54 protein-coding genes (1 of these 54 only partly in view) are annotated in these 55833 nt (G+C 62.3%); 16 read left to right on the top strand and 38 right to left on the bottom strand.

The genetic code is table 11. The features are described from left to right. The 10 genes from pdeM to HU767_RS21865 all read right to left on the bottom strand — a co-directional run. Positions 1-338: the 5' portion of a ligase-associated DNA damage response endonuclease PdeM gene (pdeM, locus tag HU767_RS21910; protein WP_186730448.1), read on the bottom strand. It extends 319 nt beyond the left edge of the window; 338 of the gene's 657 nt are visible here — the first part of the coding sequence; its start codon is at positions 336-338; its stop codon lies beyond the left edge, outside the window. Next, a complete protein-coding gene (locus HU767_RS21905; RefSeq protein ID WP_186730447.1) occupies positions 338-2824 on the bottom strand; it encodes a ligase-associated DNA damage response DEXH box helicase in 2487 nt (828 codons plus the stop codon). The genes pdeM and HU767_RS21905 overlap by 1 nt, the downstream gene beginning before the upstream one ends. Positions 2825-3064: 240 nt before the next feature. After that, positions 3065-3829 (bottom strand): ATP-binding cassette domain-containing protein, encoded by a 765-nt coding sequence (locus HU767_RS21900; protein ID WP_186708405.1) that lies wholly within the window; start codon positions 3827-3829, stop codon positions 3065-3067. Positions 3830-3842: 13 nt separating this feature from the next. Then, positions 3843-4961 carry a succinylglutamate desuccinylase/aspartoacylase family protein gene (locus HU767_RS21895; protein ID WP_186708407.1) on the bottom strand — a complete coding sequence of 373 codons (1119 nt, stop codon included), beginning with the start codon at positions 4959-4961 and terminating at the stop codon, positions 3843-3845. Between the two features lie 27 nt (positions 4962-4988). Continuing rightward, complete coding sequence (locus HU767_RS21890; RefSeq protein WP_053118991.1) at positions 4989-5699, bottom strand: ABC transporter permease; 711 nt, start codon at positions 5697-5699, stop codon at positions 4989-4991. Continuing rightward, positions 5696-6424 (bottom strand): ABC transporter permease, encoded by a 729-nt coding sequence (locus HU767_RS21885; RefSeq protein ID WP_053118993.1) that lies wholly within the window; start codon positions 6422-6424, stop codon positions 5696-5698. The genes HU767_RS21890 and HU767_RS21885 overlap by 4 nt, the downstream gene beginning before the upstream one ends. 57 nt (positions 6425-6481) lie before the next feature. Continuing rightward, a complete protein-coding gene (locus HU767_RS21880; RefSeq protein ID WP_186730446.1) occupies positions 6482-7264 on the bottom strand; it encodes a transporter substrate-binding domain-containing protein in 783 nt (260 codons plus the stop codon). A 360-nt stretch (positions 7265-7624) separates the two neighbouring features. Next, positions 7625-9313: an ATP-dependent DNA ligase gene (locus HU767_RS21875; protein ID WP_186730445.1), complete on the bottom strand. Its 1689-nt coding sequence runs from the start codon at positions 9311-9313 to the stop codon at positions 7625-7627. Next, positions 9310-10341 (bottom strand): ligase-associated DNA damage response exonuclease, encoded by a 1032-nt coding sequence (locus tag HU767_RS21870; protein ID WP_186708413.1) that lies wholly within the window; start codon positions 10339-10341, stop codon positions 9310-9312. The genes HU767_RS21875 and HU767_RS21870 overlap by 4 nt, the downstream gene beginning before the upstream one ends. A 236-nt stretch (positions 10342-10577) precedes the next feature. After that, positions 10578-13028, bottom strand: coding sequence for a penicillin acylase family protein (locus tag HU767_RS21865; protein WP_186730444.1), 2451 nt, complete (start codon positions 13026-13028; stop codon positions 10578-10580). A gap of 363 nt (positions 13029-13391) precedes the next feature. Between HU767_RS21865 and HU767_RS21860 the strand changes: the two genes are divergently transcribed. Then, entirely contained in the window at positions 13392-13949 is a 558-nt protein-coding gene (locus HU767_RS21860) for a cysteine hydrolase family protein (RefSeq protein WP_186730449.1), read from the top strand. A 293-nt stretch (positions 13950-14242) separates the two neighbouring features. On the opposite strand, the gene HU767_RS21855 is transcribed toward HU767_RS21860, so the two are convergent. From HU767_RS21855 to HU767_RS21840, 4 genes are all read right to left on the bottom strand, one after another. Next, a complete protein-coding gene (locus HU767_RS21855) occupies positions 14243-14446 on the bottom strand; it encodes an SEC-C metal-binding domain-containing protein (protein WP_003198420.1) in 204 nt (67 codons plus the stop codon). A gap of 5 nt (positions 14447-14451) precedes the next feature. Beyond that, on the bottom strand, positions 14452-14937 hold the full coding sequence (locus tag HU767_RS21850; protein ID WP_186730443.1) for an LEA type 2 family protein: 486 nt from the start codon (positions 14935-14937) through the stop codon (positions 14452-14454). A 71-nt stretch (positions 14938-15008) separates the two neighbouring features. After that, a complete protein-coding gene (locus HU767_RS21845; protein ID WP_186708421.1) occupies positions 15009-15497 on the bottom strand; it encodes a YchJ family protein in 489 nt (162 codons plus the stop codon). 2 nt (positions 15498-15499) lie between these two features. Beyond that, on the bottom strand, positions 15500-15997 hold the full coding sequence (locus HU767_RS21840; protein WP_186708423.1) for a DUF6231 family protein: 498 nt from the start codon (positions 15995-15997) through the stop codon (positions 15500-15502). Between the two features lie 191 nt (positions 15998-16188). Between HU767_RS21840 and HU767_RS21835 the strand changes: the two genes are divergently transcribed. From HU767_RS21835 to HU767_RS21820, 4 genes are all read left to right on the top strand, one after another. Next, the gene (locus HU767_RS21835) at positions 16189-16884 is read left to right on the top strand and encodes an OmpA family protein (RefSeq protein ID WP_186730442.1); all 696 of its coding nucleotides are present in this window, start codon (positions 16189-16191) and stop codon (positions 16882-16884) included. An 89-nt stretch (positions 16885-16973) separates the two neighbouring features. Next, on the top strand, positions 16974-17699 hold the full coding sequence (locus tag HU767_RS21830) for an OmpA family protein (RefSeq protein WP_186730441.1): 726 nt from the start codon (positions 16974-16976) through the stop codon (positions 17697-17699). Positions 17700-17845: 146 nt separating this feature from the next. Continuing rightward, a complete protein-coding gene (locus tag HU767_RS21825; RefSeq protein ID WP_186708429.1) occupies positions 17846-18118 on the top strand; it encodes a DUF1145 domain-containing protein in 273 nt (90 codons plus the stop codon). After that, a complete protein-coding gene (locus tag HU767_RS21820) occupies positions 18111-18869 on the top strand; it encodes a collagen-like protein (RefSeq protein WP_186708431.1) in 759 nt (252 codons plus the stop codon). Before HU767_RS21825 ends, HU767_RS21820 begins: the two co-directional genes overlap by 8 nt. Positions 18870-19002: 133 nt before the next feature. On the opposite strand, the gene HU767_RS21815 is transcribed toward HU767_RS21820, so the two are convergent. Then, positions 19003-19467 carry a DUF2269 family protein gene (locus HU767_RS21815; protein WP_186708432.1) on the bottom strand — a complete coding sequence of 155 codons (465 nt, stop codon included), beginning with the start codon at positions 19465-19467 and terminating at the stop codon, positions 19003-19005. A 99-nt stretch (positions 19468-19566) separates the two neighbouring features. Here HU767_RS21815 and dinG point away from each other — a divergent pair, with 99 nt between their 5' ends. From dinG to pdxH, 4 genes are all read left to right on the top strand, one after another. After that, the gene (gene dinG / locus HU767_RS21810; protein WP_186730440.1) at positions 19567-21711 is read left to right on the top strand and encodes an ATP-dependent DNA helicase DinG; all 2145 of its coding nucleotides are present in this window, start codon (positions 19567-19569) and stop codon (positions 21709-21711) included. 291 nt (positions 21712-22002) lie between these two features. Beyond that, positions 22003-23148 (top strand): serine hydrolase, encoded by a 1146-nt coding sequence (locus HU767_RS21805; RefSeq protein ID WP_186730439.1) that lies wholly within the window; start codon positions 22003-22005, stop codon positions 23146-23148. 117 nt (positions 23149-23265) lie between these two features. Further along, positions 23266-24396, top strand: a complete 1131-nt coding sequence (locus HU767_RS21800) for an OmpA family protein (protein WP_186730438.1) — start codon at positions 23266-23268, stop codon at positions 24394-24396. A gap of 24 nt (positions 24397-24420) precedes the next feature. Beyond that, positions 24421-25068 (top strand): pyridoxamine 5'-phosphate oxidase, encoded by a 648-nt coding sequence (gene pdxH, locus HU767_RS21795; protein ID WP_003198446.1) that lies wholly within the window; start codon positions 24421-24423, stop codon positions 25066-25068. Here pdxH and HU767_RS21790 read toward each other — a convergent pair. Next, the gene (locus HU767_RS21790; RefSeq protein ID WP_186730437.1) at positions 25016-25297 is read right to left on the bottom strand and encodes a hypothetical protein; all 282 of its coding nucleotides are present in this window, start codon (positions 25295-25297) and stop codon (positions 25016-25018) included. The two genes, pdxH and HU767_RS21790, sit on opposite strands and share 53 nt — an antisense overlap. Before the next feature lie 171 nt (positions 25298-25468). Between HU767_RS21790 and HU767_RS21785 the strand changes: the two genes are divergently transcribed. Next, on the top strand, positions 25469-25933 hold the full coding sequence (locus HU767_RS21785) for a glycine zipper 2TM domain-containing protein (RefSeq protein ID WP_003184697.1): 465 nt from the start codon (positions 25469-25471) through the stop codon (positions 25931-25933). A 795-nt stretch (positions 25934-26728) separates the two neighbouring features. Here the strand turns inward: HU767_RS21785 and nhaA are convergent. Continuing rightward, a complete protein-coding gene (nhaA, locus tag HU767_RS21780; protein ID WP_186730436.1) occupies positions 26729-27916 on the bottom strand; it encodes a Na+/H+ antiporter NhaA in 1188 nt (395 codons plus the stop codon). Between the two features lie 267 nt (positions 27917-28183). On the opposite strand from nhaA, the gene HU767_RS21775 reads away from it, so the two are divergent. Beyond that, on the top strand, positions 28184-29278 hold the full coding sequence (locus tag HU767_RS21775) for a PLP-dependent cysteine synthase family protein (protein ID WP_186730435.1): 1095 nt from the start codon (positions 28184-28186) through the stop codon (positions 29276-29278). Positions 29279-29446: 168 nt separating this feature from the next. On the opposite strand, the gene HU767_RS21770 is transcribed toward HU767_RS21775, so the two are convergent. From HU767_RS21770 to HU767_RS21760, 3 genes are all read right to left on the bottom strand, one after another. After that, positions 29447-31060 carry an NAD(P)/FAD-dependent oxidoreductase gene (locus HU767_RS21770; protein ID WP_186730434.1) on the bottom strand — a complete coding sequence of 538 codons (1614 nt, stop codon included), beginning with the start codon at positions 31058-31060 and terminating at the stop codon, positions 29447-29449. Between the two features lie 73 nt (positions 31061-31133). After that, a complete protein-coding gene (locus tag HU767_RS21765; protein WP_186708450.1) occupies positions 31134-31808 on the bottom strand; it encodes a hypothetical protein in 675 nt (224 codons plus the stop codon). Between the two features lie 222 nt (positions 31809-32030). Next, the gene (locus HU767_RS21760; protein WP_186708452.1) at positions 32031-32630 is read right to left on the bottom strand and encodes a short chain dehydrogenase; all 600 of its coding nucleotides are present in this window, start codon (positions 32628-32630) and stop codon (positions 32031-32033) included. A 104-nt stretch (positions 32631-32734) separates the two neighbouring features. On the opposite strand from HU767_RS21760, the gene HU767_RS21755 reads away from it, so the two are divergent. Then, complete coding sequence (locus tag HU767_RS21755; protein WP_186708454.1) at positions 32735-33649, top strand: LysR family transcriptional regulator; 915 nt, start codon at positions 32735-32737, stop codon at positions 33647-33649. Between the two features lie 122 nt (positions 33650-33771). Here HU767_RS21755 and HU767_RS21750 read toward each other — a convergent pair whose 3' ends face one another. The 9 genes from HU767_RS21750 to HU767_RS21710 form a co-directional block, all read right to left on the bottom strand. Then, positions 33772-34251, bottom strand: coding sequence for a DoxX family protein (locus HU767_RS21750; protein WP_186708455.1), 480 nt, complete (start codon positions 34249-34251; stop codon positions 33772-33774). Further along, on the bottom strand, positions 34248-35006 hold the full coding sequence (locus HU767_RS21745; protein ID WP_186730433.1) for a DNA-binding domain-containing protein: 759 nt from the start codon (positions 35004-35006) through the stop codon (positions 34248-34250). The genes HU767_RS21750 and HU767_RS21745 overlap by 4 nt, the downstream gene beginning before the upstream one ends. Then, entirely contained in the window at positions 35003-35872 is an 870-nt protein-coding gene (locus tag HU767_RS21740; RefSeq protein WP_186730432.1) for a DUF692 domain-containing protein, read from the bottom strand. Before HU767_RS21740 ends, HU767_RS21745 begins: the two co-directional genes overlap by 4 nt. Before the next feature lie 25 nt (positions 35873-35897). Then, positions 35898-36203, bottom strand: a complete 306-nt coding sequence (locus HU767_RS21735) for a DUF2282 domain-containing protein (protein ID WP_058544229.1) — start codon at positions 36201-36203, stop codon at positions 35898-35900. A 274-nt stretch (positions 36204-36477) separates the two neighbouring features. After that, complete coding sequence (locus HU767_RS21730; RefSeq protein WP_053119042.1) at positions 36478-37179, bottom strand: ABC transporter ATP-binding protein; 702 nt, start codon at positions 37177-37179, stop codon at positions 36478-36480. After that, complete coding sequence (livG, locus tag HU767_RS21725; RefSeq protein WP_053119044.1) at positions 37180-37947, bottom strand: high-affinity branched-chain amino acid ABC transporter ATP-binding protein LivG; 768 nt, start codon at positions 37945-37947, stop codon at positions 37180-37182. After that, positions 37944-39200 (bottom strand): high-affinity branched-chain amino acid ABC transporter permease LivM, encoded by a 1257-nt coding sequence (locus HU767_RS21720; protein ID WP_186708461.1) that lies wholly within the window; start codon positions 39198-39200, stop codon positions 37944-37946. The genes livG and HU767_RS21720 overlap by 4 nt, the downstream gene beginning before the upstream one ends. After that, a complete protein-coding gene (gene livH, locus HU767_RS21715) occupies positions 39197-40120 on the bottom strand; it encodes a high-affinity branched-chain amino acid ABC transporter permease LivH (RefSeq protein ID WP_014336891.1) in 924 nt (307 codons plus the stop codon). The genes HU767_RS21720 and livH overlap by 4 nt, the downstream gene beginning before the upstream one ends. A gap of 230 nt (positions 40121-40350) precedes the next feature. Beyond that, positions 40351-41478, bottom strand: a complete 1128-nt coding sequence (locus HU767_RS21710; protein WP_186708463.1) for a branched-chain amino acid ABC transporter substrate-binding protein — start codon at positions 41476-41478, stop codon at positions 40351-40353. Positions 41479-41659: 181 nt separating this feature from the next. Between HU767_RS21710 and HU767_RS21705 the strand changes: the two genes are divergently transcribed. Together HU767_RS21705 and HU767_RS21700 are read left to right on the top strand one after the other, a co-directional pair. Continuing rightward, entirely contained in the window at positions 41660-41821 is a 162-nt protein-coding gene (locus HU767_RS21705) for a hypothetical protein (RefSeq protein WP_186708488.1), read from the top strand. Then, on the top strand, positions 41818-42123 hold the full coding sequence (locus HU767_RS21700) for a DUF2288 domain-containing protein (protein WP_053119051.1): 306 nt from the start codon (positions 41818-41820) through the stop codon (positions 42121-42123). Before HU767_RS21705 ends, HU767_RS21700 begins: the two co-directional genes overlap by 4 nt. A gap of 298 nt (positions 42124-42421) precedes the next feature. Here HU767_RS21700 and HU767_RS21695 read toward each other — a convergent pair whose 3' ends face one another. After that, the gene (locus tag HU767_RS21695) at positions 42422-44599 is read right to left on the bottom strand and encodes a hypothetical protein (protein ID WP_186708465.1); all 2178 of its coding nucleotides are present in this window, start codon (positions 44597-44599) and stop codon (positions 42422-42424) included. Between the two features lie 359 nt (positions 44600-44958). Between HU767_RS21695 and HU767_RS21690 the strand changes: the two genes are divergently transcribed. Then, positions 44959-46308 (top strand): MFS transporter, encoded by a 1350-nt coding sequence (locus tag HU767_RS21690; RefSeq protein ID WP_053119054.1) that lies wholly within the window; start codon positions 44959-44961, stop codon positions 46306-46308. 138 nt (positions 46309-46446) lie between these two features. Here the strand turns inward: HU767_RS21690 and HU767_RS21685 are convergent, their stop codons facing one another. Both HU767_RS21685 and pobA read right to left on the bottom strand, forming a co-directional pair. Continuing rightward, positions 46447-47964, bottom strand: coding sequence for a DHA2 family efflux MFS transporter permease subunit (locus HU767_RS21685; protein WP_186730431.1), 1518 nt, complete (start codon positions 47962-47964; stop codon positions 46447-46449). A 69-nt stretch (positions 47965-48033) separates the two neighbouring features. After that, a complete protein-coding gene (gene pobA, locus HU767_RS21680; RefSeq protein ID WP_186730430.1) occupies positions 48034-49224 on the bottom strand; it encodes a 4-hydroxybenzoate 3-monooxygenase in 1191 nt (396 codons plus the stop codon). A 175-nt stretch (positions 49225-49399) separates the two neighbouring features. Between pobA and HU767_RS21675 the strand changes: the two genes are divergently transcribed. Beyond that, positions 49400-50293: a helix-turn-helix domain-containing protein gene (locus HU767_RS21675; protein WP_186708473.1), complete on the top strand. Its 894-nt coding sequence runs from the start codon at positions 49400-49402 to the stop codon at positions 50291-50293. 7 nt (positions 50294-50300) lie between these two features. On the opposite strand, the gene HU767_RS21670 is transcribed toward HU767_RS21675, so the two are convergent. The 6 genes from HU767_RS21670 to arcD form a co-directional block, all read right to left on the bottom strand. Then, positions 50301-50477, bottom strand: coding sequence for a hypothetical protein (locus tag HU767_RS21670; protein ID WP_162843733.1), 177 nt, complete (start codon positions 50475-50477; stop codon positions 50301-50303). 288 nt (positions 50478-50765) lie between these two features. Continuing rightward, entirely contained in the window at positions 50766-51125 is a 360-nt protein-coding gene (locus tag HU767_RS21665; protein ID WP_186708475.1) for a DUF5064 family protein, read from the bottom strand. 64 nt (positions 51126-51189) lie between these two features. Continuing rightward, positions 51190-52119, bottom strand: coding sequence for a carbamate kinase (gene arcC, locus HU767_RS21660; RefSeq protein WP_186708476.1), 930 nt, complete (start codon positions 52117-52119; stop codon positions 51190-51192). Positions 52120-52286: 167 nt separating this feature from the next. Beyond that, on the bottom strand, positions 52287-53297 hold the full coding sequence (locus HU767_RS21655; RefSeq protein WP_186730429.1) for an ornithine carbamoyltransferase: 1011 nt from the start codon (positions 53295-53297) through the stop codon (positions 52287-52289). Between the two features lie 70 nt (positions 53298-53367). Beyond that, positions 53368-54624 carry an arginine deiminase gene (gene arcA, locus HU767_RS21650; RefSeq protein WP_186708480.1) on the bottom strand — a complete coding sequence of 419 codons (1257 nt, stop codon included), beginning with the start codon at positions 54622-54624 and terminating at the stop codon, positions 53368-53370. 31 nt (positions 54625-54655) lie between these two features. Beyond that, the coding region (gene arcD, locus HU767_RS21645) for an arginine-ornithine antiporter (RefSeq protein ID WP_186730428.1) at positions 54656-55833 on the bottom strand (1178 nt) is incomplete at its 5' end.

Genomic DNA, 55833 nt, shown 5'->3' with positions numbered 1-55833 from the left:
TTGCCGCGAATCAGCGTCATGGCCAGGTGCGAATTTCGCGCACGCCAATCGGAAAGGGCCTTCAGGGTGCCGGGCGCGTGAGAACCCGGGCCGTGGAGAAAATCCCCGAGAAAAATCAGCTGTCGACACGCCAGGCTGGCCAGTAACCCATCCAGCACCGCGATGTTGCTGGCGGTGGTGCCGTGGGGCACCGGTTGCCCGAGGCTGCGATAGGCGGCGGCCTTGCCAAAATGAACGTCGGCCACCATCAAGGTTTCCTGGGCGGGCCAGTACAGGGCTTTTTCCGGGAGCAGCCAGAGTTCTTCCCCAGCGAGGTTGACGGGATAAGGCGCTGGCATCAGGCGTCACCGCGATCGGCGGTCTTTTCCAACTCGTTGACCATCCGCCGGATGCGGTCGGCGAGTTTTTCCGAACTCATGCTTTCCCGGAACCGCTCCACCAGCAGCGGGAAGCCGAGCGGGGTGGGGCGCTTGATCCTGTGCAGGTCCAGCTTCAAGGTATTGAGGCGTTGCAAAGTCTGCTCCAAACGATTGATATCCAATTCCTCACGCAAGACTTCCTCCCCGGCCTGGGCCAGCAAGAGATTGTCGGCGTCGTATTGCTTGAACACTTGGAAGAACAAGCCACTGGAGGCCTGGACTTGCCGGGTGCTTTTTGGCGCACCGGGGTAGCCGGCGAAGACCAGCCCGGCGATCCGGGCGATTTCGCGAAAGCGCCTGAGGGCCAGTTCCCCAGCGTTCAAGCTGGCGAGCACGTCGGCCAGCAGGTGATCGACGCTCAGCAGGCCCGGGGTCAGGACGTGCGACCAATCCACCGCCGTGGCGCTGAGCAGTTCCAGGCCGTAGTCGTTGACCGCAATGGAAAACGTCACCGGCTGTTGCCGACTGACGCGCCAGGCCAGCAGGCTGGCCAGGCCCAGATGAACCTGGCGCCCGGCAAACGGGTAGAGAAACAAGTGCCAGCCTTCCCGGGACTTGAGGGATTCGGCCAGCAGGGTGTGTTGCGTGGGCAAACCGGACCAGCGTTCCTGCGTCGTCAGCAAGGGCTGCACGGCCTGCATCTCCGGCCCCTCGAAGCGGCCGGCGGCGGCTTCGCTCAAACGGGCCACGACAGCGGCCGCCAATTCGCTGGAGAGTGGCATGCGCCCGCCGTTCCAGCGCGGCACGGCGGCCTTTTTGGCCTGGCTGCGCCGCACGTAGGCGGTCATGTCTTCGATCCGGACCAATTCCAGCAGCCGCCCGGCGAACAGGAAACCGTCACCGGGGCGCAGGCGAGCGATGAAACCTTCCTCGACGCTGCCCAGGGTCTTGCCGCCGCCGCCCTTGCTCCAGAATTTCAATTGCAGGCTGGCATCGCTGACGATGGTGCCAATGCTCATGCGGTGGCGCCGGGCCAGGCGCGCATCGGGGACTCGCCAGATCCCGTGTTCGTCCGGCTCGACGCGTCGGTAATCGGGGTAGGCGGTCAGTGACAAACCGCCATGGCGTACAAAGGCCAGGGCCCAGGCCCATTCAGCCGGGTTGAGGTCGCGATAGGCCCAGGCTCCCCGCACCTCCGTGAACAGCTCGTCGGGAACGAAGCCGCCGCCCAGGGCCATGCTCACCAAATGCTGCACCAGGACATCCAGCGGTTTGTGGGGTGACAGGCGAGGTTCGATGCGCCGTTGGGCCACCGCGTCCTGGGCGGCAGCGGCTTCGATCAATTCCAGGCTGTGGGTCGGCACCAGCGTCACCCGTGAAGTCCGCCCCGGTGCGTGGCCGGAGCGCCCGGCCCGCTGCATCAGCCGCGCCACACCCTTGGCCGAGCCGATCTGCAGCACCCGTTCCACCGGCAGGAAATCCACCCCCAGGTCCAGGCTCGACGTGCAGACCACCGCTTTGAGCTGGCCGTCCTTCAACGCACGCTCCACCCAATCCCGGGTGTCGCGGGACAGCGAGCTATGGTGCAGGGCGATCAGCCCGGCCCAGTCGGGCCTTGCTTCGAGGATGGCCTGATACCAGATTTCCGATTGCGCCCGGGTATTGGTGAAGACCAGGCAACTGCGACTGGCGTCGATTTCGGCGACGACCTTGGGCAGCATCTTCAGGCCGATGTGCCCAGCCCATGGGAAACGTTCGAGGGCCGGAGGCAGCAGCGTGTCGACCTGCAGCGCCTTGCCGTTGGCGCCCTGAACGCTGGCGCCGTTGCCTTGCGGGATCAACACCTGCTCGGCGTGGGCCTGGTTGCCCAGGGTTGCGGACACGCCCCAAACGATGAGTTCGGGGTGCCAGTGCCGCAAGCGGGCCAGGGCCAGTTGCAGTTGCACGCCCCGTTTGTTGCCGAGCAACTCGTGCCATTCATCCACGACCACCATGCGCAGGGTCGAGACGGCAGCGTGCGCGTCGGCTCGGGCGAGCATCAGGGTCAGGCTTTCGGGCGTGGTGATCAGCGCGGTGGGCAGGCGCCGGCCCTGGCGGGCGCGTTCACTGGGGCTCGTGTCGCCGGTGCGCAGGCCGACACTCCACGGCAGTTGCAGGTCTGCCAGGGGCGCTTCGAGGGCTTTGCCGGTGTCGGCCGCCAAAGCGCGCATCGGTGTGATCCACAGGACTGTCAGCGGTTCGGCTGGCGGCTTGCGTTTGCGCGGTTTGTCCGGCGGCGGTGTCGAGCGGGCGAAGCGGTTGAGGGCGGCAAACCACACGGCGTAGGTCTTGCCGGCACCGGTGCTGGCATGCAACAGCCCGGACTCCCCACGCTTGACCGCGGCCCATACTTGCTTTTGAAAGGCGAATGGCTTCCAGCCGCGGGCATCGAACCACTGTTTCGCGAAATTGTTGGATGTCGCCATGCCTGCCGCGTGCGCCCTGAAGGTCCTCTTCCAGTGACCACGGCGAGATGCGAAAGGTTTTATCCAGGACATCGGGGCAAGCGTGCTTCTGTGGCGAGGGAGCTTGCTCCCGCTGGAGGCGCAGCCTGCCTCCTGCAGTACGTCTTCCAGATGCAGGGGGCCGCTTCGCAGCCCAGCGGGAGCAAGCTCCCTCGCCACAAAAGCAGCGCCTGGCGCCTCCTTTTAAGGGGAGGCCGAGGTCTATTTCAGATTGCCACTGAGAAACTGCTTGAGCCGTTCGCTGGTGGGATTGCCCAGCACGTCTTCCGGCGCGCCTTCCTCTTCCACCAGGCCCTGGTGCAGGAACAGCACCTGGTTCGAGACCTTGCGGGCGAAGCTCATTTCGTGGGTCACCATGATCATGGTCCGGCCTTCTTCAGCCAGGCCCTGGATCACTTTCAGCACTTCGCCCACCAACTCCGGGTCCAGTGCCGAGGTGGGTTCGTCGAACAGCATCACCTCCGGCTCCATTGCCAGCGCACGGGCAATGGCCACCCGCTGTTGCTGGCCGCCGGAGAGGAACGCCGGGTACTGCTCGGCGACCCGCGCCGGCAGGCCGACCTTGTCGAGGTAACGTCGGGCACGGTCGTCGGCTTCCTGCTTGCTCACCCCCAGCACCCGGCGCGGCGCCATGGTGATGTTTTCCAGCACGGTCATGTGGCTCCACAGGTTGAAGTGCTGGAACACCATGGCCAGGCGCGTGCGGATACGTTGCAGTTCGTCGGCGTCGGCCACGTGCATGCCGTGGCGGTCCTTGATCATCTGGATTGACTGACCGTCCAGGGTCATGGCGCCATCGTTGGGTTGTTCCAGGAAGTTGATGCAGCGCAGGAAGGTACTCTTGCCCGAGCCGCTGGCACCGATGAGACTGATGACGTCGCCGGTCTTGGCCTTGAGCGAAACGCCCTTGAGCACTTCATGTTCGCCATAGCTTTTATGCAGGCCTTCGATGGTCAGTTTGTACATGGAGCATGCATCCTCAAGGCGAAAGTAGGTAGCCGCTGCGGTAGGCCTCGGTGCCGGCGACATGGGCGATCACCATGCCGGCCGTGGCCATGCGGCGCAGCGAACGGGCGTACAGCAGCCCGGCGTTACGGCAATGAACGGGGGTGACGGTATCGTTGACCGGGTCGATGATTTCCGCGATCAGTTGCCCCGCCTCCAGGTATTCGCCGGGCAAGGCGCTGTAGACCAGCAACCCGCCCACAGGCGTCGCCACCGGCTCGACCGCGGCCAGCGGCGTGGCCGGGTAGGGCAGTTCGGGCATGGGCATCGGTTCGCCGTCGATGGCGCCGAAGCGGATCAAGTACTCGATCAAGGCCTGGCAGTCGAGGCTCGCCAAGCCGTGATTGACGTCGCCCTGGCCGCGCAACTCCACGGTGACCGAAAAACTGCCCAAGGGAATCTCGAAGCGGTCGCCGAAGCGTTCCTTGAGCTGCCACCAGAGCAGGGTGAAGCACTCATCGAACGACTGGCCACCCGAATCGGTTGCCAGCAGGCTGGCTTCGGCACCGATGTAGCGGGCCAGCGGCTCGACCTGGGGCCAGGCTTCGGGCGTGGTGTAGAGGTGGGCCACGGCTTCGAAGTCGCAATGCAGGTCCAGCACCATGTCGGCGTCGCAAGCCAGTCGCTGCAGGGCCAGGCGCAGGGACTGCAATTGCGTGCCAGGGGTTTGCCGGGCGAGGGCATCGCGCAGGCTGGTGCGGATCAGCATCAGGTTGTGCTGCGGATCGTCGGTGAGCAGGTCCTGGATCTCGTTGCCGATCTCCTCGCTCAGGTCGACGAAGCGGCGGTTGAAGTTCTGCCCGCTCTCGGTTTCGTAGCGGCCCAGGGGCACGTCCATCAGCACTTGTTCAAGGCCGATGGGGTTGGCGACGGGCACCAGCACGATCTCGTGCCGCAGGTGGCCCGACGCCTCGAGCTCGGCCAGGCGTTGCTTGAGATGCCAGGCGACCAGCATGCCCGGCAGTTCATCGGCGTGCAGGGACGCCTGGATGTAGATTTTGCCGACGGCATTTTCCGGGCCGAAGTGGAAGCTGTGGATCTTGCGCGCTGTCCCCGGTACCGGGGCCAGCAGGTCATGGATCTGATGGCGCATGTGCGTGTGTGTCCTGGAACAAAAGCCTTAGTGGGTCGGCCCGAGGAAGGCCAGCCATCGGCGTTCGGCGAGGCGGAAGAGGCCTACCAGCGCAAAGGTGACAGTCAGGTAGATCAACGCGGCGATCCCGAACGACTGGAACGTCAGGAACGTCGCCGAGTTGGCATCCCGGGCGACTTTCAGCACGTCTGGAACGGTAGCGGTGAATGCCACGGTCGTCGAGTGCAGCATCAAGATGACTTCGTTGCTGTAGTACGGCAGCGAGCGGCGCAGGGCCGACGGCATGATCACGTAGGCATACAGTTTCCAACCGGTCAGGCCGTAGGCCTTGGCCGCTTCCACTTCGCCATGGTTCATGCTGCGAATCGCCCCGGCGAAAATTTCCGTGGTGTAGGCGCAGGTGTTCAAGGCGAAGGCCAGGATCGTGCAGTTCATCGCATCGCGAAAGAAGCTGTCGAGCATGGGCTGGGCGCGCACCGCCTCGATGCTGTAGATGCCGGTGTAGCAGATCAGCAGTTGGATATAGAGCGGCGTGCCCCGGAACAGGTAGGTGTAGAACTGCACGGGCCAGCGGACGTAGAACTTGGGGGAAACCCGGGCGATGGACAGCGGGATCGACACCACGAAGCCGATCAGCAGCGAGGCGCTGAGCAGCCACAGGGTCATCGCCAGGCCGGTGATGTTGACGCCGTCGCTGTAGAGAAACGGCCGCCAGTATTCTTGCAGGAGTTCGATCATCGCACCGCCTCCCGGGCGCCGGCGGCGTAGCGGCGTTCAAGCCAGCGCAGGATGAAGTTGGACGCGCTGGTGATCAGCAGGTAGATCAATGCCGCCAGCACCAGGAAGTAAAACAGCTGGTAGGTGCTCTTGCCCGCGTCCTGGGCCGCCTTGACCAGGTCGGCCAGGCCGATGATCGACACCAGCGCGGTGGCCTTGAGCATCACCATCCAGTTGTTGCCGATACCCGGCAAGGCAAAGCGCATCATTTGTGGAAAGACAACGTAGCGAAAGCGCTGGCCACGCTTGAGGCCATAGGCCGTGGCGGCTTCGACCTGGCCGCGGGGGACCGCGAGGATCGCGCCGCGAAAGGTTTCGGTGAAGTACGCGCCGTAGATGAAGCCGAGGGTAATCACCCCGGCGCCGAATGGGTTGATCTCGATGTATTCCCATTCCATGAAGTCGGTAAACGAGGTCAGCCAGGTTTGCAGGCTGTAGAAAATCAGCAGCATCAGCACCAGGTCCGGCACGCCGCGGATCAGCGTGGTGTAGAGCTGGGCGGGGATTCGCAGCAGTTTGACGCGGGACAGCTTGGCGCTGGCGCCCAGCAGGCCGAGCAGGACGCTCAGCAACAAGGACAGGGCCGACAGCTTGATGGTCATCCAGGTGCCTTGCATCAGCAGCGGGCCAAAGCCCTGCAGGCTGAAGGCCGAAAGCCCCAGACTTTGTAGGAATTGTTCGAACATGGACGTTGCCTTTGGCTGAAAAAAGACGCCCACCCTAGATCGGGTGGGCGCCGCGCATTATTTGCCGCTGTACAGATTCAGGTCGCCAAAGTGTTTTTTCTGGATCTCGGCGTATTTGCCGTCGTCGTGTAACGCTTTGATACCTTTATCCAAAAGGGCCTTCAGCTCTTTGTTACCTTTCTTGATACCGATGGCGGTCTTGGATGGCAGCAGTTCGCTGTCCACTGGCTTGCTGACTTCGTAGCCTTCACCTTTTGGCGACTTCAGGAAACCCAGCTCAGCCTGGAGCATGTCCTGGATCGCGGCGTCGAGGCGGCCTGAGGTCAGGTCGGCGTAGACCTGGTCCTGGTTCTGATAGGCCTGGGTCTTGACGCCAGCCTTGTCCAGCACGGCCTTGGCGTAGGCTTCCTGGATGGTGCCTTGCTCGTAGCCGACGGTCTTGCCTTTGAGCGAGGCAACGTCTTCGCTCAGGCCCGAGCCCTTCTTAAAGACATAGGCCGTTGGGCCGGAGAACAGCTCGCTGGAGAAGTCGATGGCTTTTTCACGGGCCGGGGTCACGGTCATGGAGGAGATCACGCCGTCGAATTTATTGGCCTTCAGGCCCGGGATCATGCCGTCGAAATCGCTTTCAACCCATTTGCATTTGACCTTCAGTTCTTCGCAGATCGCATTGCCCAGGTCGATGTCGAAACCCACCAGGCTGCCGTCGGCGGCCTTGGACTCGAACGGAGCGTAGGAAGGGTCGACACCAAAACGCAGTTCCTTGTATTCCTTGGCCGTGGCAACGCCAGCGGCCATGCACAACGCCAGTGCAGAAAGGGTCAGCAGTGCTTTTTTCATTATTGAGTCCCTAAAACCAATTTGAGCGCTTGTGGCGCGTAAGATTGTTACCGGTGAAGGTCTGAACGGTATGACGGCATAAAGGTAGCAATTTCCGCACCATAGTGCCGAACAGGTGTTTTAAAAGCACGGGTGGCGGAAGACGGAACGCGATGGTGCGCGAGGCTGAGCGTACATCAAAAAGCGCACCGGGATGGAGCGTGCGTCGTCTCGATTGCGGTCTTTGTGGCGAGGGAGCTTGCTCCCGCTGGAGGCGCAGCCTCCCACGCGGTGTGACATACAGAACCAGAGGGCCGCTTCGCGCTGGAGCGCCAGCCCGGCCCAGCGGGAGCAAGCTCCCTCGCCACAGAGGGAGCGGTGTTATTTCAGCAGGTCCTGGAGCGTTGCCAATGTGTCGGCTTCGTCGACGCTCTTGTCCTGGCGCCAGCGCAGCATCCGCGGAAAGCGCACGGCGATCCCGCTCTTGTGGCGCTTGGACAGGGCGATGCCTTCGAAGCCCAGTTCGAACACCAGGGTGGGCGTGACGCTGCTCACCGGGCCGAACTTCTCCACGGTGGTCTTGCGCACGATGCTGTCGACCTGGCGCATCTCGGCATCGGTCAGGCCTGAATAGGCCTTGGCGAACGGCACGAGGGTGCGTTCGCGACTGCCCGGCGGGTTGTCCCACACGGCGAAGGTGTAGTCGCTGTACAGGCTGGCGCGCCGACCGTGGCCGCGCTGGGCGTAGATCAGCACCGCGTCGACGCTGAACGGGTCGATCTTCCATTTCCACCACACGCCCATGTCCTTGGTCCGGCCAACGCCGTACAGCGCGTTGCGGGCCTTGAGCATCATGCCTTCGACACCGAGGCTGCGAGAGGCTTCGCGCTGCCGGGCGAGGTCGAGCCAGTCCTGACCGGTGACGATGGGTGAGGGCAACAACACCGGGCTGTGGATACGGGCGATCAGCGCCTCCAGTTGTTCGCGCCGCTCGGCTTGGGGGCGGCTGCGCCAGTCCTCGCCTTGCCATTCCAGCAGGTCGTAGGCCATCACCACCACGGGGGCGTCGTCGAGAATTTTCTTGCCCAGGGTCTTGCGCCCGATGCGCTGCTGCAACAGGGCGAAGGGCTGCACTGCCGGTTGCAGCGGTGCGTCGGGGTCGAAGGCGTCCTCGGTGACTGACTGCGGGGCTTTCCAGACCACGATTTCACCATCGATCACCGTGCCGTCAGGCAGCGCCTGGGCCAATGAATGCAATTCCGGAAAACGTTCAGTGACCAAGTCCTCGCCTCGGGACCAGACCCACAAATGGTCGTCGCGCTTGATCACCTGGGCGCGGATCCCATCCCATTTCCACTCCACCTGCCAGTCACTGGCGGGCCCCAGCAACGCGTCGAATTGCGCCACGGGCGCGGACAACCCATGGGCCAGGAAAAACGGATAAGGCTGGCCGCCGCGCTGGGCATGTTCATCGTCGGATTCGGCGGCGATCAGCTTGAGGTAGCTGGCCGCCGTGGGGCGATGGGACAGATCGGTGTAGCCCACCAGTCGCTGGGCCACCCGTTTGCTGTCCAGCCCGGCCATGCTCGCCAGGGCCCGGGTCACCAAGAGCTTGGACACGCCGACGCGGAAACTGCCGGTGATGAGTTTGATGCAGAGCATCAGGCTCGGTCGGTCGAGCTGCGCCCATAGCGCCGGAAGCCGTTCAGCCAGGACTTCAGGCGATTCACCGCGCAACGGCAGCAGTTTCTCCTCGACCCACAGCGCCAGGCCTTCATCGGAGCTGTGGGGCGATTCAGGCAAGACTAACGAAATGGTTTCGGCCAGGTCGCCCACGGCCTGATAACTTTCCTCGAACAGCCAGAGCGACAACCCGCAGACCTGGACCGCCAAATCCCGGAGGATTTTTACCGGCACCAACTGTCGCGGACGCCCACCGGAGAGGAAATACACGGCCCAGGCGGCATCTTCCGGCGGTGCCTTGCTGAAGTAATCTTGCATGGCGGCAAGCTTGGCGTTGCTGGACGTGGTGGCGTCCAGTTCGGCGTACAGCTCGGCGAAGGCTTTCATGACGCCGCCTCGCCGCTGTCGACAGCGGTGGCGAGGTCTTCTTCATCGTCGCCGTACTCCGTGGTGAACCCCTGGGCGTCGAGGCCTTGCTCGCAGAGGTGGCGCACCAACACGGCGACCGACCCGTGGGTGACCATCACCCGCTCGGCGCCGGTCTGTTCAATGGCCCAGAGCAGGCCAGGCCAGTCGGCGTGATCGGACAGCACGAAACCCCGGTCCACGCCGCGTCGCCGACGCGTACCGCGCAGGCGCATCCAGCCACTGGCGAAGGCATCGCTGTAGTCGCCGAAGCGGCGCATCCAGCTGCTGCCGCCGGCAGAGGGCGGGGCGATGACCAGCGCCTGGCCCATGATTGGATCGTTCTTTTTGAAATCGCCGGCGTAGAGCGTCGGTGGCAGGTGAACGCCTGCCTCGCGATAGACCCGGTTCAGCGGTTCCACCGCGCCGTGGGCGAGGATCGGTCCGAGGCTTTCATCGATGCCGTGAAGAATCCGCTGGGCCTTGCCGAAGGAATAGCAGAACAACACGCTGGCCCGGCCGGCGGCAATGTTTGCGCGCCACCACTGGTTGATCTCCTCGAAAATCTGCGCCTGGGGTTGCCAACGATAGATCGGCAGGCCGAAGGTCGATTCGGTGATGAAGGTATGGCACTTCACCGGTTCGAACGGCGCGCAGGTGCCGTCAGGCTCGACTTTGTAGTCCCCCGACGCCACCCAGACCTCGCCTTGGTACTCCAGCCGCACCTGGGCCGAGCCCAGGACGTGGCCGGCGGGGTGAAAACTCAAGGTTACGCCGTGGTGTTGCAGGCGTTCGCCGTAGGGCAGGGTTTGCAGGTTGATGTCCTGGCCCAGGCGGGAACGCAGGATGCCTTCGCCGGGTGCCGCCGCCAGGTAGTGTTGGTTGCCGCTGCGGGCATGGTCGCCGTGGGCGTGGGTGATGACCGAGCGTTCCACCGCGCGCCACGGGTCGATGTAGAAATCCCCGGGCGGGCAGTACAAGCCTTCGGGGCGGGCAATGACAAGATCCATGCAGTCACCGGAGCGATGGGCTTGTCAGGTAGAGGCGAGGGCGGGGGGAGAAGTTCTATCGGGTTTTCGGGGTGGATCCACTGAACCCGTGGCGAGGGAGCTTGCTCCCGCTCGGCTGCGCAGCAGTCGTAAACCGGTTGATGCGGTCTGCTTGTAGACATGCAGGGGCCTGCTTCGCAGCCCAGCGGGAGCAAGCTCCCTCGCCACAAATCCTGTCTCCAGGCCCGGGGTTGCAGTTACTTGCCAGGCACCAGGGTCAACCGCGTCTTGCCGTAGGCTCGATCGAAGTTCTGCGATTGCAGCGGCAAATTCTGGTACTGCCCCTTGATCCATGGATCGATGCCATTGGCATAGTGCGGGCTGACCGGGTTGCCGGACTGGCCGGTGCCGTCCTGGATCATCAACGGTTCAGGCTGGCCGAAGTCGACGATAAAGCGCATGGAAGGCGCCAGGGTGGTGGCGAAATCCTGCCCCCAGGCAAACGCCGCCGTGTTGAGCGTGGTGCTGTCTCCGCCGGCCGGCAGCGGGCCACGTACGATCTGGCCGTTGCTGTTTTTCCACGTATAACGATGCAACTGGCCCCACTGCCAAGCCTTGTGGTCACCGCCCAACTGGCTGTCACCGGCACTGATGGTGGCGGCCAGGCTGCGGGCGAGGATGACGGCCTTGTCTTCTTTCTGCGGTGTGCGCACATCGTCCCAGAATGGGCTGTCTTCGCGCCCCAGCAGATGATCGGCCTGGGCCGAGTAGGACAATTGGCCGTTGGCGACCAGCGCCTGCCACGCCGCGCTGCTGTCCGGGCCCAGCTCGTCGAGGAAAATCTGCTTCATGCTTTCCTGCAGGAACAGCCCATAGATCGCCGCGTCGGCGGAGGTCGGGCTGAGCCGGCCATCGAATGCCATCAAGCGGGTATAGGCCTCGCGGGCCTTGGCCCGGTCAGCCACCGGCAGGGCGTCGATCGCTTGTTTGAGCGGCTGGGTCATGCCCGGGGCTTCGAAGACGCGCTTGAGCTTGGCCGCGAACGTCGTGCTCTGGTCGTATTGCATGGCGGTCAGGCTGCGGGTGTCGTGCTTGCCCGCGCTGGCCAATTCGGCCATGCGTTCGCCACGCTCCGGTGCGCCCCAGGAGTTGGACAATTGCATGCCATAACCATGGGGAATGACCCGTTGGTTGGCCGTGCCGAGCCAGCCCTGGGCCGGGTCTTGATCGTAGGGGTGCAACATCGGGTCGGCGTAACCGTCCCAATCGTAGCGACCGTCCCAGCCTGGCGATGGCAACAGGCCTTCGCCTTCGCGGCGGTTCGGGTAGCGACCGGTGACTTGCCAGCCGATATGGCTGGCGTCGGCAAAGACCAGGTTCACCGCCATGGCGCGGATTTCCCGGCTGGCATCTGAGGCTTTCTCGACGTTCTGTGCCCGGGACAGGTCGAACAAGGCATCCAGGGTCTTGTCGTCGCCGAAGCTGGGGGTCTGCAAGGCCAGGCCAAAGCCGTTGGCCATGGCCGGCCCTTGGGCACTGTTGAGCAACGGGCCGTGGCGGGTTTCGAACACGGCTTCACGAATCGGTCGCTGGCCTTTGATGAAGTAGGTTTCGTTGCGCACGATCACTGGCTGCCATTTGCCGTTGACCTCGTAGGACAGGCTGTTGCCCTGGCGTCGGATTTTTTCCAGGAACAGGTCCTGGTTGTCTCCCAGCACGCTGGTCATGCTCCAGGCCACCTTGCCGTTGAAACCAGCCAGGATCATTGGGATGCCCGCCACGGAAACCCCGGCCGCCTGGTACTTGGGCGCGCGGATCTGTACGGGACTCCACAGCCCCGGCATGCCCAGCGGCCCATGGCTGTCGCTGGCCAACAAGCTCTTGCCGCTGCGGCTGCGTTGCGGCGCGATGGCCCAGTTGCTTGCAGACGCAGCGCCCAACAGATTCAGCCCGGCCAACTGGCCGGTGGCCTTGCTGATTTCGTTCAGGCCTGGGATCTGGCCGTTGAGGCGCAGGCCTTGGAGCTTATCAGCCTCGGCCACGGGCAGTTGCTCGTCCGGATAGGATGGGCTCAGCCAGGCGAGCTTGTCGTTGTTGACGGTCTGGGCCAGCACCAGGCTGGCGACTTCTTCCGGCAGGTTGGCTGACTGGCTGAAATTCAGCAGGCAGAACATCAACGCTGAATCTTCCGGCTTCCAGTATTCGGGCTTGTAGCCAGTGGCGGCCAGGTCCGCCGGCAGTTTGTCGCGGTAGCGGAACAGGTAGGCGTTGACGCCGCGGGCATAGACTTCAAAGAAGCGCTTGAGCCGTGGCGAAGACGCCTTGTACAGCTCGTCGGCGTTTTTCTTCAGGTTGACGGCGCGCATGTAGCGGTCGACGTCCAGCCGTTCGGCGCCGGACATCTCTGCCAACCGCCCCTGGGCCAGCAGGCGCAGGGTGACCATCTGGGCAATGCGGTCGCTGGCGTGGACGTAGCCGAGGGTGAACAGGGCGTCATGGAAGCTGTTGCTTTCGATCAGCGGCATGCCTGTGGCATTGCGGCGGACCGAGACGTTCTGCGCCAGCCCCTTGAGCGGCTGCACGCCGGAAGTCGGCGGGACAGTTTCCTGGGCATTCCAGGTCTGGCATCCGCTCAAACCGAGCACACTGGCCACTGCGGCGGCAACGCCGAGCCGGGGGATAAGGGAAATAGAGGCTGGCGAGGCCATGGCAAAGCTCCTGCGGGAGGGGGTGGCACCGATAAAGGCGCTACGTTAGTGAGCAGGCGGGGGCCGCGCAAGCGGGGGCGAGGGTTATTTGTTGATTTAGCGATGAAAGCCCTGCTGTTCACTCAAGGACGACTGTGAACCTGTGGCGAGGGAGCTTGCTCCCGCTGGGCTGCGCAGCGGCCCCAAAACCATTCGACACGGTGTGCCAGGAAAATACGGCTGGCAGGTTTTTACGATTGCTGCGCAACCGAGCGGGAGCAAGCTCCCTCGCCACAAGTCAGCGCGTTTGCTCGAAGGCTTGCCTGTTGGAAAAGGGGATGCTCAAGTGTGGAACATTCAATGAACGAGCAAGAGAAAACCGGCATGGAGCTACAGCACGACGCGGCGCTGATCCTCATCGATCAACAAAAAGGCATCCTTCACCCCAGGCTCGGCCCTCGCAACAACCCCGAGGCCGAGCTGCGCATGCTGGAGCTGCTGGCCTTCTGGCGACACACGGCGCGGCCGGTGATTCACGTTCATCACTTGTCCCGTTCGCCGGACTCGGTGTTCTGGCCGGGGCAGTCGGGGGTGGAGGTCCAGCCGCGGTTCGCGCCGATGACCGGCGAACGGCTGGTGCAAAAACAGGTGCCGGATGCGTTCAGTGGCACGGGCCTGGAGCAAGACCTGCGCGAAGCCGGCATCGGGCAATTGGTGATCGTCGGTGTGGCGACGCACAACTCGGTGGAGTCCACGGCGCGCACGGCCGGCAACCTGGGGTTCGACACTTGGGTGGCCGAGGACGCCTGCTATACCTTCGACAAGACCGATTACTTCGGCAATCCTCGTTCGGCGGCCGAGGTGCATGCGATGTCCCTGGGCAACTTGCACGGTGAGTATGCGACGGTGGTGGGTGTGGAGCGGATTCTGCAGGCGGGCTGATACATATGCAGTGAATGTGCTGGCCTCATCGCGAGCAGGCTCGCTCCCACATTGATTTTGCGGCAATCATTGGATATCGCTTCACCCGCAATTCCCCTGTGGGAGCGGGCTTGCTCGCGAAGAGGGCGTGTCAGGTTAATCACTGCCAACTGACCCACCGCATTCGCGAGCAAGCCCGCTCCCACATTGATTCTGCGGCGATCATTGGATATCGCCTCACCGTAAATCCAGTGTGGGAGCGAGCCTGCTCGCGATAGCGATTTAACAGGCGAAGATTATCTCCGCCCAGCCCCTCAAGCCCCGTGGCATTTCTTGAATTTCTTGCCATTGCCACACGGGCAAGGGTCGTTGCGACCGACATCCTTCAGGGCGTTGCGTACTGGCTCCTGGTGGGCGTGGCCGCAGTTCGGGCCGTGGACGTGGCCGTGGTCATGATCGTGGTGATGGTCGTGATCGTGGTTGCAATCAGGGCCGTGAACGTGGGGTTGCTGGGTCATCGGGGTTACTCCGCAATTAAATCGGCGGCGATTATCACGCCATTGCGCTCAAGGTGCACGTAGTGGGCGATGAATAATCCGGTTTCCAGCTCACCTTCCAGACGATAGGGGATCTGTTCCCGGGGTTTCTCCAGCAGCTTCACCACTTCCCGCACCTGGGACCACAGGTTGGTGCGCACCGGCACCTTGAAGTAGGCGCTGTGCCTGGGGCGCACGGTGAACCAGTGTTCATGCTCACCTTCGGTCAGCAACAGCTCGCCCAAGTGGACACGGTAGGTCAGGCCACGAACGGTCAGGTCGCTGTCGCCGGGGTTGTCGACGCGAAAGTGCAGCATGAACCGCTGTTCCACCAGCCGGGCCCGGATCACCTCGACCTTGACCAGGTGCACCTGGGGCTCAGGGGCTTCATCACCTTGCCAGGAGGCACAGCCGCCGAACCCGAAGAACAGCAGCAGGCAGGTGACGCGCAGCAAGAAGGATGGAAGGGTCATGTCCGTGCCTCTGGTTTATCCCCAGTCTAGCCCTATGGGCCGATGGACGAGCGTCGGACGTTTCCGAAAAATCAGCGGTTGAAGTAACCGGCGCAGCATTTCTTGAATTTGTACCCGCTGCCGCACGGACAATCGTCGTTGCGTCCCGTCTTCACCGGCACGGTCGGGTCGATGAAGTACCAGCGCCCGTCGTTCTGCACAAACGAGGACTGCTCCCGGTGGCTATGCTCGCCCTGGCCATCGTGCCAGCGCGCCGTGAACGTGACGAAGGCGTGTTCCGGTTTACCGCCGAACACTTCGCTGCTTTCCACCTCCAGCCCCAACCAGGTGCTGTTGGCGCTCCACTCGCTGATCGACTGGCGATCGAGGCCTTGCTGCTGGGCGGGCAGGGTGGTGGCGACCAGATAATCCACCAGGCCCAGCACATAGGCGCTATAGCGCGAACGCATCAAGGCTTCGGCGCAGGGCGCCGGGTGACCGTCGTGATAGTGGCCGCAGCAGGCGTCCAGTGAATTGCCACTGCCGCAAGGGCAAATGGGTGATTGGGAGCTTGTGTTCACGGTTACCACCAATATTTTCCGAAGTTTTCCGGGTTGGCCCAGAAACGTGAGTTGAGCCAGTCGGGGACTTGTTTGTATTCAAGCAGATCGTAGGTGAACAGGGTCAGCACCTGATCGTCACGCTGGAATCGCTCACTGGCTTGCAGGGCCAGGGAGAAAAAGTCCGTCTCTTGCCAGCCGCAGGCAGTGAGGTCGGCCAGCACGGCGATGCGGCTGGCGTTGAGATTGCGGATGCCGCCCAGCAGGTTCAGGCCCTCGCGCTTGGGCAAATGCTCCAGGCAATCGAGTGCCAGGGCCAGGTCAAAACGGCGCGCCGCCACGTCCGCCGGCAGCGCGCCGGGGCCGGCGTGGACCACTTCGGTGTCGGGGTGGGCCTGCTGGAAGGCTTCGAGTGCGGGGAAGCCGCTGGCACCGATCAGCAGCAGAGTTTGCGGGGCATAACGGTCAAGCACGGCCGCCAGGGCTTGCTGGGGCGTACGCGAAGAAATGGCAACGGTCATCGAAGTTCCTCAGTCAGAACCACCACGATAGCCTGCCCGGACATCATGGCCTAGAGCGGTTTGTCCCGGAATGTGCGCAAACGTCGTAAACACGGGGCGAAAACCCGCGATTGCTCAGGCTGGCGTAGATTCGAAGTCGGGTCTTTACTCCCCTGAATCGGCGCCAAGCCGATCCCTCAAGGAGAAACCCGATGAGCATAGTTCGGACAGCGTTACCCCTGGTTCTGCTAACCAGTGTGTTGACTGGTTGCGCAGGTTTGCAGAAAACCGACTGGCCGACCTGTGCGGCCGTCGGCGGAGCGATCGGCGCCGGATTGGGCGCCATAGAAAGCACTTCCTGGGCTGGCGGCGGCGCGTTGTATGTTGGCGGCATGGCGGCAGCTTATTGCTGGGTCAAGGGCGACGGCGACGAAGACGGCGATGGCGTGCCGGACAGCCGTGACAAATGCCCGGGCACACCGAAGGGCGTGCAGGTCGATGCCGACGGTTGCCCGCCGCCCGCACTGGCGCCGGTGGTCGAAGAAGCGGTCGTGGTCAAGGAAGAAACCATCGTGATCCGCGATGTGCACTTTGAATTCAACAAAGCCACGCTGACCCCAGCCGACAAGGATGTACTGAGCACGGTCGCCACCCGCCTGAAGCAGGAAACGTCCACCGCGCAACTGAGTGTCACCGGCCACACCGACAGCGTTGGCAGCGATGCGTACAACCAGAAACTGTCGCAGCGGCGAGCCGATTCGGTGGTGAAATACCTGGTCGAAAACGGCGTGCCGCAGTCCAGTTTTGTCTCGGTGTCCGGCGCCGGTGAGAGCCAGCCGGTGGCCGATAACAAGACCGCCGACGGCCGTGCGATGAACCGCCGCACGGAGATCAAGATAAACCGTTGAAACCCTTGGCATCCGCGGCTTGTAGAGTTGCGGATGCGGGTCTTTACTCCTGTGTGACCGGTATGGGCCGGTGACACAGGAGCCTTCACATGAACGTTCTAATCAGGGCCGCCTTACCGGTGCTGCTGGCGAGCAGTCTGTTGTCCGGTTGCGCCACTCACAGCGACGGCAGCGCACCCCTCAATCAACGCACCTGGCCAATCTGTAGCCTGATCGGCGGCCTCGTCGGCGGCGGGTTGGGGGCCATTGAAAGCAGCGGTTGGGCCGCTGGTGGCGCCGCCTTGGGGCTGCTGGGCGGTGGCTTGATCTGCTACGCCCAGGATGGCGATGAAGACGATGATGGCGTGTTCGACCGCCGCGACCGTTGTCCCGATACCCCAGCCAATACACCGGTCGAGCATCATGGCTGCCCGGTGCCGCAATACCCCGCCAGCGCGCCACCGGTCGAACCGCAAGCGCCGACCAGCGAAGTCATTACCCTCAACGACGCGGGCAAGGTGCTGTTCGATTTCGACAAATCCGATCTCACCGCAGAGGCTCGAAGCCAGCTCGATGGGCTGATTGGCAAGCTCAGCCATGTCAATGTCGCCAGCATTCGGGTAGTGGGCCACACCGACAGCGTCGGCAGCGATGCCTATAACCAAGGGCTGTCCGAACGTCGCGCCAGTAGCGTCGTGGAGTATTTGCTGACCCAGGGACTCGCCCCCGACAAACTCACCAGCGAAGGCAAGGGTGAAAGCGAGCCGGTGGCCGACAATGAGACCGACGAAGGGCGCGCGCAGAATCGCCGGGTCGAATTGCATCTCCAGCGCTGAGCAGCGAGCCAGAGCTGCCGGATCGTCGGGAGGGCGATCCGGTCGGCCGGGGCTCGGGTTGGATTAAATTTGCCTGGCCCTCTGGCTTATCCGGCGCGCAAGCCGTTACTGTGCGCGCAAAGAATAATTCTCCATCAGGGGGGCGTATGAAGGTGTTTTGGGGGCTGGGGCGCTTGCTGACCCTGCTGTTCTGGCTGGTGGTGCTGGTCAACCTGGTCGTGCCGTTCGTCCATCCGCTGCATCTGCTGGTCAATTTCGCCGGTGCTTTTTTGCTGGTGCTGCACGTGCTGGAACTGCTGTTGTTCCGGGCCAGTTTCCGTGGCCGCGCCGCCCCTGGCCGTGACCGCCTCAGAGTGCTGCTGTTCGGCATCTTCCATCTGCAAACCCTCCCGACCGCGCCAGAGGCTTCCCATGCGTAAATTGTGTCTGCTTGCCGCCCTTGTATGCCCGTGGGCTTCGGCCCAGGTGCTCCAGGTCGAAAGCCATTCGTTGATGCGCCTGCCCAATACCACCAGCACACTGACCCTGGAACGTCTGGAGGTGGCCGATTACGGCACGCTGCTGGTGCCGTCCAATGTCGCTGAACTGTCCATCGACCAATTGCACCTGGGGCGTGAAGCGCGGATCGCCATCGTGCCGGCGCAGCAGGCATTGGAAATGAAAGTGGCCCGGGCTGAATTGGCCGAGGGCAGCCAGATCACTTCACGGGGCGCACCGGGTACCTACACCAAGGCCGCGCGGCCGGGGCGCGATCTCAACCTGCGTTTCAAGGTGTTGAATGGGCCGTTGTTGTCGGTGGATGCCCGTGGCGGCACCGGAGCACCGGGTTACGTGGGGCTCGACGGTGCCAATGGCCAGGCGCCGGGTTGCACCTGGGGCTCGGCCGGTCGCGGTGCCGATGGCAGCAATGGCAGCGATGGCCAGCCGGGCGCCGCCGGCGCGCAGGTGCGCCTCGAACTGCCCCGGGCCTATCCTGCCGAGCAGATCAAGGTCACGGTGGATGGCGGTGCCGGTGGCCCGGCGGGACACGGCGGCAAGCCTGGGGCGGGCGGCAAGGCCAAGGGCTGCGTGGTCTATACCGCGGATGGCGGCAAGAGCGGTCGCCCTGGCGCCGACGGCCAGCCCGGGCCTGCCGGAGCGGCGGGGGCGGTGACGGTGCAGCGGTTCTAAACGTATGGCGAACCTCATGTGGGAGCGGGCTTGCTCGCGAAGAGGGCGTGTCAGGTTAATCAATGTTGATTGACCCAACGCCTTCGCGAGCAAGCCCGCTCCCACAAGTTCAGTGTGATATCGACGATTTTTTTCAGAACATCGGCCGCGCCGCGCCAAGCGCCACCACCAGCAACCCGATCAACAAATTGATCCCCACCAACCGCCGGATTTTCCCGAGCACCGCCGCACCCGCCGGCCAGTCCTGCGCCGTTACGGCGTTACGCAAAACGGGCAGTTGCAAGCCCTGGATGCGGATAAACAGTGCTGTCATCACTATGTACAGCCCCATCATGATCTGCACATAACGCGGCGCGGTTTCGAAGCCGGCGAAGCGCAGATGGATCAGGCCGACGCCGCTGATCGGTAAAAGCACCACGGCCACCCAGACCCAGACGAAAAAACGCTGAAACACTTCTACCCATAACTTGAGCCGGGCAGGGCCCTCTAGCGCCGTCATTGCTGCGGGTCGCAGGATCATCCAGGCGAAGAACATGCCGCCGACCCAGATCAGGGCCGCCAGTAAATGCAGGGTGTAGACGAGGGCAAAGGGTGTCATTGGGTTACTCCGTTCTGCGCAGGATTCATTAGCGGGGTATGATAGCCGCCGATCCGAACCACTGAAAATTTATCCAGCGTTTTTAGCGCCCGACCATTCATGATCAGCACCGAACTCAAAACCACGATCCAGGGCGCCTATTCGCGTTTTCTCGAAGCCAAGAGCCTCAAGCCGCGATATGGCCAGCGCCTGATGATTGCCGAAGTGGCAAAAGTCCTGGGTGACATCGACACCGACGACGAAGGCCGGCGCAGCGGCGAGCCTGCCATCGTGGCGGTGGAGGCCGGCACCGGTACCGGCAAGACCGTGGCCTACAGCCTGGCAGCGATTCCGACTGCCAAGGCCGCTGGCAAACGCCTGGTGATCGCCACGGCCACCGTCGCCCTGCAGGAGCAGATTGTCTACAAGGACCTGCCCGACCTGATGCGCAACAGCGGGCTGAACTTCACGTTCGCCCTGGCCAAGGGCCGCGGGCGCTACATGTGCCTGTCCAAGCTCGACATGTTGCTCCAGGAAGGCCACGCCCAGACTGCCACGGCCCAGTTGTTCGAAGAAGAAGGCTTCAAGATCGAGGTCGATGAAGCCAGCCAGAAGCTGTTTACCAGCATGATCGAAAAGCTGGCCGGCAATAAATGGGACGGCGACCGCGACAGCTGGTCCACGGCCCTGGAAGACGCCGACTGGTCTCGCCTGACGACCGACCATAGCCAGTGCACCAACCGCCATTGCCCTAACTTCGGCCAGTGCGCCTTCTACAAGGCCCGGGAAGGCATGGGCAAGGTCGACGTCATTGTCACCAACCACGACATGGTCCTGGCCGACCTGGCCCTGGGCGGCGGTGCGGTGCTGCCGGACCCGCGCGACACGATCTACGTGTTCGACGAAGGCCATCACCTGCCGGACAAGGCCATCGGCCATTTCGCCCATTACACCCGGCTGCGCTCCACCGCCGATTGGCTGGAAACCACCGCCAAGAACCTCACCAAGCTCTTGGCCCAGCATCCGTTGCCGGGCGACCTGGGCAAGTTCATCGAGCAAGTGCCGGAGCTGGCGCGGGAAATCAAGACGAACCAGCAGTTCATGTTCACCGCGTGCGAGCAACTGGCCGATTTCAAGCCCGGCGAAGACGTCGAGGGCCGCGAGCGGCCACGCCACCGGTTTGTCGGCGGGGTGATTCCTGAACACATGCGCGAAATGGGCATCGAGCTCAAGAAAGGTTTCGCGCGCCTGACGGATCTGTTCACGCGGCTGACCGACCTGCTCAAGGAGGGCATGGATGGCGAGGTCAACATTGGTATCGCCAGCAACCAGGCCGAGGAGTGGTATCCGCTGTTCGGCAGCCTGCTGTCCCGCTCCCAAGGCAACTGGGAACTGTGGACGGCCTTCACCGCCGAAGACCCGGAAGACAACCCGCCGATGGCGCGATGGCTGACCCTGGCCGAAAGCGGTTCGCTGTTCGACATCGAGGTCAATGCCAGCCCGATCCTGGCGGCGGAAATGCTGCGGCGCAACCTGTGGAACGTGGCCTACGGCGCGCTGGTGACCTCCGCCACCCTGACCGCCCTCGGCACGTTCGACCGCTTCCGCATGCGCGCCGGCCTGCCGAAGAAGGCCGTGACCGCCGTGGTGCCAAGCCCCTTCCATCACGCCGACGCCGGTGTGCTGCGGGTGCCGGACCTCAAGGCCGACCCCCGGGACGCCGCCGGCCATACGGCGGCGATCATCCGCGACCTGCCGGAACTGGTGGAAGGCTCACGGGGCACGCTGGTGCTGTTTTCCTCGCGCAAGCAGATGCAGGACGTGTTCGATGGCTTGGACCGTGATTGGCGCAAGCAGGTGTTCATCCAGGGCAACCTGTCGAAGCAGGAAACCCTGAACAAGCACAAGGCACGGGTCGACGGTGGTGATTCCAGCGTGTTGTTCGGCCTGGCGAGTTTCGCTGAAGGCGTGGACTTGCCCGGTGCCTATTGCGAGCACGTGGTGATCGCCAAGATCCCCTTCTCGGTTCCCGACGATCCGGTAGAGGCGGCGCTGGCCGAGTGGATTGAAGCCCGCGGAGGCAATCCGTTCATGGAAATCTCCGTGCCGGACGCTTCGCTGAAGCTGGTCCAGGCATGTGGCCGCTTGCTGCGCACCGAAGAAGACCGCGGCACCATCACCTTGCTCGACCGCAGGCTGGTGACCCAGCGCTATGGCAAGGCGATCCTCAATGCATTGCCGCCGTTTCGGCGGGAGATTTCCTGATACGTGCAATGACCTGCTGTGGCAAGGGCGCTTTTGTAGCAAGTGGGAGCTTTTGTGGCGAGGGAGCTTGCTCCCGCTGGGCTGCGAAGCAGCCCCAAACCTGGCACAGCGGTGTGCCAGGTCTATGGTGTGCGGTCTGAACAGGGCTGCTGCGCACCCCAGCGGGAGCAAGCTCCCTCGCCACGAAGGCCAGAACCAGTCCGGTCAGCCGTCTTGCGGCGGTTCCCAAAAGCCTGAATGGCTGAAACAATGCCAGCCACCTTAAAAGTGTTTGTTTCAAGGGAGTTACGGGTGCAAATTCAAGGTCATTACGAGCTTCAGTTCGAAGCGGTGCGTGAAGCGTTCGCGGCATTGTTCGATGACCCCCAGGAGCGCGGCGCGGCGTTGTGCATCCAGGTGGGGGGGCGCACGGTCATCGACCTGTGGGCCGGTACCGCCGACAAGGATGGCCATGAAGCCTGGCACAGCGACACCATCGCTAACCTGTTCTCCTGCACCAAGACGTTCACCGCCGTCACCGCCTTGCAACTGGTGGCCGAAGGCAAGTTGCAACTGGACGCCCCGGTGGCCCGCTATTGGCCTGAGTTTGCGGCGGCGGGCAAAGCTGGCATTACCCTGCGCCATCTGCTCTGCCATCAGGCCGGACTTCCGGCGTTGCGTGAGCTGTTGCCGCCCGAAGCGCTGTATGACTGGCAAACCATGGTCGACGCCCTGGCGGCCGAAACGCCTTGGTGGACGCCGGGCGAGGGTCACGGTTATGCCGCGATCACTTACGGCTGGCTGGTGGGCGAGTTGTTGCGCCGGGCCGACGGGCGAGGCCCGGGGGAGTCCATCGTGGCCCGCGTCGCCAAGCCGTTGGGCCTGGATTTTCACGTGGGCCTGGCCGACGAGGAGTTTTATCGCGTGGCCCACATCGCCCGTGGCAAAGGCAACGTCGGCGATGCGGCGGCCCAGCGCCTGTTGCAGGTGACGATGCGCGAGCCCACGGCCATGACCACCCGGGCCTTTATCAATCCGCCGTCGATCATGACCAGCACCAACAAACCGGAATGGCGACGCATGCAGCAACCGGCGGCCAACGGCCACGGCAATGCCCGTAGCCTGGCTGGGTTCTACGCGGGACTGCTCGATGGCAGCCTGCTGGAAGGTGAAATGCTCGACGAACTGACTCGCCAGCACAGCCTCGGCGAGGATAAGACGTTGTTGACCCAGACCCGTTTTGGCCTGGGCTGCATGCTTGACCAGCCGGATGTGCCGAATGCGACCTATGGCCTCGGCCCACGGGCGTTCGGTCATCCGGGGGCAGGAGGCTCGATCGGGTTTGCCGATCCCGAACATGATGTCGCGTTCGGCTTCGTGACCAACACGCTTGGGCCTTACGTGTTGATGGACCCGCGCGCGCAGAACCTTGCGCGGGTGCTTGCCACTTGTCTATAAAACGCCATTGAAGGCCATGGACACAGGAACCTCGTGTCCTTTTCAGTTTCCAATCGTCTGTTTATGCGGTCAAAACATGGCCTTGTTTTTTCATCTAGATCATTTTGTGGATATCCAATGTCATCGAATAAAACCCTCGCTCTGGCGCTGTGCTTCGCTATCACCGGTTGCGCACAAACCCCACAAAATGATGCCGAGGGCGGCAGTGGCTGGTGGCCGTTCGGTTCTTCCGACAAGGTAGCGGCCAAGGATACGGCGCCAGTGGCGCCCCTGAAGCCAGCCGCCGTCGCACCGCAAGCCAAGACCGAGGGCGCCAGCCATTGGTGGTGGCCGTTCTCTTCCGAGGAAACCGCCGCAGACGCTGCCAGAAAAGCCGAAGCAAAAGCTGAAGCCAAGCCTGAGGCCAAGGTGCCAACAGCGGTTGCCAAGGCCGAAGCCGAAAGCAATGGCAAGTGGTGGTGGCCGTTCGGCGGCAAGGATCAGGAAACCGCCAAGGCGGTGCCGATGCCCGATCCGAAAGTTACCCAGGCCTGGCTCGACGACTACGAGCCGAAGCTGCGCACCGCCATCAAGGACAGCAAGCTCGAACTCGAGCGCCGCGACAACGTGCTGGTGGTCACCGCGCCCGTGGACGGCTCGTTCAACCCGGACCGCCCGGCCATGCTGTTGCCTGTGACGCTCGGCCCGTTCACCCGCGTGGCGAAGATCCTCGAGGCCGATCCGAAGACCGCCGTGCTGATTCTCGGCCATGCCGATACCTCGGGCGCCGCCCCGGCCAACCTCAAGCTCAGCCAGGAGCGTGCCCAGTCCGTGGCGGCGATTTTCCGCCTCAGCGGCCTGCAACGCGATCGCCTGATGCTGCGCGGCATGGGCGCAGTGGCGCCACGTGCGGCCAACGATAGCGTCGAGGGTCGCGCCTTGAACCGTCGTGTGGAACTGCTGGTCACGCCCGCCAACACCATGGTTGCGCTGCTGAGCAAATACAACATGCCGGCGCCGGCCCCGGTGACCATGGTTGCCGCCCAGGATGTGAAGCCTGCTGCCCCGGCCCCTGCGCCTGCGGCTAAAAAAGCGGTGGCTTCGACCAAGAAAGCCTCGGCCAAGAAAGCGCCGGCCAAAAAAGCCGCGACCAAGGCGCCTGCAAAAAAAGCCCCGGCCAAGCCCGCCACCCCGGCGAAGAAACCCCAACCGGCCAAAGCCGCCACCGATACCAAGAAAGTCGCGGCCGCCGAGACTCCGAAGCAGTGATGGGCTAACCATAAGGAATGCGCCATGACCCAACCGCTGGCTGATATGCGCCGCGACTACACCCGCGACGGCTTGACCGAGGCACAAGCCCCGGCCGAGCCGTTTGCATTGTTCCACCAATGGTTCGCCGACGCGGTGAAAACCGAACAGGCCCCGGTGGAGGCCAACGCCATGACCCTGGCGACGGTGGATGCAGAGGGGCGCCCGCATTGCCGGATCCTGCTGCTCAAGGGCCTGGATGCCCTGGGCTTTACGTTCTTCACCAACTACGACAGCGCCAAGGGCCAACAACTGGCCGCGAATCCATTCGCGGCCATGACGTTTTTCTGGCCGGCCCTGGAACGCCAGGTGCGCATCGAAGGCAAAGTGGTCAAGGTCACGGCGCAAGAGTCGGACGCCTATTACCAGGTTCGCCCGCTGGGCAGCCGTCTCGGCGCCTGGGCTTCACCCCAGAGCCGGGTGATTTCAGGGCGCGCGGAGTTGGACGATTTGCTCAAGGCCACCGAGCAACGTTTCAGTGACAGCCAACCCCATTGCCCGGAGCATTGGGGCGGTTACCGCTTGCTGCCCGAGCGCATCGAGTTCTGGCAGGGCCGCCCAAGCCGCCTGCATGATCGCCTCAACTACCGCCTGCAAGGGGCGAACTGGACTCGCGAGCGCCTGGCGCCTTAGGCGGATAATCTGCCGCAGCGGTTTGCAACCATTGCGGCAGGTCCCTGCGCTTGATGCCTTGTTCTCGGGCGCGGGTCAATTGTTGCAGCATGTAGGTCTTTTTCAGCTCATCCTGCCCCGCCAACGACAGTGCCAGGTCGCGGTCCATCCAGCGTTTGATCCGCACGTACAGCCACCCGTGGAAGTACAGGCCGGCCACGGTGGTGAGGACGATAATGAAATAGTCCATGAAAAAATCCCTGGGTTGATGACGCAGGTTTCGTAAATTGGCGCTACTGTTTGGTGAATTTTTCCGGTGCGCCTGTATCCCACCTGAATGAAAACAATTTTATCCCGGCAAGGCCGTGACAGGCGTCAAGCTGGGGAGTTTAATGAATCCCTGTCTTTTGGAGTTGATGCTATGCGTAAGTCTGTTTTGCTGGTTGCTTCCTTTTCCACGATGGCGATGTTGCTCACTGGCTGTCAGTCGAGCCTGACCGGTGACTCCTACTCCCGTGACGAAGCGCGTCGCGTGCAGACGATTCGCATGGGGACCATCGAATCCCTGCGTCCGGTCAAGATCGAAGGCACCAAGACCCCGATCGGCGGTGCGGCGGGTGCCGTGGTCGGTGGTGTGGGCGGCAGCGCCATCGGCGGTGGCCGTGGCAGCATCGTCGCTGCTGTGATCGGTGCGGTGGCCGGTGGCCTGATCGGTTCCGCCACTGAAGAAGGCCTGACCCGTACCCAGGGTGTGGAAATCACTGTGCGTGAAGATGACGGCAGTATGCGTGCCTATGTGCAGCAGGTTCAGGAGAACGAGGTGTTCCGTGTGGGTGAGCGGGTTCGTATTTCCACTGTGGATGGCACGAGTCGCGTATCGCACTAAGCTGGAATCAGGTCAGAAAAACGGCGCTTGTTCCTGGGAGGGAAAGCGCCGTTTTTTTATGGATTTTGTTTCGGGTTGCGGGGTGTATATCCGTTGCTGCGGTAACGGCGGCTTATGGTTCAGCCCTTACGGCGGGTCACTTTTTTCAGACGCCACGAAGGCAGCGTGGTTAACGGGGCGCCCCAGATCGAAATCAAAAGCCGAGCGAGGCGGCCTTATAGCCGACCTGGCTCATGCTGGGGACCGCGTTCCTCCTGTGGGAGCGGGCTTGCTCGCGAAGGCGGTGTGTCAGTTTGCAGTGATGTTGGAGGTGCCGGTGTAATCGCGAGCAGGCTCGCTCCCACAGGTGATCCAGGTGCCCATGAGTCTCGTGTCTGGCTGCAGGCCTATTGTGGGAGCGAGCCTGCTCGCGATAGCGGTGGCTCAGTCAAATAAGTGCCGGCCTATGCCCCGCTTGCTCTTGCTCTTGCTCTTGCTTTGGACTTTGATCTTGATCTGGGCGCCCCGTTAAACCACGCTGGCCGAACGCAGGCATTGTGGAGTGGGCATCCCGGCATGGATGCCGGGATAGCCGCGATGGGTCATGGATGGCCCTTCGCGGCGGGCCCACGGAGCAATGCCGGAGTGAGGGCACACCGAGCCTAGGCGAGGTGCCGAGTGGTGGGGCAAAGCGCTTTTGGTTACTTTTGGCTGGTCCGGCTCCCGGCTCTTCCAAAAGTGACTCGCAGTAAGGGCGAAACCCTAAGCAGCCGTTACCGCAGCAACGGATATGCTCCCCTTTCTGGCAGCCAGGAATCAGTCAGGCAATACAGGCTGCTTACGACTGGCCGCCGCCGTCACCGCATACCCCAACAACGCCGCCAGAATCGAACCCGTAAGAATCCCCATCCGATCCATGCCGGCGTAGTCACTCACACCCGGCTCGAACGCGAGGGAGCCAACGAACAGGCTCATGGTAAAGCCGATCCCGCAAAGGATCGCCACCCCCAGGATCTGCCCCCAATTGGCCCCGGCGGGCAGGCTGGCGATGCCGATTTTGACCGCCAGCCAGGTCAGGCCGAAGACGCCGACGGTCTTGCCCAGCAACAGGCCGATGGCAATCCCCATCGGTACGTGATGGGTGAAGCTCTCGACGGTGACGCCGCTCAGGGACAGGCCAGCATTGGCGAAAGCGAACAGCGGCAGGATGCCGTAGGCCACCCAGGGATGCAGGGCATGTTCCAGGGTCAGCAGCGGCGAGGTCTCGGCGTTTTTCGTGCGCAGCGGGATGCAGAACGCCAGGGTTACCCCGGCCAGCGTGGCATGGACACCGCTCTTGAGTACGCAGATCCAGAGGATCAGGCCCACGACCATGTAGGGCCCGAGCTTGACCACCCCCATCCGGTTCATCGCCACCAGCGCGGCGATGCAGGCGGCCGCCAGCATGAGCGACAAGGTGGACAGGGCGCCGGAGTAGAAGATGGCGATGATGATAATGGCGCCCAGGTCGTCGATGATCGCCAGGGTCATCAGGAACAGCTTGAGCGACACCGGCACCCGCTTGCCGAGCAAGGCCAGTACACCGAGGGCGAACGCGATGTCGGTGGCGGTGGGAATCGCCCAGCCAGCGAGGGCGGGAGGATTGTCGCGGTTGAGAAACCAATAGATCAGGGCGGGCACCACCATACCGCCAATCGCCGCCGCCCCTGGCAGGACGATTTGCGAAGGTTTCGACAACTGCCCATCGAGGACCTCACGCTTGACCTCGAGACCGATGAGCAGGAAGAACATCGCCATCAGGCCGTCGTTGATCCACAGCAGCAAGGGTTTGGCGATCTTCAGCGCGCCGACTTGGGCGACCACCGGTGTGTCGAGCAGGCCGTTGTACAGCCAGGACAGCGGCGAATTGTTGATGACCAGGGCCAGCACGGCGGCAGCGATCAGCAGCAGGCCGCTGGCAGCCTCCAGTTGAAAAAAACGTGTCAGAGAATTGCGTAGAGCCACGATCGCTCTCCATTCATTGAATCAAAAAGATGGCACACCCTAACCCGTACTGTTAGTTGTTAAAACAAAAGTTATATTCTTTTTTGTTATATGTCGTTACAAGGCCTGCGCCACGCAGTCGGCAGTTACGGGCCATATTGGACCTTAGCTGTACCTGTGCGCGATGTCGGTTTTTTCCTAAGCTGGCGTCTGGTTTTTCCGAACGCCAGCCCTTGCCTGCACGACCGTGTGATTTCCCCGCGTCGAACCGATCAGTGAGAAAACACCATGAACGACCATCGCCAGTGGGCCCGCGAAGCGATCCGCATCATTGAGGCTGACTTCCAGCGCAGCGCCGATACCCACCTGATTCCGCTGCCGCTGCCTGGCCTGCCGGGCATCGAACTGTATTTCAAGGACGAGTCCAGCCATCCCACCGGCAGCCTCAAGCATCGGCTGGCGCGCTCGCTGTTTCTCTATGCGTTGTGTAACGGCTGGCTCAAGCCCGGTGCGCCAGTGATCGAGGCCTCCAGCGGCTCGACGGCGATTTCCGAGGCTTACTTCGCCAGGTTGCTGGGCCTGCCGTTCATTGCGGTGATGCCGGCGACCACCTCCAAGGAAAAAATCGCACAGATTGCGTTCTATGGTGGCCAGAGCCACCTGGTGGACGACCCTACGCAGATCTACGCCGAATCCGAACGCTTGGCCCGCGAGCATGATGGGCACTTCATCGACCAGTTCACCTACGCCGAGCGAGCCACGGACTGGCGGGCCAATAACAACATTGCCGAATCGATCTTCCAGCAGATGCGCTTCGAGCGGCATCCGGAGCCCGCTTGGCTGATTTCCAGCCCTGGCACCGGCGGCACCACGGCGACCCTGGGACGTTATGTCCGTTACCGCCAGCACGGCACCCGCGTGTTATGCGCCGACGCCGAGCGTTCCGTGTTCTTCGACTACTACCGCAGTGGCGATGCGAGCCTGCGCCTGGACTGCGGTTCACGCATCGAGGGCATCGGCCGGCCGCGGGTCGAGGCGTCGTTCCTGCCGAAAGTCATCGATGCGATGGTCAAGGTTCCGGATGCCTTGTCACTGGCGGCCATGCACTACCTGGCCGAGCGCTTGGGACGACGGGTCGGTGGGTCCAGCGGCACCAACCTGATCGGCGCACTCATGGCGGCCCGGCAGATGGCAGATGCCGGGGAGTCGGGATCGATCGTGGCGATCTTGTGTGACGGTGGCGAGCGCTACGCCACGACCTATTACGACCCGGCGTGGCTCAAGGCCCAGGGCTATGAGTTGAATGGGCTGATGGACATCGTGGCGGCGAGTGTGGAGCGGGGCGAGGCACTGCCGGAGAGTGTGTTGCGGGCGAATATCTGATCCCGAGACACTGACGTCTTGTGGGAGCGGGCTTGCTCGCGAAGGCGGTGGGTCAGTCAACTTATCGGTGAAGGATGTACCGCATTCGCGAGCAAGCCCGCTCCCACAGGGTAATGCTGTTACTCAGGACTTTAAGTGAACAGCATCACTTCCATAAGCAGACCTCTGTCAGCCCTCGAGTCCCAGGATATCCCGCGCCACCGCCTCGGCAATCCGAATCCCGTCCACCCCCGCCGACAGGATCCCACCCGCGTAGCCGGCGCCTTCACCCGCCGGGAACAGGCCCTTGACGTTCAGGCTCTGCAGCGATTCGTTGCGGGTGATGCGCAGGGGCGACGAGGTGCGGGTTTCGATGCCGGTCAGCACGGCGTCATGCAGCGAGTAGCCGCGGATCTGTTTCTCGAACGCCGGCAGGGCCTCGCGGATAGCTTCGATGGCGAAATCCGGCAGGGCCAAGGCCAAGTCACCGAGGGACACCCCTGGCTTGTAGGAAGGTTCGACGCTGCCCAGGGCCGTGGACGGCTTGCCGGCGATGAAGTCGCCCACCAGTTGCGCCGGAGCCTCGTAGTTGCTGCCGCCGAGCACGAACGCATGGGATTCCAGGCGTTCCTGCAATTCGATCCCGGCCAATGGGCCACCTGGATAATCCACTTCCGGGGTAATGCCGACGACGATGCCGGAATTGGCGTTGCGCTCATTGCGCGAGTACTGGCTCATGCCGTTGGTCACGACGCGGTTCGGCTCGGACGTCGCCGCCACCACGGTGCCGCCCGGGCACATGCAGAAGCTGTACACCGAACGACCATTCTTGGCGTGGTGCACCAGCTTGTAATCGGCGGCGCCGAGTTTCGGATGGCCGGCGTATTTGCCCAGGCGCGCACTGTCGATCAGCGATTGCGGGTGTTCGATACGGAAACCCACCGAGAACGGCTTGGCTTCCATGTACACGCCCCGACCGTGGAGCATGCGGAACGTGTCCCGGGCGCTGTGGCCCAAGGCCAGGATTACGTGTTTCGAATGGATCTGCTCACCGCTGGCCAGCTCGACGCCAACCAGTTGACCGTCTTCGATCAAAACGTCGGTGACCCGCTGCCCGAAGCGCACTTCACCGCCCAGGGCGCGAATCTGCTCACGCATGGTTTCCACCACGCCTGTCAGGCGGAAGGTGCCGATGTGCGGTTTGCTGACGTAGAGGATTTCTTCCGGTGCACCGGCCTTGACGAATTCGTGCAGGACCTTGCGACCGAGGAATTTCGGATCCTTGATCTGGCTGTAGAGCTTGCCGTCGGAAAACGTCCCTGCGCCACCTTCACCGAACTGCACGTTGGATTCGGGGTTGAGCACGCTTTTGCGCCACAGGCCCCAAGTGTCCTTGGTGCGCTGGCGCACTTCCGGGCCACGCTCGAGGATGATCGGCTTGAAACCCATCTGTGCCAGCAACAGGGCGGCGAAGATCCCGCACGGGCCGAAGCCGACTACGATCGGCCGTTCGCTCAGGTCGGTCGGCGCCTGGCCCACCACTTTGTAACTGACATCCGGCGCTTCGTTGACGTTACGGTCATCGGCGAACTTGCGCAGCAGGCTGGCTTCATCGCGCACCGTCAGGTCGATGGTGTAGATGAAGCACAGTTCCGAGGATTTCTTGCGCGCGTCGTAGCTGCGCTTGAACAAGGTGAAGTCGAGCAGGTCATCGCTGGCGATGCCCAGGCGCTGCAGGATGGCAGGGCGCAGGTCGTCTTCGGGGTGATCGATTGGCAGCTTGAGTTCGGTGATTCGTAACATGGCGGGGTCCGGTTCGCGGGATGCACAACTGCACCAGGGCGTGAACCGGCGATTATAAGCCAAAAGCGGTGAATCAGTCGTCGCGCGCGCCACCGAAGTAGGCGCAGCCGCGCTGGACCTGGTTGTTGACTCGCAACTCGGCGCTCATGTGTTGCACGCTGCCAGTGGCGCTGTCGACACAGCGTGCCGGTGTCACCCAGAGTTCGACTTTCTCGCCGTTGGCTTCGGTGCCGAGGTTGAAGCGGCCATCGCCCAATTGCTCTTCGACATAAGGCACTGCCAGTGGCGGCTGACCTACGCGATCCAGTACCAGGCCCTTGCCGCTGGCCGTGAGGGTCCATTCCGGACTGTGGCCCACTGCACGCAGAATCATGCGTTTGAAGTCAGCGTTGTCGCATGTGGTCCCCGACGGTTCCAGGCGATAGAGCTGCTCGACGTCCAACTGGCTGTCGGTACCGGCCGCCGCGCTGGAAACGATGCGACCGCGTACGTCGGCAAACAATTTGCCGTGATCGTCGGCCAAGGATGCAGCTTGTTGCAGGACGCTGGTGCCGCCGGCGTCGTTGACGATGTAGCGGCGTTGTTCCTGGCACGGCTGGATGACCAGTTTGCCATCGGCCGCCGTGAGTTCGCCCTGCAGGCGCACCTGGCCGGCGTGGGAGGCGCTCTGACGAGGGGCGTCGAGCAATTGGCAGCCGGTGAACAGCGGCAGGAGGGCGACAAACAGCAGGGAGCGGGCGGCACGCATCATTGGGTCTCCAGACAAGTGTCGCCACGTTACTCAGACTGATCTCACATCACAACCCATAGGAGCGGTGTAGGAACGGTGTAGGAGCTGTCGAGTGCAACGAGGCTGCGATCTTTCCCCTGACAATTGAGTCTTGAATGAAAGACCAAAGACCAAAGATCAAAAGATCAAAAGATCAAAAGATCGCAGCCTTCGGCAGCTCCTACACGGGTAGGTGATCGGTCAACCCACGTGAAACGTCTGACCGGTTTGCAGGCCTTCGACGCTCTTGGCGTAGGCCAATGCCACGTCCACTGCGGGTACGGGCTTGAAGCCGCGGAAATAAGGCGCGTATTTGTCCATGGCTTCCAGTAGCACGTTCGGGCTCACCGAGTTGACCCGCAGGCCCCGTGGCAACTCGATTGCCGCGGCGCGCACGAAACTGTCCAGGGCGCCATTGACCAGGGCCGCCGACGCGCCGCTCTTGATCGGATCGTGGCTGAGCACGCCAGTGGTGAAGGTGAAGGATGCGCCGTCGTTGGCGAATTCGCGGCCGATCAGCAGCAGGTTGACCTGGCCCATCAGCTTGTCTTTCAAACCCAGGGCAAAGCTGTCTTCGGTCATCTCGGCCAGGGGCGCAAAGGTGACGTTGCCGGCGGCGCAGACCAAGGCATCGAAACGGCCGGTCTTCTCGAACAGGGCGCGAATCGAGGCGCTGTCGCTGATATCCACTTGCAATTCACCGCTGTGACGGCCGATCCGAACGATGTCGTGGCGGGGCGACAGTTCGTTATCGATGGCCGAACCGATGGTGCCGTTGGCGCCGATCAACAGGATTTTCATGAGCTGTTCCTCAATGGGCTGAATGAGTTTTCAGTCTAGAGGGGTTCTTTCCATTGATAATCATGCTAATAGGCAACCTTTGGTTTTCATTTGGAAACAATCCAATGAGCGAAATGGATGACCTGGCGGCATTTGCCGTGTTGATGGAGGCCGGCAGTTTCACCTTGGCGGCCCAGCAGTTGGGGTGCAGCAAGGGTCAGTTGTCCAAGCGCATCAGCTTGTTGGAGAAGCGCTTTTCAGTGGTGTTGCTGCAACGCACCACTCGACGCTTGAGCCTCACGGCGGCAGGGGCGGCGTTGTTGCCCCAGGCCCAGGCATTGTTGGTGCAGGTAGAAAGGGCGCGTCAGGCATTGGCGCGGTTGAAGGATGACATCTCCGGGCCGGTGCGTATGACGGTGCCGGTTTCGTTGGGCGAAACGTTCTTCGAGGGTTTGTTGACGGAGTTCGCTCGCACCTATCCCGACGTGCAGATCGAACTGGAGCTCAACAACGGCTACCGTGACTTGAGCCGCGATGGCTTCGACCTGGCGATCCGTTCCGACGCTGCCATCGATGAACGGCTGGTCGCCCGGCCAGTGCTGGCGTGGCACGAAATGACCTGCGCCAGCCCGGCCTACCTTGAGCGTTACGGCGCACCTGAGACGCCCCAGGCCCTGGCCGAGCACCGCTGCTTGCTCAACAGCCACTACAGCGGTCGGGAAGAATGGCTTTACCACCAGCAGCACGAACTGCTGCGGGTCCGCGTCTCAGGGCCGTTTGCCAGCAATCACTACAGCCTGCTGAAAAAAGCCGCCCTGGCCGGCGCCGGAATCGCCCGGCTGCCGTCGTACCTGCTGCATGAAGAGTTGGCTGACGGACGCCTGCATTGGCTGCTGCGCGATTACCAGACCCGGCGCATGCCGATGTACCTGGTGCACCCGTACCAGGGCGGCCTGCCCAAGCGCACCCAGGTGCTGGCTGATTATTTGATCGATTGGTTCAAGCGCAGCGGCGAGGCGTTGGATCGGCTGCAGCGATAGTCCAGCTATTGGAGATTTTTTGTGGGAGCGGGCTTGCTCGCGAAGACGGTGGTACATCCAGCATTTATGCAAACTGACCCACCGCCTTCGCGAGCAAGCCCGCTCCCACAGGGGATCTGTGTTCAGGCGTGGGCGTAGCGCTTGGCAATCAGGTGGTCGATCGACAGCAGCCCCGGCCCACGGGCCATCAGGTAGAGCAAGACCGCCGCCCAGGTGCCATGGGTCGGGTAGGCGTCCGGGTAGACGAACAGCTGGATGGTCACGGTCATGCCCAACAAGGCCAGCGCCGAAAAGCGTGTCGCCAGGCCAAGCAGGATCAGCACCGGGAACACATGCTCGGCTGAGGCCGCCAGGTACGCGGCCAGTTCCGGCGACAGCAGCGGCAGGGCGTATTCGCTTTTGAACAGGGGAATGGTCGAGTCCGCCAGGTGCGGCAGGCCGACCTGGAAGGTGCCATCGAGCAGGTCGATGGCCAGGCCTTCGATTTTGGTCTGGCCGGATTTCCAGAACACCGCGGCAATCGAGAAACGTGCGACGAAGGCGATCAGGCTGTGGGGAATTTTCTCCAGCCATTGAATGAAACCGGCAATCAGGGTGTTCATGGAGATACCTGTTCGGCGAGGAGGTGAGTGATGGCCTGGTGACGGATGAGGCCCGCCAGGGTGTGTTCCAGGTCGAGGTCGTTTGAGGCTTCAATGGCTGCAATCAGGGACACCCCCTGTTGCAGGGCCGTGATAAAGCCATGGGCAGCGTGACTGATCGCAAACACCTTCACGTCCAGGCCGTTGCGCAGCACCAAGGCGTTTTGCGCGGGGAAGGCTTCGAACGGCACCGGCGTCTGGTGCTGATGGGCGGCCCAGATCGTCACTACAGCGAAGGGCGATTGCAGCAGGCGCAGTGACGGGTGAAGCCCAATCTTCAGGTGTCCCGCCAGCGTGGGGGACGACAGCGCCTTTACAATTTGTTCTTGCGCCATGGGCTCGGCGTCGGCGGCATGCCAGGCTTGTAAATGCAGTCGCTCCAGGCGAGCGACGTCCGTCAGGTACGGCACGCTGGCGGCGGGTTCGAAGTGTTTGATGAACTCGGCAAAATCGTTCCCGTAGTCGCTCATCACCGGGCTTCGCGGCGCTGTCGATTGGACGTAGACCCCGGCCATGGCCCGAAAGAATTCCTCACCCACCAGATGCACCACCACCGGATAGTTGTCGGCCAGGGCGTTGATCAATGAACCGAGCACGTTATTGCGGTACACCGCGAAACGGCTTTCCGGGGCCGCGCCGTTGGCGCTGACCAAGCCGGGCGGACACGCTTTGCGCGGGTCGAGCAGGGCGGCGGTGAAGGCGTGCTGGTTGCTCATGACCGCGCTCCTGCGGCGCTCAACAGACGATCGGCCTGGCGCGCTTCGGCCAGCAGCACCTCCCACGCAGGCACGTGATTGTCGCGCTCGATCAAGGTGGCGACCGGCCCGATCCGCTCCAGCACCTTGAGATACAGTTGCCAGACGGCGTGGTCGACGGGGGCGCCGTGATCGTCTATCAGCAGGCGCTCGCCGAGGCTGTCGGTGTCTTCGGCAAAGCCTGCCAGGTGAATTTCGCCGGTCGCGTGCAAGGGCAGGGCACCGAGGTAGGCCAAGGGATCGCGGCAGTGGTTGATGCACGAAACGTAGACGTTGTTCACATCCAGCAGCAGGCCGCAGCCAGTACGGCGGATCACTTCGCTGATGAAGTGTGGCTCGTCGAGGGTCGAGGCTTCGAAGGCCAGGTAGGTGGCCGGGTTTTCCAGCAACAGCGCGCGTTTGAGGCTGCTCTGGACCTGATCGATGTGCTGGCAGACGCGGTCGAGGGTTGCTTCGTCGTAGGCCAGGGGGAGCAGGTCATTGAGGAACACCGGGCCGTGGCTGGACCAGGCCAGGTGTTCGGAAAAAGACTGGGGCTGATAGCGTTCGATCAATGCGGCCAGGCGCTGCAGATGCGCAACATCCAGCGGCCCCTCCCCACCGATCGACAGGCCGACACCGTGCAATGACAGCGGGTACTGCTCGCGTATCCGCCCCAGGAAGTGATGAAGCGGCCCGCCCGCCACCATGTAGTTTTCCGCGTGCACTTCGAAAAAGCCCAGATCCGGTCGGGTCTGGAGCACTTCACGAAAATGCTCGCTCTTGAGCCCCAGCCCCGCCTTGGGCGGCAACCGGCTATCAAGGGCGGGGGAAGGGGTCTTCAACATGGTGACGGGCCTCAGGCAGATGCGATCAGGATTTGGCTTTGAACGCTTCGAGCTGGCCGAAACCGGTCGGGGAAGTTTTGCTTTCCATGGTGGTGCAAGTGCCTTTTGGCACCGATTTCCAGGCGTTGCCCTGGTAGTCCATTTTTGCCGTACCTGCGCAGGTGGTGCCGGCACCGGCGGCGCAATCGTTCTTGCCTTTTAGGGCAACGCCGAAGCATTTCTCCATGGTGTCGTCGGCTGCGTGGACGGTCGAGACGGCTGTCATGCTCAGGGCAGAACCCAGGGCCAGGACCAGGGCGGTGGCGGACAGGGTGCGGGTCGAAGCAGTCATGGTGATTCTCCAGTCTTCAGGGAAATGAACCGGCGTTAGTGCCGGTCTACTGAACTAGAGGAGGGAGAGGGGAAAGCGTTACAGCGTCTGCAGATTTTTTTCGGTTTTCCCCAAACCCGTGGCGAGGGAGCTTGCTCCCGCTGGGCCGCGCAGCGGCCCCAAGGTGTTGCGGTCGCTGCGCAACCGAGCGGGAGCAAGCTCCCTCGCCACAAAGGCAATCATTTTACGAAGGGCAAAAAAAACGGCCCGAAGGCCGTTTTTTTTTGCGCCAGACTTAACCGCCCAAGTACGCCTCGCGCACTTTCGGGTCGGTCAGCAAGGCTTCGCCGGTGCCTTGCATCACCACGCGACCGTTCTCCAGCACGTACGCCCGGTCGGCGATTTTCAGCGCCTGGTTGGCGTTCTGCTCCACCAGGAACACCGTCACGCCATCCTTGCGCAGCTGTTCGATGATGTCGAAGATCTGCTGGATGATGATCGGTGCCAGGCCCAGGGACGGCTCGTCGAGCAGCAGCAGCTTGGGCTTGCTCATCAGCGCACGGCCGATGGCGAGCATTTGCTGTTCGCCGCCGGACATGGTGCCGCCGCGCTGGGTAAAGCGTTCTTTCAGGCGTGGGAAAAGGTGCAAGACCTTGTCCATCTGTTCCTGATAGTCGCCCTTGTCAGTGAAAAAACCGCCCATGGCGAGGTTTTCTTCCACGGTCAGACGGGCAAATACCCGACGGCCCTCAGGCACCACGGCGATGCTCTTGCGCATGATCTGCGCCGAGTCCTGACCCACCAGTTCCTCACCCATGTAGCGGATGCTGCCGCTGTGGGCCTGGGGCGAACCGCAGAGCGTCATCAGCAGGGTGGATTTGCCGGCGCCGTTGGCGCCGATCAGCGTGACGATTTCGCCCTGGCGGACCTCGACGTTGACGCTGTGCAGGGCCTGGATCTTGCCGTAGAAGGTGGAAACGTTTTCGAACTGCAGCATTTACGCTTCCCCCAGGTAGGCTTTGATCACTTCAGGATTGTCGCGGATCTGTTCCGGCGTGCCGTCGGCCAGGGGCGTGCCCTGGTTGATCACGACGATGTGGTCGGAAATGCTCATGACCAGCTTCATGTCGTGCTCGATCAACAGCACGGTGACGTTGTGCTCCTCACGCAGCACGCCGATCAGCGCCTTCAGGTCTTCGGTTTCCTTCGGGTTCAGGCCGGCGGCCGGTTCGTCGAGCATGAGGATCCGTGGACGGGTCATCATGCAGCGGGCGATTTCCAGGCGCCGTTGCTGACCGTAGGCCAGGGTCCCGGCGGTACGGTTGGCAAACTCGGTGAGGTTGACCTTGTCCAGCCAGTACTCGGCGTATTCCATGGCCTCGCGTTCGCTCTTGCGGAACGCCGGGGTCTTGAACAGGCCGGCAAAGAAGTTGGTGTTCAAGTGACGGTGCTGGGCGATCAACAGGTTCTCGACCGCTGTCATGTCCTTGAACAGCCGCACGTTCTGGAAGGTGCGCACCACGCCCTTGCGGGCGATGTGGTGACCGGGCAGGCCCTGGATGGGCTCGCCGTCCAGCAGGATGGTGCCGCCAGTTGGCTGGTAGAAGCCGGTCAGGCAGTTGAACACGGTGGTCTTGCCCGCGCCGTTCGGCCCGATGAGGGCAACCACTTGCTTCTCTTGCACGGTCAGGGCTACGCCGTTGACCGCCAGCAAACCGCCGAAGCGCATGCTCAGGTTTTCGACTTTCAGGATCTCGCGGCTCATTTGCGCAGCTCCATGTGGGGGCGTTGCATAGGCAGCAGACCTTGAGGACGCCAGATCATCATCAGCACCATCAAGGCGCCGAACATCAACATGCGGTATTCACTGAATTCACGCATCATTTCCGGCAGCAGGATCATCACGATCGCCGCCAGGATCACGCCCAGTTGCGAGCCCATCCCGCCCAGCACCACGATGGCGAGGATGATCGCCGACTCGATGAAGGTGAAGGATTCCGGCGTCACCAGGCCCTGGCGAGCAGCGAAGAAGCTGCCGGCAAAACCGGCGAACGCAGCGCCGAGGGTAAAGGCCGACAGTTTGATCACGGTGGGGTTGAGACCCAGGGCACGGCAGGCGATTTCGTCTTCACGCAGCGCTTCCCACGCGCGGCCGATCGGCATGCGCAGCAGGCGGTTGATGACGAACAACGCGGCCAGGGCCAGCAACAGAGCAACCAGGTAGAGGAAGATCACCTTGTTGATCGAGCTGTATTCCAGGCCGAAGTACTCGTGGAAGGTCTGCAGACCTTCGGCGGCTTTACGTTCGAAGGTCAGGCCGAAGAACGTCGGTTTCTCGATGTTGCTGATGCCGTTCGGGCCACCGGTGATGTCGGTCAGGTTACGCAGGAACAAACGGATGATCTCGCCAAAACCCAGGGTCACGATCGCCAGGTAGTCGCCGCGCAAGCGCAGGACCGGGAAACCCAGCAGGAAACCGAAGGTGGCGGCCATCATCCCGGCGATCGGCAGGCATATCCAGAAGCTCAGGCCGAAGTAATGGGACAGCAGCGCGTAGCTGTAGGCACCGACGGCGTAGAAACCGACGTAACCCAGGTCCAGCAGGCCGGCCAGGCCTACGACGATGTTCAGGCCCAGGCCCAGCATCACGTAGATCAGGATCAGCGTGGCGATGTCCACCGCGCCGCGCGAACCGAAGAACGGCCACACCAGGGCCACGACGATCAAGCCCAGCACGATCCAGCGCTGGGTGCTCGGCAGGGTCAGGAAGTTGCTGGCCTTGGCCGGCATCACCGGCAGGCCGGGCGAAGACTTCCACGCCGCGCTGATCTGCGTGCTGAACAACACGCGCACGAACATCAACAGCGAGCACACGGCGATGGTCGCCAGGATGGCCGGGCTGGTGCCGTGCACTTCCAGGTTGATGCCGACGATGGTCAGTTTAAGACCCAGTACCGGGTAGGCCACGGCCCAGACCAGCAGGGCGCTGAAGAGCGCCGATTTGAGATGCCTAGTCATACTTTCTCAACCTCCGGGCGGCCCAGGATGCCGGTCGGCCGGAATAACAAAACCAGAACCAACAAGCCGAATGCCACGACGTCCTTGTACTGGTCGCCGAAGATGTCGGCGCCAAAGGCTTCGGCCACGCCCAGCACCAGCCCGCCGAGCATGGCGCCGGGGATGCTGCCGATGCCGCCCAGTACCGCGGCGGTGAAGGCTTTCAGGCCCACGAGGAAGCCGGCGTTGGGGTTGATCACGCCGTATTGCATGCTCAACAGCACCGCGGCGATGGCGGCCAGGGCCGCACCGATGACAAAGGTCAGGGCGATGATGTTGTTGGTGTTGATGCCCAGCAGGTTGGCCATCTTGATGTCCTCGGCACAGGCGCGGCAGGCGCGGCCCAGGCGGGAACGGGAGATGAACAGCGTGAGGCCGAGCATGGCGACCAGGGTCACCACGAACACCACGATTTGCATGTAGGAAATCAGCACTTCATGTGCCCCGCCTGGCCCGATGGCGAAGTTGCCCGGGATCAGGTTGGGAATGGATTTGTCCTTGGAGTCTTGCGAAAGCAGTACCGTGTTCTGCAGGAAGATCGACATACCGATGGCGGAAATCAACGGGATCAGACGGTTGCTGCCGCGCAGGGGGCGGTAGGCGATCCGTTCGATGCTGTAGCCATAGGAACTGGTGACCACGATGCTCGCGATGAAAGCCGCGGTCATCAACAGCGGGACACTGTCGAGTCCCATCATGGCCAGCCCGGCGATGGCGATGAACGCCACGTAGGAGCCGATCATGTAGACCTCGCCGTGGGCGAAGTTGATCATTCCAATGATGCCGTAGACCATCGTATAGCCGATGGCGATCAGGGCATACGTGCTGCCAACGGTCAGGCCGTTAACCAGCTGCTGGAAGAAGTGATAGATGTCAGGCATTACAGCGCTCCTAAAAACCTGATACGCATTTCACTGGTGGAGTCATTTTCCCGCCCGGGTCCCATGGATCTGCATCCACTTCGGACTCGAGTTTTGCCAGCGAACCGCTGATGACGGTTTTGAGATTTTCAGGTGGGGAGACTGGCGGATCACGCCAGCGCGGCCCAATACATTTAAAACAAAGCCCACGGCACGCCGTGGGCTTTATTGGCAGTCAGTCAGGCCAGGCCTTACTGAGGCGAAGCTTCGGTTTTAGGTTTGCCGAAATGCCACTCGTAGACCACGAACTTGAAGTCCTTCAGGTCGCCGTTCTTGTCGAAGCTCAAGTCACCGGTAGGTGTCTTGAAGGTGCCGGCGTGGATGGCTTCAGCCACTTTGCCTGCGTCTTCGCTCTTGGCAGCCTTGATCGCGTCGGCGATCACGGTCACTGCGGAGTAGGACGGGAATACGAACGGACCGCTCGGGTCTTCTTTCTTGGCCTTGAACGCGTCAGCCAGGGCGACGTTGGCCGGATCCTGGTCGAAGGATTTCGGCAGGGTCACCAGCAGGCCTTCGGAAGATTCCTTGGCGATCTGCGAGATGGAATCGTTACCCACGCCTTCCGGACCCATGAACTTGGCCTTCAGGCCTTTTTCCTGGGATTGACGCAGGATCAGGCCCAGCTCCGGGTGGTAGCCGCCGTAGTAGACGAAGTCGACGTTGGCTTGCTTGAGCTTGGCGATCATCGAGGAGAAGTCTTTGTCGCCGGCGTTCACGCCTTCGAAGACGGCCACTTTCACGCCTTTGCCTTCGAGGGTTTTCTTCACGGCGCTGGCGATGCCTTCACCGTACTGCTGCTTGTCGTGCAGGACCGCAACGACTTTCGGCTTGACGTGGTCGGCGATGTAGTTGCCGGCCGCAGGGCCTTGGGCGCTGTCCAGGCCGATGGTACGGAAGATCATCTTGTAGCCGCGAGCGGTGATGTCCGGGCTGGTAGCCGCCGGAGTGATCATGATCACGCCTTCGTCTTCGTAGATGTCGGAAGCGGGCTGGGTGGAGCTGGAGCACAGGTGGCCGACCACGAACTTGATGCCGTCGTTGACGACTTTGTTCGCGACCGCGACCGCTTGTTTTGGATCACAGGCGTCATCGTATTCAACGGCGACCAGTTGCTTGCCGTCGACGCCGCCCTTGGCGTTGATCTGTTCGATGGCCATTTTCGCGCCACTGAACTGCATGTCGCCGTATTGGGCTACAGGGCCGGTTTTCGGGCCGGCGATGCCGATCTTGATGGTGTCGGCGGCAAACGAATGGCTGGCAACCCCGGCCAGAACCATAGCGGCAAACAGTTTGGAAATCTGCTTAGTAGCCTTAGTCATAGTGCTCCACTCATGCTGTTGTAGTTTTTATAGTCCTGGCGCCGTAGCAGCAGAACCGGGTCAGATATCTTGGATACCCTCGCGGAAAATGCCCCCGGCAACTGTACCGGTACAGTGTAGAGCGCCGATTGTTGGCAAGGGAAGCTGGCGCTTGGGGGCAAAACCTGGAGGTGTCGCTTAATTGAAAGAAAAAGACAGAATAGCGGCGGGGGTTGTCCGGTCGTTTCGGCAATCCTTGGCTTTCCTGCGCTTTTCAATCGGTGCTGCAATTGCTACCGGGTTTTTCTGCCAGACCACCGACGTTATCATTCGCGCCGATTTCTTTTCCGGACAGCTCCCATGAATCAAGAACCTAGCACCCTCTATGCCAAGCTGCTTGGTGAAACCGCATCCATCACCTGGAAAGAGCTGGAGCCGTTCTTTGCCAAGGGTGCCCTATTGTGGGTCGATCCGGCACTGGATCTGATCGCCGCCGCCGAGGCCGTGGCCCAGGACGAAGGTACCAAAGTCGCCGCCTGGCTGGCCGCCGACCAGCTCGCCAAGCTGTCTGAAACGCGGGCGCTGGATTTTTTGGAGCGCGATCCGCAGCTCTGGGCGGTGGTGGTTTCGCCCTGGATTATGATCCAGGAAAGGGCGTCGAATTGATCGATGCACCAAGTTGGTTCGCTCGTTGGCCTGATTGAAAGTGTGTAGGTGAGTAGCGTGATGTCAGCCTGCCGTGGCGAAACGCCACAGGGCAGGGTGACGTATACGTAACGGGAACAGTTCATTGAGCAGCCTTTGGGCTGCTCAATTGTTTCTGGATGTTGTCTCGGTGGTGTATCCAAGGCCGCCTTCGCGAGCAAGCCCGCTCCCACAGTGGACCGCGTTTCTTCAGAAAGAATGCGGTCCACTGTGGGAGCGGGCTTGCTCGCGAAAGGGGCAACGCGGTGCTGCGCCAGCCTCAATAAGACCTGCCCGTATGGTTATTAAGGGAAATAACCTTGGTCTTGCCAATCCGGTGACGATAGATCTCGCGCAGGTACTTGATGGATTTCTTCACGCAGTCGCGGGACAGGCGGATGTCGTTGATCGAGACGAACTTGTCTTTATCGTTGATCAGCTCACGGTACTTTTTCTCATACATCGGCTTGATCGCGTACCAGTTGGTGTCGAGGATCTTTGCCGGGTTCTCGAACTCATTGAGCAGTTCGTCGATGCGGGCTTCGTCGAAGTCTTCATTGATGATGAAGTCCAGGATCGAATTGTCCAGGGTCTCGTCGAAGCGGTACGGGGTGCGGGCGAAGCAGCGCTTGATGAACGCCACGATCAGGGTCAGGAAGTCATCCGACAGGCACGGGCTCTTGGCGATCAGGGTGGTCAGCGACAGGTTGGCCGAGGCGCCGATCACCAGCGCGTAGCGCTTGAGGGTGGTATTGGGGAACAGGCTGTTGAGGTGGGTCTTGAGCCGGTTCAGGTCCATGTAGGACAGCTTGTAGTCCTTGGGCAAGGAGACAATGGACACCACCGACGAGCAGTTCTTGAAGAAGTGCAGGTCGTGCAGCGCGGCGGCGTCGTAGCCGGAGTTCTTGTACTGCTCCAACGAGGCACGGTAGCGCTTGGATTCGATGGGTAACAGGCTGATGCCTTCGATGGCCTGGGTGACCTTGTTAAAGTGCGGCAAGTCGATGGAGCGGAAGAACAGGTCGTCGATGTTCAGGCGCGGCGGCTCTTTCTCGAACACCTTGAACTTGTCGCCGCTCGGTGCCGGGGTCTCGGGGACGACGGACTCGGCGTAGGCAATCGCCACCGGGCCAGCCAGGCTCATGAACAGGTCGTTGGCATCCAGGCGAATGGTTTCGCCGATGTCGATGCCGGCGCGACGGAAGTAGTTCTGGTCGTAGTCGGTGGTGACGGCCTGGGCCGTCAGGATGTTGAAGATCTGCTGGGAGATGTACTGGTTGGCGTGCTTCTCCATGGCATTGACATCAATGTTCTGGATGTTGCCGTCATCGCTTTCTTCGGCGTAGCGCATGATGTCGTTGGAGATCAGCATCATCGCGTTCCACGGGCGAATGCGGCCCATGACGCTGGCTTCGCTGCTGTCTTCGTTGGCGAAGTTGTACGAGAAATCCCATTCTTCCGACAGGTACTTGCACAGCAAGCGTCCGGCGTTGATGTGCAGCGCCTCGGACATTTCGCTGCGATGGTCGGAAATGTTCGGCAACACGCAGATGCCGCTGGTGAAAATCGGCTCGAAGACGAAGGAATGACCGCTCTTGCTGTCGTGCTCGTCCATCGGCTTGGTGTCGAACGTCTTGTTCATATACGAGTACTGCTGGGCCAGGCCGAACTCCGAGGCCATGCCCGAACCGGTACCGCCGCCAGCGCTGAAGATCGAGAAATAGAGGCGCGACTGGTTGGCCTTGATGCCGCAGCTGTCGATCAGGTACGAGTGGATCATTTTCCAGTCGGGGCTGGAGAATCGCTGGGTGTCCTTGTTCAGGATGATCTTGGCCAGGTACTGGCCGAGGATCGGCGCGTTACCGGCACCACCGGCGTGGACTTCCGACAGGTCCATGATTTTCATTTTGCTGTAGTCGCGCAAAAAGCCGCTTTTCTCGCCCTTGCGCGAGAAACGGATGCGCCCGGCGATGTCCTTGTCCAGGTCGCCGAGCATCACCAGCGGTTCCACCAGGAACACCGGCTTGCTGGCCTTGCTGGTGCCCAGGCGCAGGTTGTTGCGGATCCACTGCGCCGGGCTGTAGCCCTTGTCGCTGTAGCCTTTGTCTTCGGCGTTGAATTCGTTGAGGTAGAACTTGCGGGCGTTGTACACCAGCTCGGCCACGTCCAGGGCGATGTTGGAGCCGCAGCGACCCAGGCCGATCAGGCACACCGACGGAAACTCTTGCTGGGCACGGTCGAATTCGTCGTCTACCAGGTGCGGTGGGCGCGGGAACACGGTGTCACGCAGGCCATCGAGGTTGTCGAGGATACGGTCGGTATTGGTTTCGGTGAAATACAGGTACTGCTGGGTCGACAGAGGGCGCGGAGGGGGCGACGGCTTCGAGACTTCAGGGCCGTTGGCGGCCGGGCTCAAGGTCAGATCGGATACCGCAGTGGCTGTTTTTTTTGAGGTCATTGTGCGCCATGTGCCTGAACTGGTGGCTCGACGAATGCGATCATCGAACCCTCGCGGATGGGAATTCGCGCCGGGATAAACGCGAATGTCGGTCCAAGCGGTCAGGGCTGCAGCCTGAGCAGCGCTCGGGATAATCTTTTCCTGATCATGTTGAATCGGCCACCGAACCTCGATCTTTAACCAATAAAAGGCAAAATGATGGCAATTGTTGCAGGGTATTGACCGGCATCAAGAAATACGCCGCTTTCCATGGTCGGGTATCAGCCTTGCGAATAATTGGAGACAGGCCCCGTGCCGCTGTCTAGATTGCATAACCAGGCCACGGATCGTTGGCCCATAACAATAAAAGAGACGGACCCATGCAGAACTCGACCCAAGCGGCGAATGCCTGGCGCATTCTGTTCCTGTTGTTCCTGGCCAACCTGTTCAATTTCTTCGACCGCACCATCCCGGCGATCATCATCGAGCCGATCCGCATGGAATGGAGCCTCAGTGACTTCCAGATCGGCATCATCGGCACCGCGTTCACCATCGTTTATGCCATTGCCGGTTTGCCCCTGGGGCGCATGGCCGATAACGGTTCGCGCAGCAAATTGATGGGCTGGGGGCTTGCGGCTTGGAGCGGGCTGACGGCGGTGAACGGCCTGGTCGGCAGTTTCTGGGCGTTTTTGGTGGTGCGCATGGGCGTCGGCATCGGCGAGGCCAGCTACGCGCCGGCGGCCAACTCTTTGATTGGCGATCTGTTCCCGGCCCATCGGCGGGCGCGGGCCATGGGCATTTTCATGCTCGGGCTGCCGCTGGGGCTGCTGCTGGCGTTTTTCACCATCGGCGCGATGGTCAAGGCCTTCGACAGCTGGCGCGCGCCGTTCTTCATCGCGGCGGTGCCGGGGCTGGTGCTGGCGGTGTTCATGTTTTTCATCAAGGAGCCCAAGCGCGGCGCGGCGGAAACCGTGCAGGTGTCCCAGGAAAAGATCGACAAACCGGTCCGCCGGGTGCTGGCGATTCCGACCTTTCTTTGGTTGGTGCTGGCGGGGCTGTGCTTCAACTTCGCGACCTATGCCTGCAACTCATTCCTGGTGCCGATGCTGCAGCGTTATTTCCTGATGCCGCTGCACGAGGCGGCCGTGGCGACCGGGATCATGGTGGGCGTGACGGGCTTGTTCGGGCTCACCCTGGGCGGCTGGGTCGCCGACAAGATCCACCAGCGCGTGCCCAACGGCCGCCTGCTGTTTGCCGCGTTCAGCCTGGCGATTTCGACGGTCACCACGGCGTGGGCCCTGCATGCCGGGCGCATAGAAATCGGCGTGTTCGTGGCGGTGTTCAGCGTCGGTTGGCTGTTTGCCTATAACTTTTACACCTGCGTCTACACCGCGATCCAGGACGTGGTGGAGCCGCGCCTGCGCGCCACGGCGATGGCGTTGTACTTTGCCGGGCTGTATTTGCTCGGCGGCGGCCTGGGGCCGGTGGTGGTGGGCGGCTTGTCCGACTACTTCGCCCGCACGGCCATGGCGACCGCAGGCGCCCCGCAGATGACCGAAGCCTTCAAGGCCATCGGCCTGCATGACGCGATGTACCTGATCCCGGTGGCGTTGCTCCTGACCATGGTGTTCCTGTTCCTGGCGTCACGCTGCTTCGTGCGCGATGCCAAGCGGATGAAGGATGGGATGAGTGCAGTGGTGGTGCCCGAAGGTGTCGTGGCGACGGCCTAATGAGATTTTGTGGCGCCGATGCTTTTGTGGCGAGGGAGCTTGCTCCCGCTCGGTTGCGCAGCGACCGCACCATTTTTGGGGCCGCTTCGCGGCCCAGCGGGAGCAAGCTCCCTCGCCACAGAGGTGGTGTGTTGCAGGTTATCCAGCCTTGTCATCCCGCCCCCGCAACAGGCGATCAGGCATCGCTACCGCTGCGGCCAACCCCAGCAGCGACACCGCCGCGCTGATCAGCAGCAAATGCCGGAACGTCGCCTGCAACGCCTGGCGCAAGGCATGCTGCGCCTCGCCCGGGGCAGCGTTGAGGCCGTCGAGCAAGACGTTGCCGGAATGCCCTTCGCCGAGCGGCGACGAACCGGTGAGCTGGGCGAAGCTTGAATCCTGCAGCAAGGCCAGCAGCAACGCCGACATCAAGGCCACGCCCACCGCGCCGCCGAGGGAGCGGAACAGGTTGGTGGTGCTGGTGGCGACGCCGATGTCCTGTTGCTGCACGGCGTTTTGCGAACCCACCAGCGACGTGGGAAATTGCATGCCGGAGGCGATGCCGCTGAGCAGCATGAACAGGCTGCTGAGCCAGAACGCGTCAGGCGCGGTGAAGGCCATGCCGAGGATCGCGAATGGAAAGAGCAGGGCGCCGCTGAGGATCATCGGTTTGTAGCGCCCCGTGACCGAGGTTCGGCGGCCGGCGAAATACGCGCCAATGGGCAGCCCCATCGCCAGCGGCAACAAGTGCAACGCGGCGCTGTCAGCACCGGCGCCGGTCACGCTCTGGAAGCGCAACGGCACCAGCACCGTCAGGGAAATCGCCTGGAAACTGGTGAAGAACACCGTGCACCAGCACAGCACCGCGCTGCGGTTGGCGAACAGGTGCATCGGCAGCAACGGTTCCCGGGCCCGGCGCTCGTGCCAGGCGAACATCCCCAGCGCTACCCCCGCGCAACCCAGCAACCCCAGCACTTCAGGGCTGTGCCAGGCATGGCCTTGGCCGACCTGGGTAATCCCCAGCAACAATGCTGTCAGGCCGATGATCAGCAACACGGTGCCCAGGTAATCGATGATCGGCGTGCGTTGCGGTACTGGCAGCCCGACCAGGGTGCGCCGGGCCACCCACCAGGCCGCGAGGCCCAGTGGCAGGTTGATCCAGAACACCCAGCGCCACGATAGGTATTCGGTCATGTAGCCACCGAGCACCGGCCCGGCCACGCTGGCCACCGCGTACATGCTGCTGAAATACCCCTGGTAGCGACCCCGCTCCCGGGGCGGGATGATGTCGCCGATGATCGCCTGGCTCACCGAAATCATCCCGCCGGCGCCGATGCCCTGGAAAATCCGCGCCAGTACCAGTTGTTCCATGTTTTGCGCCAGGCCACAGAACAGCGAGGCCAGGGTGAACAGGCCCATGCCGAACAACATCAGTGGTCGGCGGCCATAAAGGTCGCCGAGCTTGCCGTAGATCGGCACCGCCACGGTCATGGCGACCATGTAGCCGGAAATCACCCAGGCCAGCAGGCTGACGTCGGCGAATTGTGCGGAGATGGCCGGCATCGAGACGGCGACGATGGTCTGGTCCAGCGCACCGAGGAAAATCGCCAGCATCAGGGCAACCAGTACGCTGCGAATGGCCGGTTTTGGGGCTTGGAGCGTATTGAGCTGAGTCACGACAGAACCTGCGGGCGTCGCGCCAAAGAGGCGAATGGGATGAAGCCCGCAGTTTAAGTCGATAGGCGGCTATTCGATAGCCTCGTAAGGAAGCCCGACGTAATTTTCCGCAATGGTTTTTCGACCGGCCTCGGAGTCGAGGAAATACTCCAGTTCGGCTTCGCTGATGCGCTGGTTGAAGGCGTCGTCGTCGAAGCGGTGCAGCATCGACGTCATCCACCAGGAGAACCGCTCGGCTTTCCACACGCGTCGCAGGCAGATGGCCGAATATTGTTCCAGCAAGTCCACACGGCCGTCGCGATAGACCTTGAGCAAGATGTTGAACAGCGTGCTGACATCGCTGGCCGCCAGGTTCAAGCCCTTGGCCCCCGTCGGTGGGACGATGTGGGCCGCGTCGCCCACCAGGAACATCCGCCCATGCTGCATCGGTTCGACCACGAAGCTGCGCAGGGGCGCGATGCTTTTTTCGATGGAGGGGCCGGTCACCAAGGCGTCGGCCAGGTCGGCGGGCAGGCGGTTTTTCAGTTCACTCCAGAAGCGCTCGTCAGGCCAGTCGGCGACGTGTTCCTCGGCGGGGACTTGCAGGTAATAACGGGTGCGGGTCTTGGAGCGCATGCTGCACAGGGCAAACCCGCGGTCGTGCCGCGCGTAGACCAGCTCCTCGTGCACCGGCGGGGTGTCGGCCAGTACGCCGAGCCAGCCAAACGGGTAGACGCGCTCGAAGACCTTGAGCTTCTCCGCTGGAATGGACTGGCGGGCCACGCCGTGGAAACCGTCGCAACCGGCAATGTAGTCGCAGTCCAGGCGCCAGGCTTGCCCTTCATGTTCGAAGGTCACGAAGGGGTGTTCGGTTTGCATGTCGTGGGGCTGGGCGTCGCTGGCCAGGTACAGGGTGCGGGCGCCGGCGGCTTCGCGGGCGGCCATCAAGTCACGGGTGACTTCGGTCTGGCCGTAGACCATGACGTTTTTACCGCCGGTCAGGCCCTTGAGGTCGATGTGCACCCGCCGATCGTTGAGCACCAGTTCAAAGCCGTCATGGGGCAGGCCTTCGGCGTCCATGCGCTGGCCAACGCCGGCCTGGCGCAGCAGCTCGACCATGCCTTGCTCCAGCACACCGGCGCGGATGCGGCCCAAGACGTAGTCCGGGGCCTGGCGTTCGAGGATGACAGTGTCGATCCCGGCGTTGTGCAACAACTGGCCGAGCAGCAGGCCAGAGGGGCCGGCGCCGATGATAGCGACTTGGGTCTTGAGGGTTTTCATTGTTCTTATGACTCGCACGAAGCACGCGACCAGGGTCGGTGTTGATTGTTATGGACCGAGTGCCTGCATTTTTCGCTTGCGGACCTGTCAGTTGAAGGGGAAAACTGAGCCGATACCTGTTCTTTTCGCCAATTGGTGCGATTATCGCCCGCAACCCCAGGCCCGGATCCACGTTATGAAAAAACCTGACCTGCCTTCGATCCCGGTGTTCAAGCTCTACGGTGAGAGCCAGGAATGGCCGACGCCGGATCTGCTGCACTGCGAGACCATCTCCAAGCGCAGCCGCGAGCACCAATGGGAAATCAAACCCCATCGGCACGCCGACCTGTGCCAGTTGCTGTTTGTCTTCAAGGGCCAGGCGGAACTGGAAATCGAAGGCCGGCGCACGCAACTCACCGAGCCGGCCGTGCAGATCCTGCCGCCGCTGTCGGTCCATGGCTTTCGTTTTTCCGAGGATGTGGAAGGTTACGTGGTGACGTTGGCGGCGCCGCTGGTCACGCACCTGCAAGCGCAGCTGGGGCATTCGGTCAATGTGCTGGCCCAGGCCGAAAGCTACCCGGCCCTCGAGAATGCCGAGTACCTCAACAGCCTGTTCAGCGCCTTGCAGAATGAGTACATGGGCCATCAACCGGCCCGGGAAATGCTCATGCATGCCCTGGTCAGCGTGATCATGGTCTGGGTCAGTCGCCAGGTGATGCAGCGCCACACCCAGGCCCAGCGCCCGCAACGGGCCCGGGAGTACCTCAACGGTTTCATTCAGTTGGTGGAAGAAACCTATCGCGAGCACGTCAAGGTCGAAGACCTGGCCCATCGCCTGGGCATTTCCGTGTCGCACCTCAACGGCACCTGTCGTGAACTGGCGGGGCAACCGGCGTTGCAGATCATGCATGAGCGCCAGTTGCTGGAAGCCAAGCGCCTGCTGACCTACACCGGCATGACCATCTACGAGATTTCCGAACTGCTCGGGTTTTCCGACCCGACCAACTTCACCCGGCTGTTCCGCCGGCGCGTCGGCATCTCGCCCAAGGCGTTCCGGGACCGGCTCAAGACCGATCAACAGGAAGACTGACCACGCCTCAGCGCAGGGCGTTCAGGGTTGCGCTGTGGGGGATGCAGCGTTCGAAGTTGCAGCTGGCGTATTCACGGGGCAGTTGCCTGGCCTGCTCGACCCGGTAGGCCGCCGTGCCATACAGCGCAAGCGTAGCGGCGCAAGTGACGAAAATGGCGAGGCGTCTTCTTGTTTTGATGTTCATGGCGGTGACCTCTGAACGAATACCCGGGGGTACTGTATTCAGCATAGGTCAGCTATAGCGAGTTGCCAGCCAGGCAGGCTTTGTGTGTAACCCGATATTCAGAACACTGATATTCCCTGTTGGGCCCAGGCTTCAGGCTGAAGCCCTGCTTCATTGTGGCGAGGGAGCTTGCTCCCGCTCGGTTGCGCAGCGACCGCAAGAGCTTGGGGCCGCTGCGCGGCCCAGCGGGAGCAAGCTCCCTCGCCACAGGTTCATTTCATGTCAGGAATGGCAGCGTTTCCCAGCCAGTTATTCCAGGTGCTCCGGCTTCATCGGGTCGCCCGGCTTGACGTCCAGTTGGTGGCGCACGTCTTCGAACATTTCGTCGTAGTACTTGTGCATCGAACCGATGCTGGCAGCCTTGGGCAGGCCGTATTTCTGGGCGATGCGCGTGGCATGGCGGGCGAAGTCGAAGGCCTGGTCCTTGGCCAGGAAAAAGGTTTCGTCCAGGGTTTTTTCTTCCACCGTGCCGTGCAGTTGGAACGACATGCCCGTCTCGCCCTTATCATTCCGATCGAGCTTGTAGTCGATGCACAGGTTGTAGCTGAAATCATCCTTGTTCAGCGCATGGCGTTCCATGTGCAGGTGACCGGGTTTGAATGTGGCCATAAACGACTCTCCTTCGAAGGCATGGAGAACGGCAGACACCGTGCCTGCCGCATAAGTTTTCCCGTTAGCGATAAACAATGCCCGGCGTCGCCGTGCTGATGCGCGTGCCGGCGGTGCCCTGGACGATAGCATCGATGTCCGACAGCGACCCGATCACCGCGACCTTGCCGGTGTTGCGCGCGAATTCACAGGCGGCCTGCACTTTCGGCCCCATGGAACCGGCGGCGAAGCCGAGCCGTTCCAGTTCGTCGGGATGGGCCTGGGCGATGGCTTTCTGGGTCGGCTTGCCAAAGTCGATGAACGCGGCGTTGACGTCGGTGGCGATCACCAGCAGATCGCTTTCCAGCTGTTCAGCCAGCAGCGCCGAGCACAGGTCCTTGTCGATCACCGCTTCCACGCCTTGCAGCTTGCCGTCGGCGTCGTACATCGTCGGGATGCCGCCACCGCCGGCGCAGATCACGATACTGCCTTTTTCCAGCAGCCATTTGATCGGGCGGATTTCAAAGATGCGCTTGGGCCTGGGGCTGGCGACCACGCGACGGAACTTGTCGCCGTCCGGGGCGATGGCCCAGCCTTTTTCAGCGGCCAGTTCCTGTGCTTCTTCCCGGCTGTAGACCGGGCCGATGGGCTTGGTGGGGGTTTGGAAGGCCGGGTCGTTGGCGTCCACTTCAACCTGGGTCAGGAGCGTGGCGAAGGGGACTTCGAAGTCCAGCAGATTGCCCAGTTCCTGTTCGATGATGTAGCCGATCATGCCCTCGGTTTCGGCGCCGAGCACGTCCAGCGGATACGGCGTGACCGAGGTGTAGGCCGCCGCCTGCAGCGACAGCAGGCCGACTTGCGGACCGTTGCCGTGGGCGATGACCAGTTGGTTGCCGGGGTGGATCTTGGCGATCTGTTCGGTCGCGGTGCGGATGTTGCTGCGTTGATTGGCTGCGGTCATGGGTTCACCCCGACGCAGGAGGGCGTTACCGCCCAGGGCAACGACGATGCGCATGGTGCTGTCCTTTAAAAAATGGATCGAACGACGCAGTCCAACTGTGGGAGCGGGCTTGCTCGCGAAAGCGGTGTTACAGGCAATATTTATCTGGACTGATACACCGCTTTCGCGAGCAAGCCCGCTCCCACATTGGATCGCATTCCTACATGGGGGCGGGCTAGGGTTTAAATATCCGCCAACGCCGCCACCAGGATCGCCTTGATGGTGTGCATGCGATTTTCCGCCTGCTCGAAGGCGATGTTGGCCGGGGATTCGAACACCTCCTCGGTCACTTCCACGCCGTTGGCCAGGTTCGGGTAGCGTGCGGCGATGTCCTTGCCGACCTTGGTTTCACTGTTATGGAACGCCGGCAGGCAGTGCATGAATTTCACCCGTGGGTTGCCCGAGGCCTTCATCATCTGCGCGTTGACCTGGTAGGGCAGCAATTGCTCGATGCGCTCATCCCAGGCCTCCACCGGCTCGCCCATGGACACCCAGATGTCGGTGTGGATGAAGTCCACGCCCCTGACGGCTTCCCTCGGGTCTTCGGTGATGGTCAGGCGGGCGCCACTTTCGGCGGCGAAGGCCTGGCACTGGTCGATGAAATCCTGGTGCGGCCACAAGGCTTTTGGCGCGCCGATGCGCACGTCCATGCCCAGCTTCGCGCCGATCATCAGCAACGAATTGCCCATGTTATAGCGGGCATCGCCCAGGTAGGCGTAGCTGATGTCATGCAGCGGCTTGTCGCTGTGTTCGCGCATGGTCAGGGTGTCGGCGATCATTTGGGTCGGGTGGAATTCGGCGGTCAGGCCGTTGAACACCGGCACCCCGGCGAACGTGGCCAGCTCCTCGACGATCTCCTGCTCGAAGCCACGGTATTCGATGGCGTCGAACATCCGCCCCAGGACCCGGGCGGTGTCTTTCATGCTTTCCTTGTGGCCGATCTGCGACGACACCGGGTCGATGTAGGTGACGTGGGCGCCCTGGTCGTGGGCGGCGACTTCGAAGGCGCAGCGGGTGCGGGTCGAGGTTTTCTCGAAGATCAGCGCGATGTTCTTGCCCTTGAGGTGCGGCTGTTCGGTGCCGGTGTACTTGGCACGCTTGAGGTCGCGGGACAGGTCCAGCAGAAAGTGCAGCTCGCGGTTGGTGTGGTGCATCAGGCTCAGCAGGCTGCGGTTGCGCATGTTGAACGCCATGGTGTGGATCTCCTCAGGTGTAGGTTTTCCCCGAGACCGATTTTGGATAAGGAACGGCCCCGGTTCGAAGTCAGTAATCGATCGGGTCGCGGATGATCGGGCAGGTCATGCAATGGCCACCGCCCCGGCCCCGGCCCAGTTCGCTGGCGCTGATGGTGATGACTTCCACGCCGGCCTTGCGCAGCAGGGTATTGGTGTAGGTATTGCGGTCGTAGCCGATCACCACGCCCGGTTCCACCGCCACGACGTTGTTGCCGTCGTCCCATTGCTCGCGTTCGGCGGCGAAGCTGTTGCCGCCGGTTTCCACGACTCGCAACGCGGGTAGCTTGAGCGCGGCGGCCACGGTGTCGAGGAAGCTGCCGTCCTCGCGGCGCACGTCGATGCCGCCGGGCTTGCTCTCGTCAGGGCGCAGGGAGAAGGCGACGATCTGGCTCACCACTTCGGGGAATACCGTGACCAGGTCGCGGTCGCAGAAACTGAACACGGTGTCCAGGTGCATGGCGGCCCGGGATTTCGGCAAGCCGGCGACAATCACCCGTTCCACCGCCTTGTGCTTGAACAGGTTCAGCGCCAACTGGCCGATGGCCTGGCGGGACGAGCGTTCGCCCATGCCGATCAACACCACGCCGTTGCCGATGGGCATGACGTCGCCGCCTTCAAGGGTGGCGTTGCCGTGGTCCTGGTCCGGGTCGCCGTACCAGACCTGGAAGTCCGCGTGGGTGAACTCGGGGTGGAATTTGTAGATGGCGCTGGCCAGCAGGGTTTCCTGGCGCCGCGCCGGCCAGTACATCGGGTTCAGGGTCACGCCGCCATATATCCAGCACGTGGTGTCGCGGGTGAACTGGGTGTTGGGCAACGGCGGCAGGATAAAACTGGAATGTCCGAGAAAGTCGCGGAACATCTGGATAGTCTTGCCACCGAAGCTGTCCGGCAGGTCATCGGCCGAGACGCCGCCGATGAGGAATTCGGCGATGTGGCGCGGTTCCAGGCTGCGCAGCCACGAACCGACTTCATTCACCAGGCCCAGGCCCACCGAGTTGGCGGTGATCTTGCGCTGGAGGATCCAGTCCAGGGCTTCGGGGATGGCGACGATGTCGGTCAGCAGGTTGTGCATTTCCAGCACGTCGATGTCACGCTCGCGCAGCTTGGTGACGAAATCGAAATGGTCGCGCTTGGCCTGGTTGACCCAGATCACATCGTCGAACAGCAGCTCGTCGCAGTTGTTCGGGGTCAGCCGCTGGTGGGCCAGGCCTGGGGAACAGACCATGACTTTACGCAGTTTGCCGGCTTCGGAATGAACGCCGTACTTCACTTTTTCCGTGGTCATTACACATCCTCCCGTTAAAACAATCAGCCAACTACAAGGTCAGGAAGCCGTCGTAGAGCCCGTAGGCGGCCACGAGGGCGCCTGCGACCACCGCGGCGAAAATCAGCTTCTCGACAGAGGTGAAAATCGGTTTGCCCAACTCGCGCTTGGCCTTGGCGAACAGGATCGCGCCAGGGGCGTAGAGCAGGGCGGAGAGCAGCAAGTACTTGATGCCGCCGGCATACAGCAGCCACACCGCATAGATCAGGGCGATGGCCCCGATGACCAGGTCCTTGCGCCGCTCGGCCGCGAAGCCTTCATAGGTCTCGCCGCGCACCGCCAGCAGCAGCGCATAGGCCGCCGACCAGAGGTACGGCACGAGGATCATCGAGGTGGCGAGGTAGATCAGTGACAGGTACGTGCTGGCCGAGAACAGGGTGATGACCAAAAACAGCTGGACCATCGCATTGGTCAGCCACAGGGCGTTGGCCGGTACGTGGTTGGCGTTCTCCCGGCGCAGGAACTCGGGCATGGTGTGGTCTTTGGCGGCGGCAAACATGATCTCGGCGCACAGCAATACCCAGGACAGCAGGGCGCCGAGCAGCGAGATGATCAGGCCGACGCTGATCAGCACCGCCCCCCAATGCCCAACGACATGTTCCAGCACGGCGGCCATGGACGGGTTCTGCAACTTCGCCAGTTCAGGCTGGGTCATGATGCCCAGGGACAGCACGTTCACCAGCACCAGGAACAGCAGCACGGTGATGAAACCGATGACGGTGGCCTTGCCGACGTCGCTGCGTTTCTCGGCCCGGGCGGAAAAAATGCTCGCGCCCTCGATGCCGATGAACACCCACACGGTGACCAGCATCATCTTGCGCACCTGGTTCATCACGCTGCCCAGGTCCGGGTTCATCGTGCCCCAGATGTCCCGGGTGAAGATCTCGAGCTTGAAAGCGAACAGGGCGATCAGCACGAACAGCACCAGCGGCACGATCTTGGCGACGGTGGTGACCAGGTTGATGAACGCGGCTTCCTTGATCCCGCGCAGCACCAGGAAATGCACCGCCCACAGCAGCACGGAGGCGCCGATTACCGCCGCGACGGTATTGCCTTCACCAAAGATCGGAAAGAAGTAGCCCAAGGTGCTGAACAGCAGCACGAAGTAACCGACGTTACCCAGCCACGCGCTGATCCAGTAGCCCCAGGCCGACGAAAAACCCATGTAGT

The sequence above is a fragment of the Pseudomonas sp. SWRI179 genome, assembly GCF_014268705.1.
Lineage (GTDB): Bacteria > Pseudomonadota > Gammaproteobacteria > Pseudomonadales > Pseudomonadaceae > Aquipseudomonas > Aquipseudomonas zanjanensis.
This window is presented reverse-complemented; position numbering and strand designations above follow the sequence as displayed.

What these genes read in the sequence shown, in the direction of transcription:
- HU767_RS21815 (WP_186708432.1), bottom strand. Translation starts at nt 19,467, where the DNA reads ATGACACCCTTTGCCCTCGTCTACACCCTGCATTTACTGGCGGCCCTG.
- HU767_RS21800 (WP_186730438.1), top strand. Translation starts at nt 23,266, where the DNA reads ATGTCATCGAATAAAACCCTCGCTCTGGCGCTGTGCTTCGCTATCACC.
- HU767_RS21730 (WP_053119042.1), bottom strand. Translation starts at nt 37,179, where the DNA reads ATGCTGCAGTTCGAAAACGTTTCCACCTTCTACGGCAAGATCCAGGCC.
- HU767_RS21735 (WP_058544229.1), bottom strand. Translation starts at nt 36,203, where the DNA reads ATGACTGCTTCGACCCGCACCCTGTCCGCCACCGCCCTGGTCCTGGCC.
- HU767_RS21870 (WP_186708413.1), bottom strand. Translation starts at nt 10,341, where the DNA reads ATGGATCTTGTCATTGCCCGCCCCGAAGGCTTGTACTGCCCGCCCGGG.
- pdxH (WP_003198446.1), top strand. Translation starts at nt 24,421, where the DNA reads ATGACCCAACCGCTGGCTGATATGCGCCGCGACTACACCCGCGACGGC.
- HU767_RS21885 (WP_053118993.1), bottom strand. Translation starts at nt 6,424, where the DNA reads ATGTTCGAACAATTCCTACAAAGTCTGGGGCTTTCGGCCTTCAGCCTG.
- HU767_RS21850 (WP_186730443.1), bottom strand. Translation starts at nt 14,937, where the DNA reads ATGACCCTTCCATCCTTCTTGCTGCGCGTCACCTGCCTGCTGCTGTTC.
- livG (WP_053119044.1), bottom strand. Translation starts at nt 37,947, where the DNA reads ATGAGCCGCGAGATCCTGAAAGTCGAAAACCTGAGCATGCGCTTCGGC.
- HU767_RS21875 (WP_186730445.1), bottom strand. Translation starts at nt 9,313, where the DNA reads ATGAAAGCCTTCGCCGAGCTGTACGCCGAACTGGACGCCACCACGTCC.
- HU767_RS21835 (WP_186730442.1), top strand. Translation starts at nt 16,189, where the DNA reads ATGAGCATAGTTCGGACAGCGTTACCCCTGGTTCTGCTAACCAGTGTG.
- HU767_RS21700 (WP_053119051.1), top strand. Translation starts at nt 41,818, where the DNA reads ATGAATCAAGAACCTAGCACCCTCTATGCCAAGCTGCTTGGTGAAACC.
- HU767_RS21740 (WP_186730432.1), bottom strand. Translation starts at nt 35,872, where the DNA reads ATGTTGAAGACCCCTTCCCCCGCCCTTGATAGCCGGTTGCCGCCCAAG.
- HU767_RS21665 (WP_186708475.1), bottom strand. Translation starts at nt 51,125, where the DNA reads ATGGCCACATTCAAACCCGGTCACCTGCACATGGAACGCCATGCGCTG.
- HU767_RS21900 (WP_186708405.1), bottom strand. Translation starts at nt 3,829, where the DNA reads ATGTACAAACTGACCATCGAAGGCCTGCATAAAAGCTATGGCGAACAT.
- HU767_RS21710 (WP_186708463.1), bottom strand. Translation starts at nt 41,478, where the DNA reads ATGACTAAGGCTACTAAGCAGATTTCCAAACTGTTTGCCGCTATGGTT.
- HU767_RS21695 (WP_186708465.1), bottom strand. Translation starts at nt 44,599, where the DNA reads ATGACCTCAAAAAAAACAGCCACTGCGGTATCCGATCTGACCTTGAGC.
- HU767_RS21855 (WP_003198420.1), bottom strand. Translation starts at nt 14,446, where the DNA reads ATGACCCAGCAACCCCACGTTCACGGCCCTGATTGCAACCACGATCAC.
- HU767_RS21755 (WP_186708454.1), top strand. Translation starts at nt 32,735, where the DNA reads ATGAGCGAAATGGATGACCTGGCGGCATTTGCCGTGTTGATGGAGGCC.
- arcC (WP_186708476.1), bottom strand. Translation starts at nt 52,119, where the DNA reads ATGCGCATCGTCGTTGCCCTGGGCGGTAACGCCCTCCTGCGTCGGGGT.
- HU767_RS21880 (WP_186730446.1), bottom strand. Translation starts at nt 7,264, where the DNA reads ATGAAAAAAGCACTGCTGACCCTTTCTGCACTGGCGTTGTGCATGGCC.
- HU767_RS21830 (WP_186730441.1), top strand. Translation starts at nt 16,974, where the DNA reads ATGAACGTTCTAATCAGGGCCGCCTTACCGGTGCTGCTGGCGAGCAGT.
- HU767_RS21690 (WP_053119054.1), top strand. Translation starts at nt 44,959, where the DNA reads ATGCAGAACTCGACCCAAGCGGCGAATGCCTGGCGCATTCTGTTCCTG.
- HU767_RS21825 (WP_186708429.1), top strand. Translation starts at nt 17,846, where the DNA reads ATGAAGGTGTTTTGGGGGCTGGGGCGCTTGCTGACCCTGCTGTTCTGG.
- HU767_RS21765 (WP_186708450.1), bottom strand. Translation starts at nt 31,808, where the DNA reads ATGCGTGCCGCCCGCTCCCTGCTGTTTGTCGCCCTCCTGCCGCTGTTC.
- HU767_RS21745 (WP_186730433.1), bottom strand. Translation starts at nt 35,006, where the DNA reads ATGAGCAACCAGCACGCCTTCACCGCCGCCCTGCTCGACCCGCGCAAA.
- HU767_RS21670 (WP_162843733.1), bottom strand. Translation starts at nt 50,477, where the DNA reads ATGAACATCAAAACAAGAAGACGCCTCGCCATTTTCGTCACTTGCGCC.
- HU767_RS21750 (WP_186708455.1), bottom strand. Translation starts at nt 34,251, where the DNA reads ATGAACACCCTGATTGCCGGTTTCATTCAATGGCTGGAGAAAATTCCC.
- HU767_RS21790 (WP_186730437.1), bottom strand. Translation starts at nt 25,297, where the DNA reads ATGGACTATTTCATTATCGTCCTCACCACCGTGGCCGGCCTGTACTTC.
- livH (WP_014336891.1), bottom strand. Translation starts at nt 40,120, where the DNA reads ATGCCTGACATCTATCACTTCTTCCAGCAGCTGGTTAACGGCCTGACC.
- arcA (WP_186708480.1), bottom strand. Translation starts at nt 54,624, where the DNA reads ATGACCACGGAAAAAGTGAAGTACGGCGTTCATTCCGAAGCCGGCAAA.
- HU767_RS21895 (WP_186708407.1), bottom strand. Translation starts at nt 4,961, where the DNA reads ATGCGCCATCAGATCCATGACCTGCTGGCCCCGGTACCGGGGACAGCG.
- HU767_RS21905 (WP_186730447.1), bottom strand. Translation starts at nt 2,824, where the DNA reads ATGGCGACATCCAACAATTTCGCGAAACAGTGGTTCGATGCCCGCGGC.
- HU767_RS21865 (WP_186730444.1), bottom strand. Translation starts at nt 13,028, where the DNA reads ATGGCCTCGCCAGCCTCTATTTCCCTTATCCCCCGGCTCGGCGTTGCC.
- dinG (WP_186730440.1), top strand. Translation starts at nt 19,567, where the DNA reads ATGATCAGCACCGAACTCAAAACCACGATCCAGGGCGCCTATTCGCGT.
- HU767_RS21770 (WP_186730434.1), bottom strand. Translation starts at nt 31,060, where the DNA reads ATGTTACGAATCACCGAACTCAAGCTGCCAATCGATCACCCCGAAGAC.
- HU767_RS21760 (WP_186708452.1), bottom strand. Translation starts at nt 32,630, where the DNA reads ATGAAAATCCTGTTGATCGGCGCCAACGGCACCATCGGTTCGGCCATC.
- pobA (WP_186730430.1), bottom strand. Translation starts at nt 49,224, where the DNA reads ATGAAAACCCTCAAGACCCAAGTCGCTATCATCGGCGCCGGCCCCTCT.
- HU767_RS21820 (WP_186708431.1), top strand. Translation starts at nt 18,111, where the DNA reads ATGCGTAAATTGTGTCTGCTTGCCGCCCTTGTATGCCCGTGGGCTTCG.
- HU767_RS21840 (WP_186708423.1), bottom strand. Translation starts at nt 15,997, where the DNA reads ATGACCGTTGCCATTTCTTCGCGTACGCCCCAGCAAGCCCTGGCGGCC.
- HU767_RS21890 (WP_053118991.1), bottom strand. Translation starts at nt 5,699, where the DNA reads ATGATCGAACTCCTGCAAGAATACTGGCGGCCGTTTCTCTACAGCGAC.
- HU767_RS21775 (WP_186730435.1), top strand. Translation starts at nt 28,184, where the DNA reads ATGAACGACCATCGCCAGTGGGCCCGCGAAGCGATCCGCATCATTGAG.
- HU767_RS21675 (WP_186708473.1), top strand. Translation starts at nt 49,400, where the DNA reads ATGAAAAAACCTGACCTGCCTTCGATCCCGGTGTTCAAGCTCTACGGT.
- HU767_RS21655 (WP_186730429.1), bottom strand. Translation starts at nt 53,297, where the DNA reads ATGGCGTTCAACATGCGCAACCGCAGCCTGCTGAGCCTGATGCACCAC.
- HU767_RS21785 (WP_003184697.1), top strand. Translation starts at nt 25,469, where the DNA reads ATGCGTAAGTCTGTTTTGCTGGTTGCTTCCTTTTCCACGATGGCGATG.
- HU767_RS21720 (WP_186708461.1), bottom strand. Translation starts at nt 39,200, where the DNA reads ATGACTAGGCATCTCAAATCGGCGCTCTTCAGCGCCCTGCTGGTCTGG.
- HU767_RS21860 (WP_186730449.1), top strand. Translation starts at nt 13,392, where the DNA reads ATGGAGCTACAGCACGACGCGGCGCTGATCCTCATCGATCAACAAAAA.